Origin of the sequence: Plantibacter sp. Mn2098 (genome assembly GCF_049319745.1) — a bacterium.
Lineage (GTDB): Bacteria > Actinomycetota > Actinomycetes > Actinomycetales > Microbacteriaceae > Plantibacter.
Genome location: NZ_JBMOUH010000008.1, coordinates 170,296 through 227,966, shown reverse-complemented (window position 1 = coordinate 227,966; position 57,671 = coordinate 170,296). Strand labels below are relative to the sequence as shown.

Here is a 57,671-nt window from a genome sequence, read left to right as displayed (position 1 = left end):
CGAGGCCACGGCCGCCGTGACCCTCGGCCGCGCCGATGCGATGTCCGCGGACTCCCCCGTCGTCCAGTACGCCGTGCAGCAGAGCAAGGACGCGCTCGCGCTGTCCGGCGACGTCTACTCCACGTTCCTCTACAGCATGCCCATCAAGAAGGACCGCGGCGACCTCGCCAAGGCGCTCCAGACGGCGCTGCAGTCCCTGCAGGATGACGGCACGTACACGAAGATCCTCACGAAGTGGGGCGTCGAGTCCGGCGCGATCCCGAAGATCGACGTCAACGGCGCGACGAGCTGACCATGAGCGACCCGTTCCGAAGCGCCCCGGCGTCCGGTCGCGGCTCCGCGGGTGATCCCGTGGACGCACCGGCGTCGGGGGCGCAAGACGGCCCGCCGCCGCTCAAGGTGGTGCGGCTCCGCCATCCGTGGCGGAACATCATCGCGGTGGTCATCATCGTGGTCGTCGTGGCTGTCGTCTACGACGCCGCCCTCCGGCCGGCGTACGACTGGCCGGCGGTCGGGAAGTACGTCTTCGACCGCCGCATCACGATGGCCGCCCTCATCACGCTGCAGCTGACGGTGTACTCGATGATCGCCGCCATCGCGCTCGGTGTGCTGCTCGCCATCATGCGGCTCTCGCCGAACCCGGTGCTGAAGAGCATCGCGTGGGCGTTCGTCTGGCTGTTCCGCGGGACCCCCGTGTACGTGCAGCTCGTGTTCTGGGGCCTGCTGTCGACGATCTACCCGACCCTCAACATCGGGCTCCCGTTCCTGCCGCCGATCGCGCAACTCCCGACCGACGCCGCGCTCAACACCTTCTGGATCGCCGTCATCGGTCTGGCACTCAATGAGGCCGCCTACATGTCGGAGATCGTCCGCGCCGGTCTGCTGTCGGTCGACCGGGGACAGGAGGAGGCGTCGACCGCGCTCGGCATGAGCTGGGGGAAGACGATGCGGCGGGTCATCCTGCCGCAGTCGATGCGGATCATCATCCCGCCGACGGGCAACGAGGTGATCTCGATGCTCAAGACCACGTCGCTCGTGACCGCCGTCCCGTTCACCCTGGACCTGTACACGAGATCGAGGGACATCTCCTCGGAGACGTTCAACCCGATTCCGCTGCTCGTCGTCGCGTCCCTCTGGTACCTGCTCTTCACCTCGATCCTGATGGTGGGCCAGTACTTCCTGGAGAAGCGGTTCGCGCGCGGATTGACGCGGGTGGACATCGCGAACGGGGCGACCGGCATCGACGGCACGGTGCTCACGGGCTCCGTGCCGACCGAACCGCGGGCGCCGGGCGGAACGTCGCCTGGGGGCACGACCTCTGGAGGAACAGCATGATCGACCAGACGATGCCGATGGTGCGCGCGGAGCGGGTGGTGAAGCACTTCGGGTCGAACACCGTGCTCAAGGACATCACCCTGACGGTGCAACGCGGCGAGGTCATGTGCCTCATCGGGCCGTCCGGGTCGGGGAAGTCCACGTTCCTGCGGTGCATCAACCACCTGGAACGGGTCGATGGGGGCCGACTGCTCGTCGAGGGCGACCTCATCGGGTACCGCGAGCGCGGCGACAAACTGTACGAGCTGAAACCGAAGGAGGCTGCGCGGCAGCGGCGCGACATCGGGATGGTGTTCCAGCGATTCAACCTGTTCCCGCACATGACGGCGCTCGAGAACATCATGGAGGCGCCCATGCAAGTGAAGGGGCACCGGCGGCAGACGGCGGAGCAGCGCGGACGGGAACTCCTCGACCGTGTCGGGCTGTCGGACAAGGCGGCCGCGTATCCCGGGCATCTGTCCGGCGGGCAGCAGCAGCGGGTCGCGATCGCTCGGGCGCTCGCGATGGATCCGAAGCTCATGCTGTTCGACGAGCCGACGTCAGCGCTCGACCCCGAGCTCGTCGGGGACGTCCTCGACGTGATGAAGGGGCTCGCGCGCGACGGCATGACGATGATCGTGGTCACCCACGAGATGGGCTTCGCACGCGAGGTTGCCGATTCCCTGGTCTTTATGGATCAGGGCGTCGTCGTGGAGGCCGGCGATCCGCGCACGGTCCTCGCCAATCCGCAGCACGCCAGGACGCGCGCCTTCCTCTCGAAGGTCCTGTAGCCGGTCGGCGGTCGTCCGTCCCCCGGTCCTCCGCCCCGGTCGTCCGTCCCTCGGCCGTCTGTCCGTCCCTCGGCCCTCCGTCCCCGCTCCCAGCCCGCGAGCTGTCACTCGTGGCTGGTTACAGCTCTCCATATTGGCCACTACTGCCCGCTCGCGAGCTGGCAGCAGTGGCCGGTTTCGGGGCGTCAGAACCGCCAGGAGTGACAGTTCGCGGGCTGGGAGCGAGGGGCGGACGAGCGGGCGCGGAAGGGTCAGCGGCGTTTGGCAGCGCGCGCGATGAGCGTCACGAGGGTGACGACGGCGAGTCCGATGCCTGCCACGGCGGCGATCGTCGCAGCCGGATTCTTGCGATACTGCTGCTCGACGGCGCTCTTCGCGGCGTCGGCCGTCGAGGTGACGCGATCCGTCACATCGTCGACCGCATCCGACACTGCCTGACGCACGTCGTCGACCGCCGTCTCGGCCGCTGCGCCGACCGCCTCCCGGGCGTTCTCCGCCGCGTGCAGGCCGTCGTGCACGGCGTTCTTCGCAGCATCGCGAACACCGTCGACGCCGTCCTTGACCGCACCGGCGGCCGCCGCGGCACCGCCGCTCACCGCGCTCTTCGCGCCCGTCACGCCGTCGGACACGGCGTCTTTCGCGGTGTCGACGCCGTCGCTCACCGCACGCTTCGCATCGGCGACGCCGTGCTCCACAGCGTCCTTCGCGTCACCAATACCGTCGCCCACCGCACGCCTCGCATCGGCGACGCCGTCGCCCACCGCGCTCTTCACATCCGCAGCACCGTGCTTCACTGCGTCCTTCGCATCGCCGATGCCGTCGGCCGCGGCCCGTTGGGCGCCGCGCGCGCCGTCCGAGACCGCTTGCGCAGCATCGCTCGCCCCGGTCCGCACCGATTCTGCGCCGTGCTTCACCGCGTCGGCCGCGGTCCGTGCATCATCCTGTCCAGCCATGTTGTGCTCCTGTCCGTTGCGTCGAGTCTCGTCCTCATGGACGTGCCCGTCGAGAGTCGTTTTCGACCGTCACCCATAGGACGGACCCGGCATCAACATCGTCACGGTCTGTGCACAATTCCGGAACTTTTGCAGAATTCAGGACGTTTCCGGCCCAAAACGGGCTATTTCGTCCTGAATTCCGTGAGAGTTCCGGAATTGTGAACACCCCACGAGGTGGAAACTCAGCGCAGAGCAGCTCAGCTCAGGGCAGCTCAGAGCGTGATGGTCAGCGTTCCGTCGGCGGCGCGCTCGACCGCAGCTGCACGATAGTCGCGGATGCGCGGCAGACCGGACGTGACGTCGCCCTCGTACGCCCCGACGACCACGACCCGCATGCCGGCGGCGAGCCCGGCGCGCAGTCCGGCATCAGCATCCTCGAACACCACGGCGTCCTCCGGCCGCACGCCCAGGCGCGTCGCAGCCGCGAGATACCCCTGCGGATCCGGCTTGCCGATCGTGACGTCCTCGGCCGCGACGACCACGGAGGGCGTCGGGATGCCCACAGCCGCCAGCCGCGCGGCGGCGAGCGGGCCGGGCGCCGACGTCACGAGCGCGATCGACTCCGCCGGCAGCGATGCCACGAACGCGGCAGCGCCCGGCACCTCCGCCACCCCGGGCGCGAGCGCGATCTCCCGCTTGATGAGCGCATCGGCCTCCGCATCGATGTCGATGCCAGGCGAACCGAAGACGGCCATCGTCTCGGTCGCGCGGCGTCCGTGCGCGTACGCGAGGAGTTCGGCCGGGTCGTTGCCGTGTCGCCACGCGAATTCGCCCCACACCTGTTCGACGACGGCGGTCGAATCGACGAGCGTGCCGTCCATGTCGAACAGCACGGCTCGGACGGTCATGGTCGTGCGCGCTTCGCTCATCGCCCCATTCTGCCGTCTGCCGCATCGCGGCCCATCATCCCCTCGCCCACAGATCGGACGATGACGACGGCCGACAAGCCGGGAGCGCGCCCCCACAGCGCCCGGGTAGGATTGGACCGCCCGGCAACCGCCCTTTTTCCATTGGAGTTCTGGCCCGTGACGACCACCCCCAACATCGCCGACACCGTCGACAACGCCATCGCCACCCCCGACCGTGAGCAGCCGTACGGCGCCCTCGGCCTGAAGGCGGACGAGTACGCGAAGATCCGCGAGATCCTCGGGCGTCGCCCAACGAGCGGCGAGCTCGCGATGTACTCCGTCATGTGGAGCGAGCACTGCTCGTACAAGTCCAGCAAGAAGTACCTGCGCCAGTTCGGGCAGAAGGTCACGCCGGAGATGAAGAAGAACCTCATGGTCGGCATGGGCGAGAACGCGGGCGTCATCGACGTCGGCGAGGGCTGGGCCGTCACCTTCAAGGTGGAGAGCCACAACCACCCCTCCTACATCGAGCCGTTCCAGGGCGCTGCGACGGGTGTCGGCGGCATCGTCCGCGACATCATCTCGATGGGCGCACGCCCCGTCGCGATCATGGACCAGCTGCGTTTCGGCGACATCGACCACCCGGACACCGCCCGTGTCGTCCACGGTGTGACGGCCGGCATCTCCTCCTACGGCAACTGCCTCGGCCTGCCGAACATCGGCGGCGAGACCTACTTCGACAAGGTGTACCAGGGCAACCCGCTCGTCAACGCGCTCTCGGTCGGTGTGCTCCGCCACGAGGACCTCCGCCTCGCCAACGCGTCCGGCGTCGGCAACAAGATCGTCCTGTTCGGTGCACGCACGGGTGGCGACGGCATCGGCGGCGCATCGATCCTCGCGTCCGACTCGTTCGACGCGAGCGGTCCGACCAAGCGTCCGGCCGTGCAGGTCGGCGACCCGTTCGCCGAGAAGGTGCTCATCGAGTGCTGCCTCGAGCTCTACCGCGACAGCCTCGTCGAGGGCATCCAGGACCTCGGAGCTGCAGGCATCTCGTGCGCCACGAGCGAGCTGGCCGCGAACGGCGACGGCGGCATGTTCGTCGAGCTCTCGCACGTGCTGCTGCGCGACCCCTCGCTCACGCCTGAGGAGATCCTCATGTCGGAGTCGCAGGAGCGCATGATGGCCGTTGTGGAGCCGGGCAAGCTGGACGCCTTCCTCGCCGTCACCGACAAGTGGGACGTCGAGACGTCCGTCCTGGGCGAGGTCACCGACACCGGCCGCCTGGTCATCAACTGGCACGGCGAGGAGATCGTCAACGTCGACCCGTCGACGGTCGCCGTCGACGGCCCCGTCTACGACCGCCCGGTGGCATACCCCACCTGGATCGACGCCCTGCAGGCAGACAAAGCCGAGGACCTCCCCCGCGCCACCGACGCCGCAGAGCTCAAGGACCAGTTCCTCTCGCTCCTCGGCTCGGCCAACCTGGCCGACAAGAGCTGGATCACCAACCAGTACGACTACTACGTGCTCGGCAACACGGCCCTGTCCTTCCCGGACGACGGCGGCATGATCCGCGTCGACGAGGAGTCCGGCCTCGGATTCGCGATCGCGACCGACGCCAACGGCCGCTACTGCCAGCTCGACCCCCGTCAGGGTGCACGTCTGGCCCTCGCGGAGGCGTACCGCAACGTCGCCGTCACCGGCGCGGTCCCCGCAGCCGTCACGGACTGCCTCAACTTCGGTTCGCCGGAGAACCCCGAGGTCATGTGGCAGTTCTCGGAGGCCGTCGAGGGCCTGTCCGATGCCTGCCTCGAGCTGGGCGTCCCGGTCACGGGTGGCAATGTCTCCTTCTACAACCAGACGGGCGACGTCCCGATCTTCCCGACCCCCGTCGTGGGCGTCCTCGGTGTCATCGACGATGTCGCCCGCCGCGTCCCGAGCGGATGGCAGGACGAGGGCGACAACATCTACCTCCTCGGCACGACCACGGCAGAGCTGTCCGGCTCCGCCTGGGCCGGCACCATCCACGACCACCTCGGCGGCCTCCCGCCGGCTGTGGACCTCGACCGTGAGAAGGACCTGGCCGAGCTCCTGCACGCCGGTGCGCACGAGTCGCTCATCGCTTCGGCGCACGACCTCTCCGACGGCGGCCTCGCGCAGGCTCTCGCCGAGAGCGTGATGCGTTTCGGTGTCGGTGCACGCATCTTCCTCGGCGAGCTGCTGCAGCGCGACGAGATCGACCTCACGACGGCGCTCTTCTCGGAGTCGACCGGCCGCGTCATCGTGTCGGTCCCCCGTGAGGACGACGTGAAGTTCCGCGGCCTGTGCGAGGGTCGGGGCTACCCGGTCATCCGCATCGGTGTGACGGATGCTTCGGCACCGGACGCCGGCGCGACCGAGCCCGTCCTCGAGGTCCAGGACGTCTTCACGGTGTCGGTCTCGGAGCTGCGTTCCGTCTCGAAGGGTGTGCTGCCAGCGCGCTTCGGTGCAACGGTCGGCTAGTCCGCAGTCTGCTTCGCCTTCCGCCCGTCGGACCTGTGTGGTCCGGCGGGCGTTTGCGTGTGCCGGTTCTCGCGCTCGGTCGGCAACGGGTTGCGCGGACCGAGTGTGCAGGGCGGCCGGAGTGTGCAGGGCGGCCGGAGCAGCCGGTGCGCGCGGAAGTCTGGTGGGCGAGTACCCGAACCCTCCCACCAGACAGATCCACTGCGAACAGTGACGTCACGACGATCGATGGCCGATGCGACGGACCGAACCCGAATCGGTCCGGCGCATCATGGGCACTGTCGAGCGCACGCGACATCACATAACATACCAGACTCCTCGGACGTGCCCACGCATACCAGCCCTCATCGAATGCACACTTGACCAGATCGCATTCAGAGACGGGCAGCGATGCCGGCGGGCACGGACTGATCTCAGACGCGCGCGAGCACCTTCGCCGAACCCGCAGCACCGAGACCATCGGCCGGTCCGACGCCGCCACCGACGGCCCGCTTCCGCACCCCGAACGTGACCGTGACACTCAACCCACCACTCGGGTTCGCGCGCATCATCAGTGTGCCGTCGTGCGCCGCGACGATGCTGTCCACGATCGCGAGGCCGAGTCCCCTGGACCGGTTCGGCCCTTCCGCGAGGCGTCCACGGTCGCGATAGAACGGCTCAACGAGCATCGGCAGTGCGGCGGCCGGGATGACCGAACCCGTGTTGGACACGGTCAGCCGAGGCGCCCCGGAGGCGTCCCTGCTCGTGCTGACGGTGATCGTCCCACCGTCGTGGTTGTGCCTGACCGCGTTGTTGAGGAGGTTCGAGGCGACCTGGGCGACGAGCCTCGGCTCACCGAGCACCGACATCGGCACGACGTTCTCGATCACCCTGATGTCCCGTGCGACGGCGTCGTCGGCGACGTCCAGGACGGCGTCTTCGACGAGGTCCGCGAGATTCACCGCTTCGACGCGGAGCTCCCGCTGCCCGAGGTCTGCGAGGTCGAGGAGCGCTTCGACAGTCTCGATGCTGCGATCGTTCATGAGCCGCAACCGCTGCAGCACTTCGCGCAGACCGTCCGCGTCGAGTTCGTCGTCGCGGACGGCGACGTCGATCATCGCCTGTGTCGTCGCGAGGGGCGTGCGGAGTTCGTGGGACGCGTTCGCGGCGAACCGACGGTGCGTGTGGAAGGAGCGGTCGAGCCGCTCGAGCATGTGGTCGAACGTGTCGGAGAGCTCGGTGATCTCATCGCGGGGGCCGACGAGCGCGACCCGGTGGTCGAAGGACCCTGCTGCGGCACGCTGTGCCGCGACGTTGATCTCCTGCAGCGGGCGAAGCACCCGGCCGGAGATGATCCATCCGGCCCACGAGCTCGCGACGGCGAGTACCACGAGCATGATCCCCGATGCGACGAGCAGCGTGTTGAGGATGTCCGTCTGGTCCGTGAGCAGGAGCGAGACCGGCATCGACTGCCCGACGGCCTGCACGCCCTGCACGGTGTCGCTCGCGGTCGTGCCGACGGTGTCGAGGGTGCTCGCGAATCCCTCCACCGGCGTGGTCGCCGTGACGCCGGCCATGCTCTGCCGTGCGGCCATCACCGCGCCCTGGTCCGGCGAGATCGCATACGTGGGCACGTAGCGCATAAAGACGTAGATGAGGCTCAGCATGACCGCGCCGGCCGCGGTGAACAGCGCTGAGTAGGTGAGCGTCAGCCTGGCGCGGACGGTCAGCCGGGTGACTCGCTCGCTCGTGCGCTTCTGGCCCGCATCGTGGGCGTCATCGGCGCCGTGGGTGACGGATCCGGATGGGGCAGGACGGTTCGCGGTCGAGATCTTCGGGCGGGTCGCGGCGGTGTTCGCGGTCGTCCCGGCCAACCGACCGAGGAACTGCTCGCTGAGCGACGGCCTGCGCGTCCCAGCGGCCGTCATCGTGCATCCCCGATGCGATAGCCGACCGCCGGGACCGTCTGGATCACCCACGGGGTGCCGAGGCGGCGGCGCAGGTTGGAGACGGTCACCCTGATGGTGTTCGTGAACGGGTCGACGTTCTCGTCCCACGCCTTCTCGAGCAGCATCTCCGCGCTCACCACACCGCCGCCGGCGAGCATCAGCTGTTCGAGGACCGCGAACTCCTTGCGGGAGAGCTTGACGTAGGAGCCGTCGCGGAAGACCTCCCGGCGGAACGGATCGAGGCGGATGCCGGCGAGCTCGAGGACGGGTGGTTTGGCGTCGATGTTGCGCCTGACCAGCGCTCGAAGGCGCGCGACGAGTTCAGGGAACTCGAAGGGTTTGGACAGGTAGTCGTCAGCGCCGAGGCCGAGGCCGGTGACCTTATCGTCGAGTTGGCGCGCGGCTGTGAGCATCATCACCCGGACCGAGGGATGCTCCGCGACGACGATCCGGCACACCTCGTCCCCGTGGGTCCCTGGGAGATCGCGGTCCAGGAGGAGCACGTCGTAGTCATTGATCGTGATGGCTTCGAGCGCGTCATCACCGGTGTGCACGAGGTCTGCGGCGATCGCCTCCTGGCGCAGACCGGCACGGATCGCCTCCGCGAGGAACGTCTCGTCTTCCGCAACCAGGACCCGCATGTCTCCCACTTCCCATCGATGCCGCATCGACCGCCGATCGGACGGCCTCCGCGCGAGTGCGCGTCGAACGACGCCGCAACAGATGCAGAGTCAACCACGCGCAACCTTCAAGAAGGGTAAAAGCTTTCCGATCCGGCCGACTCGTCACAACTTCGAGCCGATGTCACATTTCACCTCTCACACCCGCCCCCGATGAGAGGATAGGACCCGCAATCCCCTCCCTCCCGTCCCGCCCTCACCTCCCCCGTGCTTTCTGCCGAGGGGTCACAACGTGTGGGTGCGCAGCCGGAACACCCACACTTTGTGACCCCTCGACTGAAGAAGAAGGAACCCGTGAACGCTCTGCTCGACGGCCTGCGCTGGCTGTTCGACGCGACCTTCACGATCGGCGACCAGACGATCCTCTGGCGCGAGGTCATCGGCAACCTGTTCGGCCTCGCGAGCGCGCTCGGCGGCATGCGTCGGAAAGTGTGGGCGTGGCCCGTCGGCATCGTCGGGAACGTGCTCCTGTTCACGGTCTTCCTCGGCGCCGTCTTCCACACCCCGAACGCGACCAATCTGCTCGGGCAGGCCGGACGACAGCTGGTGTTCATCATCGTGTCCGTCTACGGCTGGGTGCAGTGGCAGCGCGGGAAGCGGCGGACCGGCATCGACCCGAACGAGTACATCCGTCCGCGATGGGCGGGGTGGCGCACCCGGATCTGGCTCGCCGTGGCGCTCGTCGGCGGCACACTCGTGCTCACGCCGGTGTTCCGTGCACTCGGATCGTACGAGCCGGTGTGGGCCGATGCGTGGATCTTCATGGGGTCGCTGCTCGCGACCTACGGCATGGCGAAGCGCTGGGTGGAGTTCTGGCTCATCTGGGTCGCGGTCGACCTCGTCGGCGTCCCGCTCCTCTTCGGCGCCGGCTACTGGGCGTCGGCCATCATGTACGTCTTCTACGGCGCCTTCACCCTGACGGGCTTCTTCGTCTGGTCCCGGGGCCGCGGCACAGCCGCCCCGCTCCCCGCCTAGCGGCCGAGGGGTCGCAAACTGCGGGTGCCGGACGGAAACACCCGCACTTAGCGACCCCTCGGCAGGAGGAGGGAGGGCTAGGCGGGAGGTGGGAGGACTCGGTAGCCGACGCCGGAGACGGTGTGGATCACCCAAGGTTCGCCGAGCTCCTTGCGGAGGGTGGACATCGTGACCCGGACCGCGTTGGTGAACGGGTCGGCGTTCTCGTCCCAGACCCGTTCCAGGAGCTCCTCCGCGCTGACGACGCCACCACGGGCGGCGAGGAGCACCTCCAGGACCGCGAACTGCTTCTTCGCCAACCGGACGTAGCGGCCGTTCCGGTAGACCTCGCGGCGGAACGGATCGAGCCGCACCCCGGCGAACTCCAGCACGGGAGGGACCGATGCGCCGGGCCGGCGCGCGAGCGAACGCAACCGCAGGACGAGCTCCCGCAGTTCGAACGGCTTCGTCAGGTAGTCGTCGGCGCCGAGCTCGAATCCGGACTCCTTGTCGTCGAGGTCGGCCGCCGCGGTCAACATGAGCACCTTGCACGGCAGGCCCTCCGCCACGATCCATCGGCAGACGTCGTCGCCGTGCGTCCCTGGGAGGTCCCGGTCGAGGACCACGATGTCGTACGCGTTGACGGCGAGGCGTTCGAGCGCGGCATCACCGTCGAGGACCAGATCGGCGGCGATCCCCTCGTGCTGCAGCCCCTCGAGAACCGCCTCCGCGAGAAACGGCTCGTCCTCCGCGATCAACACGCGCATGGGTCCTCCAGGTCTGATCCGATCCGGCCGGGAGGCCGGGCATCCGTCGTCGATCGTACGTCGCGACACCTCTCAGAAACGTATGGTGATCGGCCAACGCCTGCAAGACCACCGCTGGTGTGGACTGGCTCCCGATCACCGAGATCCGGGGATCGGAGGAGGTGCACCATGCCCACAACGACCGGACGGCGTCACCGTTCCCAGGACGATTCCCCGCACCGGACCACACCCCGGTCCGAACGCAGGACGACCGTCCTCGCGCTCATCGGCATCGTGGTGGTCGGGCTGTTCGGCTTCGTCGCGTGCACGGCAGACGGCGATGCGCTCGCTCGGGGCATCGGCTCCATCGCGACCGGGGAGGCGTCAAGCGCCCAGGACGGCCCCTTCGGCGACGCCGACGGGGTGATGGACGACAACGTCCTCACCATCCTCGACGAGGGGCACCCCGGCATCGACAACCTGGACCCGGCGCTGCGCGACGCGGTCACGACCGCGACCAGGGCAGCAGCGGCCGACGACATCACCCTGTTCATCAACTCCGGCTGGCGCAGCACCGCGTACCAGCAGCACCTGCTCGACGCCGCGATCCGCGAGTACGGCAGCGAGGAGGCGGCCAGACAGTACGTGGCCACGCCCGACGGCTCGGCGCACACCCGCGGCGCCGCGGTCGACATCGGCGCGACGGATGCGGACTACTGGCTCATCCAGCACGGCTCGGACTACGGCCTCTGCCAGACCTACGCCAACGAGATCTGGCATTTCGAGCTCGCGACCACCCCAGGCGGCTCCTGCCCCGATCTGCTCCCCAACGCCGGCTGATGCGCAGCAGCTCGCACCGCGGCACAGCCCAGCGCCCCACAACACCGACGCGCCCCCGTCCTGGAGGCCATCTGCACCGTCCTGATGCCCCCATAACATCCGGTGACGTGGACTGTTCTCACCCCAGCGTCGGCGATACGAGTCACCGGCCCGAGAGAACAGGACAGCACCATGAGCACCACAGCACCCCAGACCGCCACCCGACGATTCGCCAGGTACGCTGCGCTCGTCGCCGTCCCACTCTTCATCGGACTCCTCTCCGCGTGCAGCGCGGGCGGTACCCCGGAGGAGACCCCGGCAGCCAAGGAACAGAGCTTCGAAGCGTGGCAGGTGTCGTACGCCGTCTGCATGCGGGAGGAAGGCATCGAGGACTTCCCCGACCCGGATCCCAGCGGACGGATCCAGGCGCAGACCCAAGATGTGCAGGACGGGGACGCCAGGACCGCCGCGGCGAAGGCGTGCCGGGAGAAGCTCGGCGAGCCGCCGGCCGCCCCGGGCGAGAAGCAGCTGAGCGACGAGGAGATCACCGAGCAGGGAATCAAGACGGCGCAGTGCTTCCGCGACAACGGCTTCGACGTACCGGACCCGAAGGACGGCCAACTCGCCTCGGTAACCTCGGACATCCCGCAGGACATCTTGGAGAAGTGCCTCGGCGAGGCGCCGGTGGGCGGGAAATCCGCGGGCTGATCCGCTCAGCTCGTCCGTGGGGCAGCGCGAGTCCTCTCCGCCACTCCGCAGCATCACTTCCCGCCGTTTCACTGCACCATCCGGACCGCCGATGCCGCCCTGCACTCCCACAGGGCGGCATCGGTTCGTGTGCCACACCTTGCAGAAACGTAAAGATTTCCTTTGACGTCAGAAGTACGCGTCATTCGTTGGACTGTCCTCAGCACTCGGAATCGATCATCCGGATCGGTGCAGCTCCGAGCACACAGAACAGGACAGCACATGTTCCGCACCAAGGACCGCCGACTGGCGCGATACTCCGCCCTCCTCGCCGTCCCCTTCCTCGTCGCCCTGCTCGCCGCGTGCAGCACCGGCGGCGGGTCGACGCCGGAGAAGAGCGCAGCCTCCGAGCAGAGCTTCGACGACTGGCAGATCTCCTTCGCCTCGTGCATGCGCGGCGAGGGCATCGACATGCCGGACCCGACCAAGGACGGCCTGTCGATGGCCCTCCCGGCCGGCGGCGAGGACGGCGACGCCATGATGAAGGCCTCAGAGACCTGCATGAAGAAGGTCGGCGAGCCGCCGGCACCTCCCGGGGGCAAGAAGACCGAGAAGGAGATGCTCGCCGATCAGTTGAAGATCGCGAAGTGCTTCCGCGACAACGGCTTCGACGTCCCGGACCCGAAGGCCGGCCAGGGCTTCACGATCCCCGACGCACCGGAAGACGTGATGGAGAAGTGCGGCTTCGGCGGAGCGTCAGGCGGCATGACCGCCGTCCGCCCGATCGGTTGACCCGCCCCACCGCACATCCACACCCCACGACGAGCAGAGAGACACGATGAACCACACGGATGAATTCGACCGGGAGAGCGGCGACCGCACCGGCCACCCGGCCGGCACGGACGCGCAGCCCCCCGCAGCCGACGCGAGCGAGGAGCGTCGCCCGACGAGGCGTCGTCTGATCGTCGCGAGCATCTGCATCGGTGCGCTCCTGCTCGTCGGAGGGGCGGCCGCGGTCGCCACCACGGCCGCGCAGGCGAATGCCGCACCGGAGAAGCCGCACAGCAGCATCAAGACGGGCACCACCAAGATCCAGAAGGGCACGCTCTCCGGCGCGACCCAGGTGACCGGGACGCTCGACTACGCCAACCAGCGCAAGATCGGCGGCGGCACGGGCGGCACCGTCACGGCGACGCCCGCGCCCGGCGCGACGGTCGGCCTCGGCGGCGGACTGTTCTCGGTCGACAACGTGCCGGTGCTCCTCCTGCACGGCAACCTGCCGGCGTGGCGGGCATTCGGGCTCGGGATGGAGGACGGGCCGGACGTCCTGCAGCTCGAACAGAGCCTCGCAGCGCTCGGCTACTTCGACCGTGAGCCGGACGACGAGTTCGCGGAGTCCACCGAGCGCGCCATCAAGAAGTGGCAGAAGGCGCTCGGGCTGGAACAGACGGGTCGCCTCGAACTCGGGTCGGTCGTGTTCATGGCGGGTGACGTGCGCGTGGCATCGGTCGACTCCGCGGTCGGCACGGCCGTCGGCCCCGGCGCCAACGTCATCAGCGTGACCTCGCTCGACAAGCGCATCGACGTCGACCTGAAGCTCTCCGATCAGCGCCTCGGCGTCGTCGGGGCGAAGGTCGACGTGCGTCTGCCTGGAGGCGCGACCACAACAGGCACCGTCACCGAGGTCGGCGTGCCGACGGAGAAGGAGTCGAACGGGCAGAAGTCCGTCACCATCCCCGTGACGATCGCCCTCGACGACCCGGCGGCGGCTGCCGATCTGCAGCGCGCGACCGTGACGGTCGGCTTCCCCACTGAGAAGCGGGAGAACGTCCTGTTCGTCCCCGTCGAAGCGCTGCTCGCCCTCGACAGCAAGACGTTCGGCATCGAGCTCGCCGGCAAGGGCAAGAACGGCGCGGGGAAGAAGGTGCCGGTGACCACCGGGCTCTTCGCCGACGGCATGGTCGAGATCTCCGGCGACGGCATCGCGGAAGGTGACGACGTGGTGGTGCCCGGATCATGAGCGGAACCTCTGTGAACCCGGGCATCCGCGGCCGCGGTGACGTCGGTGGGCGCCGCGACACCGTTGTGCACCTGGAAGGCGTCACGCGCAGCTACGGCCAGCCGCCCGTGCACGCGCTGGCCGGTGTCGATCTCACGATCGAAGCCGGCGAGTTCGTCGCGATCGTCGGACCGAGCGGGTCGGGGAAGTCCACGATGCTGAATCTCATCGGCACGCTCGACCGGCCCTCCAGCGGCACGGCGATCATCGACGGATCGGACGTGCAGTCGATGTCGGATGCCGCGCTCTCGGCGCTGCGTGCATACCGCATCGGCTTCGTCTTCCAGCAGTTCCACCTCGCGGAGGGCGTGAGCGCGGTCGACAACGTCGCGGACGGACTCATCTACACGGGCATCCGTCGGAGCGAGCGTCGACGCCGGGCCAGGGTCGCCCTCGAACGCGTCGGCCTCGGGCACCGCCTGACGCACCGCCCGAACCAGATGTCCGGCGGTGAGCGGCAGCGCGTCGCCATCGCGAGAGCCGTCGTCGGCGAACCGCCGCTGCTGCTCGCGGACGAACCGACCGGCAACCTGGACTCGGCGTCCGGGGCGACCATCGTTGAGCTCCTGCACGAGCTCAACCGCTCCGGAACGACCGTCGTCGTCATCACACACGATGCCGAACTCGCCGATCAGCTCCCTCGACAGGTCGGCATCCGCGACGGCCGCGTCGTGTCGGACTCGGGGCGACCCTCCGACCGAGCTGGACGTGCGGCGTGAGCCGCGCGAGCAGGACCGAGCGCGCGAGTCGTCGCGGCGCAGGTGCGCGCGGGAACAAACGCGGCCTCCGCTCCAAACTCCTCGGCAGCGACGTCCTCCACCTCGGCACCTCCGGACTGCGGTCGCGGCCGACGCGGGCGATCCTCTCGGCGCTCGGCATCGCGATCGGCATCGCCGCGATGATCGCCGTCGTCGGCATCTCCACGTCCAGCCAGGCGAAGCTCAACCAGCAGTTGGCGACACTCGGCACGAATCTGCTGACCGCCCAGGCCGGGAAGACGCTGTTCGGGCAGGATGCGACGCTGCCGGAGAACTCGGTCGCGAAGGTCAGCCTCCTCGACGGGGTCACCGATGTCGGCTCCACGGCGGACCTCGGCAACCTGTCGATCTACCGCAGCAGCCTCATCGACCCTGGCCAGAGCGGCGGGATCGCGATCAAGGCGGCGACCAAGGGCCTCCTGGACGTCATCGGCGGCACCCTGGCGACGGGCGCCTGGCTGAACGAGGCGACGGGCGAGTACCCGACGGTCGTCCTCGGCTCGAAGACCGCAGAGCGCCTCGGCGTCTCAACGGTCGGCACCCTCGTGTGGCTCGGCGATCAGCAGTTCACGGTCGTCGGGATCCTCGATCCGGTCGCCCTCGCCCCCGAGATCGACACGACGGCGCTCATCGGCGAGTCGATCGCGAAGAGCCTGTTCGGGTTCGACGGCAAACCGACCACGATCTACGAACGGTCGACGGATGAGGCGGTCGGCTCGGTCAGGGACCTCCTCCCCCGCACCGTCAACCCGTCGGCGCCGGAGGAGATCGAGGTCTCCAGGCCGTCGGATGCGCTGGCTGCGAAGAACGCGGCGGATCAGGCGTTCACCGGGCTGCTGCTCGGGCTCGGCTCGGTCGCGCTGCTCGTCGGCGGGATCGGCGTCGCCAACACGATGGTCATCTCGGTACTTGAGCGACGGCGCGAGATCGGCCTGCGGCGAGCGCTCGGCGCGACGCGGGGGCACATCCGCTCGCAGTTCCTGACGGAGGCGCTCCTGCTCTCGGCGCTCGGCGGCATCGCCGGTGCAGCGCTCGGCAGCGGGGTCACGGCGGTGTTCGCGACGCTCAGTGGGTGGCCGATCGCCATCCCCGTCGCGGTTCTGGCCGGCGGCATCGGCGCGACCCTCGTGATCGGTGCGATCGCCGGCCTGTATCCGGCTATCCGCGCATCGCGAACCCCGCCGACCTCAGCACTGTCCAGCTGACGCTCCGCCACTGCTGCCCCGCCCCATCCCCAGCTCGCGAGGGGAGGCATGCTGTCGTCCCGAACCGCTCCGGACGACGACATGCCTCCCCTCGCGGCGTTCGTCGGGGCGGGTGAGCGCGGAGTCGGCGCCGCGCGGGGCTGGCGAGACGGGCGCGCGTCAGCTCGGCTGGGTCAGCGCGTGCACGATCTGCGGGAGGGTGCGCATCGCGATGGCGTGGGCCGACCGCACATCGCCGTCGGCATCCTGCAGGATCGACTCCTGCAACGCGTGCTCGTACAGGGTCACGACGATCTGCGCGACGTCGGGCGTCGGGATCGTGAACGTGAGGCCCACCGAGTCTGCGGCCTGGTCGAGCAGTTCGGCGAGCCGCTGGTTGAAGCCCTGCTGATGCTCCAGGTACCGCGATGCGACGGCGCCCTCCCGCATGGCGAGCAGGCGGAACTCGGACTGGATGAGGCACCACTGGCGATCGTCCGTCTGCATGTCGAGGAACGCCGTGACGATCGTCTCGATGGCGGCGGGCGTGTAGTTGCCGTCGAGCGGTTTGAAGTTGGGGAGGACGGCGCCGAGGCCCTCCTGCAGCCGGTCGAAGCGCAGCCGGTTCTCACGTTCCTCGAGTTCGAAGAACAGCTCTTCCTTCGAGTCGAAGTTGGAGTAGAACGCGCCGCGCGTGAACCCCGCCTGTTCCGTGATCATCTCGACCGTCGCCGCGTTGACGCCGTGCTCGGCGAACACGGCGTAGGCGGCATCGACGAGCCGCTCGCGCGTGCGCTGACGACGGGCCGATTCGACCGGTCCGTCCGCAGCCGGTTCCGCGCTCTGCGACGTCGTTCCGCCGGGTGCTGCATGGTTCACTCCTGCGGCACCGACCTCTTCAACACGCATCCTGACACCTTACTGTGAGCGTTTGGCGATACACCATTGTATCGAATACATTTGTGTATCGGATACGGCGCTGTATCGAAAAACTTCCCACCTCAGTACATCTCCCATCCCTGTACCTAGGAGTGACACGTGTCCTCACTGCTGTATTCGCTCGGACGCTGGGCGTTCAAGGCCAGACGGATGGTACTCATCCTGTGGATCGCCGTCCTCGCCGTCGCGGGCGGTGGAGCACTCCTCTTCAACCAGGGGACGGACAACTCCTTCTCCATCCCGGGCACGGAGTCGCAGGAAGCACTCGACTCGCTCTCCCACACCTTCCCCCAGGTGAGCGGCGCGAGCGCCCAGCTCATCGTCGTCGCCCCCAAGGGCGACACCGTCGACAGCGGCGCGACGAAGCAGGCGATCACCGACGCCGTGCAGGCACTCGATGACGTCACGGGCGTCGCGCAGGCCGTCTCCCCGTTCGACAAGAACATCACGGGCGCCGTCTCGGACGACAAGAGCGCAGCGCTCATCACCATCCAGCTGAAGGGCGAGCAGTCGACCATCACCGACGCCACCAAGTCGGGGATCCAGGACGAGGCGAAAGCCCTCGCCGATGCACTGCCGTCCGGCGCGCAGTCGGCCCTCGGCGGTCAGCTGTTCAGCCAGAACCTCCCGGCGCTCAGCATCGTCGAGGTGATCGGCGTCGTCGTCGCGCTCGCCGTCCTCGTCATCACCTTCGGGTCGTTCCTCGCCGCCGGCATGCCGCTCATCACGGCGCTCCTCGGCGTCGCGATCTCCATGGCGCTCATCTTCATCGCGACCCTGTTCGGGCCCATCTCCTCGACCACACCGATGCTCGCGCTGATGCTCGGGCTCGCCGTCGGGATCGACTACGCCCTCTTCATCATCTCCAGACATCAAGACCAATTGAGAACCGGGCTGGATCCGGAGGAATCGACCGCGCGCGCCGTCGCGACGGCCGGTTCCGCCGTCATCTTCGCCGGTCTGACCGTCATCATCGCGCTCCTCGGGCTGTCGGTCGCGAACATCCCGTTCCTGACGACGATGGGCGTCGCAGCGGCCGCCGGTGTTGCGATCGCCGTGGTGATCTCGTTGACCCTCATCCCCGCGATGCTCGGCTTCGCGGGCGCTCGCCTCACCCCGAAGCCCAAGCGGGCGAAGAAGGGAGCGGCTCCGGTCGCTGAGCGAAGCGCGGTCGCTGAGCGAAGCGCGGTCGCTGAGCGAAGCGCGGTCATCGAGGACAACGCGGTCGCCGGCGACAACGTGTCCGGTGGCAACAACGTGGTCGCTGAGCTTGTCGAAGCGTCCGGCACCCACGCGGCAGAGGCGTCCGCCCTTCGACAAGCTCAGGGACCGGGGGCTGACGCTCAGGGACCGGGAGCGCACGCCGGCACGGCGGAACCCGAACGCCACCAGAACCGGTTCTTCCTCGGTTGGGTGCGCGCCGTCACCAAGTGGCCCATCGTCACCATCATCGCCGTCGTCGGCATCCTCGGCGCTGCCACGATCCCGGCGGCATCGCTCCGTCTCGCGCTCCCTGACGCCGGATCGCTCCCGGCCTCCGACTCCGCGCGCGTCACCTACGACCTCATCTCCGACCACTTCGGCGAGGGCTTCAACGGCCCCCTCATCGTGACCGGCAGCATCGTGGGCAGCACCGATCCGCTGAAGCTCATGGCCGATCTCAAGAAGGAGATCGAGGGGCTCAAGGGCGTCGCGGCCGTCCCGCTGTCGACGCCGAACCAGACGGCCGACACCGGCATCGTGCAGGTCATCCCGACCGGCAGCCCCGACTCGCAGTCCACGAAGGACCTCGTCACGGAGCTGCGCGACCTCCACGGCTACTTCCTCGACGAGTACAAGGTCGACCTCAAGGTCACGGGCTTCACGGCGGCCGGCATCGACATCTCCGACCGGCTCGGCGGGGCGCTCCTGCCCTTCGGCCTCATCGTGGTCGGGCTGTCGCTCCTCCTGTTGACGATGGTGTTCCGCTCCATCTGGGTGCCCATCAAGGCGACGCTCGGCTATCTCCTGTCGGTCGGGGCGTCGTTCGGCGTCGTCGCGCTCGTGTTCGAGCACGGGGTGTTCGCTGAGGCGCTGCACGTCGCCAAGACGGGCCCCATCATCAGCTTTATGCCGATCATCCTCATGGGTGTGCTGTTCGGCCTCGCGATGGACTACGAGGTGTTCCTCGTGGCCCGGATGCGGGAGGACTACGTGCACTCCGGGAAGGCGAGGAAGTCGATCGAGACGGGCTTCACGAGCTCCGCGAAGGTCGTCACGGCTGCGGCGGTCATCATGTTCGCGGTTTTCGCCGCCTTCGTGCCAGAGGGTGACGTCAACATCAAACCGATCGCCCTGGGGCTCGCGGTAGGCGTGTTCGTGGACGCGTTCATCGTGCGGATGACGCTCGTCCCGGCCGTCCTCGCGCTCCTCGGCGACCGCGCCTGGTACATGCCGAAGTGGCTGGCACGCGTCCTCCCGTCGTTCGACGTCGAGGGCGAGGGGCTGCAGCACGAGCTCTCGATGCAGGACTGGCGCGCCGAGAAGGACGTCGTCATCGCCGCATCCGGTGTCACGCTCGCGAGCGCCGACGGACACCTGTACACGAATGTCGAGACCACGGTGAAGTCCGGTGGCATCCTCGCCGTGCAGGGTGCGCGCCCGGTCGAGGTCAGTGCGCTCCTGCTCACGCTCGCTGGTCGGTTGAGCCCCGACGAGGGCAAGCTCAAGGTCGCAGGCCTCGTCCTGCCCGTCCGCGCCGGCGCCGTCCGCTCGCGGGTCGCGTACGTGCGACTCGACGAGGGCGACATCCACGGGAATCTCCGCAGCGCCCTCGCCGAACGTCCGGTCGTCGTCGTCATCGACGGACTCGACACGGTACCGGACGAAGCCACCAGGCGCACCCTCTACGAGGTCGTGCACACCGCGAGACGTGCGGCCGAGCGGGCGGCCAAGCCGCTCACGGTCGTCGTCGGGACCGCCGATGCGACGGCCATCACGGACGTCGTCTCCGGAACGGACGTCACGGTCCTCGACCTCGACGCCACCTCCCCCACCGCTGGCATCGACGCCGACCTCCAAGCAGCAACCGCAGACCACCGCGATGAGCGCGCTGCGACCGAATCGAAGGTACACGCATGAGCAGCATCCTCGGCCGGCTCGAACGGGCCCGCTCGAACAAGAAGATCACCGTCCTCTCGATCATCGGCCTGATCCTCGTGCCGCTCGTCATCGCTGGGATCCTCGTGTGGGCGCTGTGGAACCCGCAGGACCGTCTCGGACAGGTGACCGCGGCGATCGTCAACAACGACAAGCCGGTCACGCTCAATGGGCAGATGGTGCCGCTCGGGCGTCAGCTGTCGGCCGGGCTCGTCGATGGCGACACCAAGACCAACTACACGTGGGTCATCACGGACGAGAAGGACGCCAAGGCCGGCCTGAAGTCCGGCGAGTACACGGCCGTTGTGACCATCCCGAAGAACTTCTCCGCCGCGGCGACGTCGTTCTCCGGGAAGGCCGCCGATGCCGAGAAGGCGCGCATCGACGTCACCTCGAGCGACAAGAGCAAGCTCGTCGACGACGCGATCACGCAGACCATCACCTCCACGGCCGCGAGCGTGATGGGGCGTCAGCTGACCACGACGTACCTCGACAACGTGTACATCGGATTCAACACGCTCAACGATCAGTTGGGCGAGGCCGCGTCGGGTGCCGCGAAACTCGCGGAGGGCGGGGTGTCGCTCGCCGATGCGTCCCGCCAGCTCGCCGACGGCACGACCAAGCTCGCGGGCGGCGCATCAGACCTGTCGTCCGGTGCAGCGCAGCTCGCCGATGGGACTGGGCAGCTCGCGAACGGGTTGGCGCAGTTGAATGCCGGTGTTGCGGGAGACGGCAGCGAGACGAATCCCGGGTTGGCCGCAGGAGCCCAAGGCATCGCCGGTGGCGTAGGAGCACTCTCCAGCAACCTCTCGACGCTCGCCGGGAACACCGCAACGGTCAACTCGCGTGCCACCGCCCTCGCTACTGAGCTCGGCGGACTCTACGCCGACTGCGCTGCCTCGGGTGGAAGCGCCGAATTCTGCGGGAAGATCGCCGCTGCGGCGGGGTCAGCGGGGACGCTGATCAAGGGTACAGATGACGCGAAGAACATGGATGGCACGTACGCGACGTCTCTCACAGCGGCAGGCCTGAGAGATGGCGCGTCGAAGCTCGCAGACGGTGCGAACGCCTTCGCCGGTGGCGTCCCCCAGCTCACAGACGGCCTCTCCCAGCTCTCCGGCGCAGCATCGCAGCTCAACGACGGCACGTCGAAGCTCGCGGGTGGCGCGGCGGACCTCGCGACCGGCGCGAAGGGCCTCGCCGACGGGACGACGCAGCTCGCGGACGGGACGGGCACGCTGAGCGGCGGCATCGCATCGCTGTCGTCCGGTTTGCAGACGGCCGTCTCGCAGTTGCCGACGTACTCCTCGTCCGACCGGCAGAACCTCGCGAAGGTCGTGTCCGATCCGGTCACCGCCGGGTCGCCGTCGTTCGAACTCGGCAAGAACGGCACACCGTTCTACGCCTCGCTCGCACTCTGGCTGGGCGCCCTCGCGACCTTCCTCGTGCTGCGCGCGGTCCCGACGTCGACGCTCGGTTCGACGCGTTCGTCGTTCCGTCTCGCGCTGCGGGCCTACGCTCCGGCCGGAGCGGTCGGTGTCTTCCAGGGACTCCTGGTGTCGATCATCCTCGCGCCGCTGCTCGCACTGGAGCCCGGCCCGTGGTTCGCCTTCGCGGGCATCGCGATGCTCGCCGGTGCAGCGTTCGCGGCGTCGAACCAGGCGCTCATGGCCGTGTTCGGCGGAATCGGGCGGTTCATCTCGATGATCGTCGCCCTCATCGGCCTGGCGACCGGCATCATCGCGACCGCGCCGCAAGCGCTCGATCAGCTCCTCACGTTCCTGCCGATCGCTCCCGCGCTCGGCGGTCTGCAGTCCATCGTGACCGTGCAGGCCGGCGCAGGGGCCGCGGTCGCCGGGCTCGTGTTCTGGCTGCTCGGGTCGATCGCGGTGACGACCATCGCGGTCGCACGGAAGCGGACCGTGACCGTCAGGCAGCTGGCCGCGGCTCCCGCATCGGCCTCCGCCGCCCGTTCGACGGCGGTCCTCGCCTAGCGGACGGATCCATCCGCCGCGTTCAGGAAGCGGTGCGGGCCGGTTGCACATCGCAGCCGGCCCGCGCTTCGTGTTGGTGCTCCTCGTGTTAATGCTCCTCATTCAGCCCGTCGCTGCGGGCGGCGCGGCGTCCGGGACGATGTGGAGCACGACGCGCGTCCCGGACGCTGCGACGAATCCTGCCGCGGGTTCGGAGGACGCGACCGTGCCGGGTTCCCCACCGGTCTTCTGCGACCCGGCGGCAGCATCGGACGGGTTCGGGGCGGGCTGCTGCTCGACCTGGAATCCCAGGGCGCTCAGTTCCTTCGTCGCATCCGCGGCCGTCTTCCCGACGACCGACGGGACCGTCGCAGCCCCGTCTGGACGGAGCCCCGGTTCTTCCAGGTGCGCCGTCCAGACGAGCAGAGCCACGAGCATCGCGATGACGACGAACACGGCCGTCCAGATCATCACAGCCGGCGGCCTGGACTGGGTCCGCCCCTCCCGCGGCGCTTCGGAGAGTCCGAAGGAGCGCGCCCACCCGGCCTCCACGCCGAGATCATTCATCGACGGAAAGGGGTGAGCGGTGCGGGGGCGCTGCGTGGTCATGCATCCATCCCACACGGCGGGCTGTTTCGTCAGGGTTAATGAATGCGCGGGACCCGGAAGTTCACAGCTGATCGCACAGAACGACACGATGCCCGTCAGCCGCCGGATGTCGATAGGCTGGGGCACCATGAGCACCGAAGATCAGGACCTGGCCAACTGGGGCGAGAAGCGTCGTCGCCGTCAGCGTGTGATCGCGTGGACGCTGGTGATCGCGCTCGTCCTCGGTGCGGGTGGCGCCACGGTCCTCGGCCTCATCCTGAACTGACCCGCCCCTCGGTCGCCTGAGCACCTGCGCCTGCGCCTGCGCCTGCCACACCTTCCAGAATTCAGGAACTTTCGCAGCATTCAGGAACATCAGCGCGATTTCAGCGCCGATTCGTCCTGAATTCCGTCAAGCTTCCTGAATTCTGCAAGTCCCGCTGCTCAGGCGGTCGGCAGGATCGGGCGACCGATGATCGCTTCGAGCTGCTCCCACACGGACGCACCGACCGCGACATCCGTCGTCACGGCCGCGGGGGTCGCGATGACCGGCGCACCCTTCGTCCGATACTTCGGGCCGTAGAAGGCGCCGCCACGGGCATCCGGGTCGGCGACGGCTCGCACGGTCGGCTCGGCACCGCGGTGCTTGCCCTGCGCGAACGGCGACTGCAGCACATCGGTGAACCGGTTCCATCGGCTCGGCTCGTTGACGCCGGGCACGCGCGGGCTGAGGCCCGAGATCGCAAAACCGGGGTGGGCGACGAGCGCCCGGACACGGCTTCCGGATGCCTGCAGTCGGCGGTCCAGTTCGAAACCGAGTGCCGACAGCCCGATCTTCGACTGCGCGTACGCCTGCCAGCCGGTGTACCCGGTGCGCAGCTGCAGGTCGTCGATGCGGAGCTTCACGAGGTGCGTCGACAGGCTACCGAGCAGCACGACTCTCGCGCCGGCGGTCCGTTCGAGGGCAGGGAGAGCGTGCGGGAGGATCGCCGCGTGACCGACGACGTTCGTCGCGAACACGAGTTCGTTGCCGTCGACGCTCTCCTCCCGGTGCTTCGGGAAGTGCACGATTCCGGCGTTCTCGACGAGCGCGTCAAGTCTCTGTTTCGCCCCGAGTTCTTCACCGGCGGCGGTCGACGAGGCGATCGACGAGGTGTCGAGCGGCAGGAAGCTGAGGGTCGCATCGGGGACACGGCCCTGGATCGCTCGGATCGCAGCGGCGGCCTTCTGCTCGTTGCGGCAGGCGAGTACGACCTCGGCGCCGGCTTTCGCCAGGGCGTACGAGGTCCAGAATCCGAGTCCGGCGTTCGCGCCGGTCACGGCGATCACTCGGCCGCGCTGGTCTGGCAGGACATCCACGTTCCACGTCATGCGTCCATCATTCCGCATCACGTCTCGCAAAACTGTCAAACATCAGCCGTTGCCCAGTTTTCGGTACACGCGGCGTCACATCCCGCGCAGTCAGCGCCCCCCCATCGCGCAACCCTGTCCAGAATTCCGGAACATTTGCACAATTCAGGACGATTTCGGGCCAGACTGCGCATTCCGGTCCTGAATTGCGTCAGAGTTCCGGAATTGTGAACACCCGAGAATGACGGACGACGGTCAGCGACCGGCGGAGCCTTCGGCGAGCTGCTCGTGGTGGTGGATGACCTCTGCCACCACGAAGTTGAACCACTTCTCCGCGAACGCCGGGTCCAGGTGCGACTCCTCCGCGAGCGCCCGCAACCGGGTGATCTGGCGCTTCTCGCGCGCGGGATCGCTCGCCGGCATCTCGAACTCCGCCTTCAGCGCGCCGACCTCCTGCGTGCACTTGAAGCGCTCGGCGAGCAGGTGGATGAGCGCGGCATCGATGTTGTCGATGCTGCTGCGCAGGCTGCCCAGCCGTGCGGACGGATCGGTGGGTGGCGTGGGGTCGATCGCACTCATGATCAGAACTCTAGCAACGCGCAGCCGTCCAGGTCCCGTGAGCGATCGCATCGGCCAGGTATTGCAAGCGGGGTCGCAGAATCGGGGGCTGCAGGCATAATGGGGCGATGGACGACACCGAGCGACGCCCCGTCGGACGCCCGCGTTCGCTGACTGATGAGCGGGTCGCGGATGCGATCATCGCGTGCGGTTTCACCGATCTGAAGGCCGTGGACGTCGCGGAGCGGCTGTCGGTCAATCCGGCGACGCTGTACCGGCACGTGTCCGGGCACACGGAGATGGTGAACCTCGCGGTGTCGAGGCTCGTCGCCACGACCGTCTGGCCCGCACTCGACGGGGATCGTTGGCGCGAGTACCTCGAATCCGTCACCTGGACCCTGTGGAACCTCGTACGATCGCACCCGGGGCTCGCAACGGCATCACCGGCGGTGGGCATCACCAATCCGGAGCTGATGTCGCTCTACAGCGGCATCTGCCTGGACCTCATCGGTGCTGGTTTCGCACCGGCCGATGCCGGCCTCGCGGTCGATTTTGTGCTCGATCTGGCGATCGACAGCCTCAAGATGCGGGAGACGCTCGCGTCGCAGGCCGCCGCGGATCCGGCGGTCGAGAACTGGTACCGGAACCTCGATGCGGACCTCGCCGAGGCGATGCGGGAGTCGATGCACGGAGATCCGGCGGCGTGGTTCGGGCGGAAGCTCGAGGTCGCACTCGACGGCATCGAGCACGTCCTCCGCCGCTGAAAACCGGGCTGACCACACCCGTTGGCGACTCGTCCAGTCCGGTCTGCCAACACCGGGCCGGCCCCGGCCCGTCCCACCCCAGCTCACACCCGCTCCGGCGCGCGCAGCACCGACGTCAGCACCGGACGGGTCGCGCGCAGCGACAACCACACGAGCCCGATCCCGGCGGCGAGACACAGCACGATGACGAGCACCGAGACCGGCGCGAGGATGATCGCCATGCCGGTGAGCGGGAAGACGAGCACGGCGCCGATGACCGCGGACCCGATCGCGACGGTCCGCAACGGCAGCAGCACGGCACGGGACCTGGCCCGCTCCATCGCCCGCTGGGGCATCCCCAGACGGTCGAGGCTCACGGAGAGCGCCCGCCGATCGAGGATCTCCGAGGCCTGATTCACCGCCACGGAACACGACACCATCATGAACGACACGGCGAGGATGATGAAGATCCCCGTGCGCACATCGGCGACGATCACCTGCGACTCGTCGCTCCCGCCCGCGTCCCCCGCGAGGTCGACGAGCGCGAGTCCCGTCCCGGCGACGACGGCGATGAAACTCGTCATCGCGACGCCGCTCACCTGTCGCCAGGCCGCCTTGGGCGATTCGAGGATCCCCCGCGCGGCCAACAGCTTCGCCGGCGTCTTCGCACCACGCAGTGCGACGCGTCCGACGACCCCGATCGCGAACGGCCCAACGAGATTCACGACGCCGATGCCCGCCGCGAACGCCAGGACGATGATCGCGATGATCACCACACCGGCGAACCCGCCGAGCATCGTGAGCGCCCCGAACAGGCCGAGGATCAAGACCGCCCCGATCACCGGGCGGATCCAGTGCACCGTGGCGGCCTGCTGCCTCGTGCGCACACCGAGCGGCGACACGTTCACGGCGCGCAGCCCGATGGCGGCGCTCACTGCGGCGAGCAGCCCGATCGCGACGATGACGCCCACGAGCACCGGCGCACCGACCCACACGGCGAACGGACCGATCATCGCGCCGTTGAAGGAGAGCAGCCCGACGAGCGGCATCGTGACGGCGTAGACGACGGCGCCGATGCCGGCACCGAGCAACGCGACGGCGCTCGATTCGAGGATCGTCATCCTGGTGACGTCCGATGGCGTCGCCCCGAGCAGCCGCAGGGTAGAGAGCCGGTCGTCGCGACGCCTGGCCGAGAGTCTGGCCGCCGCGCCGCCGAGTGAGACGAGCGGGACGATCAGGATCGCGAGCGCGAAGACGCTGAGCACCTGGTAGAGGACTGCGGCTTCGGTGTCCCACCGCCAGAACATCATGGTGCCGCCCACCACGATGAGGACGAGCGCCGACATCACGGTGAAGGCGATGACGGGCAGCGCGATGGTCGCGAGGCTCTGCGCGCCGGGTCTCGACAGCAGCCAGGTGAGTCGTGCGATCGGCGGGCGCCCGGTGCCGCGCGGCGGCGGCCCGGTGAATCGTTGGGGTGCGCCGCCGGCCGGTCGATGCGACGGTGTCACGACGACGAGGCCGCGGACGGGACCGGCCTCCGGTTCTGCGACGGCCGTGCGGCCGGCAGTGTCCTCGTCCCCGCCGGCGCCCTCCGGCCTGCTGGTGTGCTCGATCACGCCGCGGCCCCCTTGCGACGGTACTGGGCGAACCCGCCGAGCGTCATCGCATCGGACGCCCACCCGGCCCCGAGGAATCGGATCCCGGACGTCTTGGCGGGCGGCTGGGCGGCGTGTGGCTGGGCAGTGAGCGGCTGGGCAGCACGGCCAGCCTGCATCGGCGCGGCCTGCAGCGCACCTCCCTCGGAGCGCTCCGCCTCGAACCCCGACGCGCCACGGTTCGCATGCGCACCGGCAGAGACGGGAGCGGACACCTGCGGCTGCACGGACATCTGCGGCGCCGCCGGCACCTGGGCCGGCACCCCACCCGCCGCAACGCCAGCGCCCTCGATCCGCCCGTCCCGCAACCGGACGATGCGCGAGCAGCGCGCCGCGACGGTCTCGTCATGCGTCACCACCACGAGCGTCCGCCCCTGCCCGGTCGTGGCATACAGGAGCGCGCCCATCACGTCCGCGGAGGTCTGCGAGTCGAGCGCCCCCGTCGGCTCGTCCGCGAACACGACCGATGCGCCGGTCACCTGCGCCCTCGCGATGGCGACGCGCTGCGCCTGCCCGCCGCTCAGCTCGCCGATGCGGCGCTGCTCCAGCCCCGCCAACCCGAGCGCCGCCAGCCATCCGGCCGCGTGCTGTTCCGCATCCTTCCGCGCCACCCCGTTCAGCATGAGCGCGAGCGCGACGTTCTCCACGGCGGTCAGTTCCGGCACGAGGAGGCCCTGTTGGAACACGAACCCGAACGACTCCCGACGCAGTTGGGAACGCCGGTGCTCGTTCAGCTCGTCGATCCGCAGCGGCCCGGTCGACGCGGCGAAGGTGACGGTGCCGTGGTCAGGGGTGACGATGCCGGCGAGGCTGTGCAGCAGGGTCGTCTTCCCGGAACCGGAGGCGCCCATGATGGCGACGGATTCGCCTGCCGCAATGTCGATGTCGACGCCGGCGAGCGCGAACGTGGTCCCGAACTGCTTGACGATGGAACGTGCGGAGAGGATGGGAGTGTTCATGGTTTCCATCGTCGTCAGCCGTCGACCCTGCCGCATCGGGCCAGCGAGGGAAGCTCGATGCCGCTCCTCATACCGTGGTATGACCGGCGACTGCGCCCACGGTGCCCCGGAACCCAATACTCTTACGGCATGGCCATCGAATCACGGCGGAATCCCAGGCTCCGCGCCACCTCAGGAACCCCGCGCATCCAGTTCCGTGGAGGCCGCCCGGTCGCCCGCACCGAGACGGTGAAGACGATCCTGCAGCAGCCGTTCGCGGTCGGGTTCGTCGGTGCGCTCGGGGTGCTCGCGGCCATCCTGCTCGGGGTGACGCTGGGGTCCCTGTCGTCGATCCTCGTGTACATCGCGGCCGCCCTCTTCATCGCGCTCGGACTCGATCCGGTCGTCGTCAGGTTGGAGTCGCACGGCCTGAAGCGCCCCCTCGCGATCCTGATCGTGTTCGGCGCGTTCGCGCTGCTCATCGTCGGGCTGCTCGCGCTCATCGTCCCGATCGTGACGAGGCAGGCCATCGAGCTCATCCAGCACGCGCCGATGTTCCTGACCGACATCAAGAACCAGCCCTGGTTCCTCGACCTCAATACGGCTCTCGGGCCCGGCGTCGATCTGGAGGGCGCGCTCGCCTGGCTGCAGTCACTCGCCTCTGACCCGAAGAACTGGTTCGCGGTCGCGGGCGGTGTGCTGAGCGTCGGTTCCGGCATCGCGAACGGGTTCTTCGGCGGCTTCATCATCCTCGTGCTGTCGCTGTACTTCCTCGCTTCGATGAACGCGATGAAGAACGCCTTCTACTCGCTCGTCGCCCGCCGCAACCGCCTGCGCGTCATCTCCATCACGGACCAGATCACGGCGTCGATCGGCGGGTACGTCAACGGGATGGTCATCCTGGCGGCCATCAACTCCGGGCTCGGGCTCGTGATGATGCTCATCGTGGGGGTGCCGTTCGCGGGGATCCTTGCGGTGGTGATCTTCTTCGTGACCCTCATCCCGCTCGTCGGATCGATCATCGCGACGATCATCGTGGCGATCGTCGGCCTGTTCAATTCGCCGGCGACGGCGCTGATCGTCGTGATCTACTACCTGATCTACATGCAGATCGAGTCCTACGTCCTCACCCCGCGGGTCATGAACAAGGCGGTCGCCGTCCCGGGGGCGCTCGTGGTCATCGGCGCGATGGTGGGTGGTGCGCTCCTCGGTCTGCTGGGAGCGCTCGTCTCCATCCCGGTCACGGCGTCGATCCTGCTCATCATCAAGCAGGTCGTGGTCCCGCGGCAGGACAAGAAGGCGTAGAGCACCGGCGGTCTGCCTGCCCGCGCCGCCCGCCCGCGCAGGCACTGCACGAGAACAGGAGAACCGCACGGGAGAAGGCCTCCCCTGCGCGCAGGGTCCTTCTCTCGTGCGGTTCTCCTTGTGCCGTGCGGCTGCCGACGGCCGCCTCTGCGGCCGCCGGCAGCCGAACGGCTAGGCCGGACGCACCGCCACGGCACGGCCGGCGAGGCGGAGGTGCACGACGTCGCCCGGTTCGAGACGGTCGTTCGCGCCGTGCTGCACCGCGACGAGCGTCTCGTCCGCCAGCTGCACCGTCGTCCGGCGCACCGGCCCGAGGAAGCTCGACGTGAGCACCGTGGCCTGCGTCGGCGCGATCGACTCGTCCGCATCCGGCTCGACGATGGCATCGGCCGACGACCCAGCGCCAGCCCCGGCCCCGGCCCCGGCCCCGGCGACACCAGCACCAGCACCAGCACCAGCACCAGCACCGACACCAGCACCGACACCAGCGCCAATGCCCACGAACTCGATGTCCTCCGGCCGCACGAGCGCGTGCACCGCGTCCGCAACCGGTGCGTCCCCGAGCACCGGCAGCCACTGCCCGAGGACCCTGATGCCGCCCGCTTCCAGCTCGCCGGGGATCCGGTTCGAGAGCCCGATGAAGTCGGCCACGAACGGCGAAACCGGACGGGAGTACAGCTCCTCGGGAGTCCCGATCTGCTCGATCACACCGGCACGCATCACCGCGACCCGGTCGGCGACTGCGAGCGCCTCCTCCTGGTCGTGCGTGACGAAGAGCGTTGTGATCCGCAGCTCCGTCTGGATGCGACGGATCTCGTCGCGCAGCTGCACGCGCACCTTCGCGTCGAGCGCGCTGAGCGGCTCGTCGAGGAGCAGGACGCGGGGACGGGTGACGAGCGCGCGGGCCAGTGCGACCCGCTGCTGCTGGCCGCCGGACAACTGGTGCGCGTATCTGGCGCCGAGGTGTCCGAGGCCGACGAGCTCCAAGCTCTCCGCCGCACGCGTCCGACGCTCGGCCGCCGCGACCTTGCGCATCCGCAGTCCGAACTCGACGTTCTCCTGCACGGTCAGGTGCGGGAACAGCGAGTACGACTGGAACACCATGCCGAGGTCCCTGCGGTTCGTCGGCACGGACACGACGTCGACGCCATCGATGAGGACGCTGCCCTCCGTGATGTCCTCGAGGCCGGCGAGGCTCCGCAGCGCGGTCGTCTTGCCACAACCCGACGGCCCGAGCAGCGCGACGAACTCACCAGGCGCAAGCGTCAGGCTCACCCCGTCGAGCGCGCGCGCCCCTCCGCCGTAGTCCTTCACGACCTTCCGGAACTCGACCTCGGCACCGGTGGAACCCGAAGCGAGCGTCGACGACGGAACTGCCCCGACTGAAGTGGTCTGATCGGTCATGATGTCTCCTTGGCGCGACGGCTCTCACCGACGCGTCCGATGATGAACAAGAGGATGAAGGCGAAGGCGAGCGACAGCAGCGCGAAGATGACCGCGACGAACGGGTCGCTCTTCTGCACCTGCACGAGCGCCGTCTGCAGGGTGTTGCGTCCGAGGAGCGACGCGATCGTGTACTCGCCGAGGACGACGGCGACGGAGATGACGGCCGCGGACAGCACACCGCGGCGCAGGTTCGGCAGGATGACGCGGCCGAGCACGGTGCCCCAGCTGGAGCCGAGCGTGCGCGCAGCCTCGCTCAGGGTGCCGACATCGACCGACTGCAGGTTCGCGGCGATCGCCCGGTACGCGTACGGCAGCACCGTGATCCCGTACGCGAACGCGAGCGTCCACGGCCCGGACCCGAAGATCTGCGCCACCACCGAGAACACCGGCGCGAGGCCCACCACGAGCACGATCGCGGGGACCGTGATCGGGATGATGCAGATGAATTCGAGTGTGCGCTGCAGCTTCGGGAAGCGCAGTTTCACCAGGATCATCGTCGGCAGCAGGATCACCACGACGATGGCGACGGTCACGACGGCGAGGACGACGGAGTTCCCGATGCCCTGGAACAGCACCTGATACTTGCGCGCGTTCGCCGGGTCGAAGATCGCGGCCCAGTGGTCGAAGTTGTAGCCGCCGCCGAGCCCGCCGCGCAGGGTGAACTCGATCATCGACAGGATCGGGACGGCGAAGAGGAGCCCGATGATCCCGAGGATGAGACGGCTCGTCAGCTTGGACGGCGTTGCGGCGTCACGGCGACGGCTCGGTCGGATGCGCGGAGGCAGACCGGCCGCCGTGGCTGCATCGCGTCGCACGATCGTCTCCGTGACCGTCACCGTCGGGACGGCGCCCAACTGGCCTGCCGGGTCGACGGACGGTTCCGTGGCCGGCCCAGCGGCCGGAGTCGTTCCACTCATTTCTGCCACCGTTCCGTGCGGGCCTGCAACGCCGAGTAGGCCGTCATCATCACGACCATCACGATGATCATGCCGATGGCGAGCGCGCCGGCGAGGTTCTGACGTCCGAGGACGGTTTCGCTGATGAGGGCTGCACGGATCTGCAGCGGCACGATCTGGGCGCCCTGGCTGATGAGGGCCGCGGCCGTCGCATAGCTGGAGAACGCGTTCGCGAAGAGGAGCAGGAGCGAGCCGAAGAAGGACGGCGCGAGGATCGGCATCGCGATGCGTGTCCAGTAGGTGAACCCGGTGCCGCCGAGGGTCGCGTTCGCCTCGGACCAGGTCCGCTTGAGACCCTCCATCGCCGGCATGAAGGTGATGACCATCAGCGGGACCTGGAAGTAGAGGTACGGGAGGATGAGGCCGGGCACCTGGTAGAGCCAGACGCCGCCGGCGAAGATATCGATTCCGAAGGTGTTCTTGAGGTACAGCGTCACAACGCCCTGGATGCCGATCGTCGCGATGAACGCGAACGCCAGCATCACACCGCCGAACTGGGCCAACACGCTGGAGGCGGAGTCGACAAACGATCGGACCATGCCGTCCGGGCGGACCGCGAGGAGCGCGTAGCAGATGAGTGCGCCGAGGATCGCACCGACCACTGCGGTCAGCGCCGAGATCCAGAACGAGCTGACGAAGGTGCCGAAGACGGCCGGGTCCGCGAGCGCCGTGAGGTTGTCGAAGGTGAATGCACCCTTGCCGTCGAAGAATCCCGTTGCGAGGGCGAAGACGGTCGGCACCGCGAGGAAGAGGAGGGCGTAGGCCGCGAACGGGGTGAGCCCGAGAAGGGCCCACCCCGAACGGGACCGCGCCCGCCGGGCGGTGGGACGGCTCACGCCATCCACCGCCCGACGGTCAACGGGACTTGCCTGGTCGATGCGACTCACTTGGAGATCGCAGCCGCCCACTTCTGGGCGAGGAGAGCGGTTGCTGCCTCGGTCTGCTTCGGCGTGAACTGCACCATGTCAGCAGGTGCTTCACCGACGGCCTTGAGCGCGTCCTTGTCGACCGTGCCGGCCTTGACCATGGCCGCGAGACGCGACGGGTAGGCGCCGGACGCGAGGTACAGGTTCTGCGCCTCGTCGCTGTAGATGAACTCCTGCCACAGGCGGGCGGCCGCGGGGTGCGGGGCGTCCACGTTGATGGCCTGGTTGTAGTAGCTGCCGACGGCGGTGCCGGGGAGGACCGTGGTCTTCCAGTTGCGCGTGCCCTTGTTCTCGACGCCTGCCGCGAGGTTGTTGTAGCTCCAGTCGATGACGACGGGGGTCTCGCCGGAGGCGATCGTGGCCGGGGTCGGGTCGACGGGAAGGAAGTTGCCGGCCTTGTTCAGCTTCTGGAAGAAGTCGATACCGGGCTGGATGTCATCGGCGGTCCCACCGGACTGGACGGCAGCCATGTAGACGCCTGCTGCAGCTGCGCCGGCCTGGGTCGGGTCGCCGTTCAGCGCGACCTTGCCCGAGTAGTCGGAGCCGAGGAGGTCGTCGAGCTTCGTCGGAGCCTTGACGGAGTCCGCGTCGTAGCCGATCGAGACGAGACCGGTGTAGTCGTACACCCAGAGGCCGGTGGACTCCTTGTACTCCTTGGGGATGTCGTCCCACTTCTCGACCTGGTACGGAGCGAACTGCTTCAGGTTGTCGAGCGTGACGGCCGAACCGAGGTCGAAGGTGTCGGGAGCGGTGTCCTGACCCTTCTGGTTTTTCGCAGCGGTGATCTCTTCCGCGCTCGACACGTCGGGGTCGGCGGAGTTGACCGTGATGTCGTACTTCTTCTCGAACGCGGCGATGATCTTGCCGTAGTTCGCCCAGTTGTCGGGGAGTGCGATGACGTTCAGTTGGCCTTCGGCCTTCGCAGCCTTGACGAGGCCGTCGATGCCGCCGAAGTCCTTCGCGCTCGTCGCGGTTGCTGCGTCCACCTTGCCGTCGGATCCGGCGGGTGCGGCGCTCGTCGAGCACGCGGTGAGGGCGGTTGCGGCGATCGCGAGAGTCGCGAGGGCCGTCAAGGTACGCCTGCTGTTCACTGTTCCTCCAGTGATGCCTGCGGCCGTCCCGTGCTGTCGGGACCGTTGGACACCGCTGACATCTGGGAGTGAAGCTACGCACGCCTGGTGGCCGCACGGCCACCACTTGATGTCCAGTTCGTGAACGACGGCGGTCGTTCCGGCGTCAAGCGCTTGCTGCGGCTATGCTGCGCAAATCTGCACATATGTGCAGCGCCTGTCCGTCCCCGCGGTGGAGGGTCGAGCATAGCTCCTTCGATTTTGATGCCGCCCCGGACACATCGCCGTGATTCCGCGGGAGCGGCATCGGTCCGCCCCGTTGTGGAGGAGTTATGCGCGATGCAGTGGTGCGCGCCGCGCTCAGATCGAGCGGAGAACCACCGGACCCGGGTGCCGATCGAGGCGCGCGAGCAGCCCATCGCGCACCTCGGCCCACTCCTCCACAACGACGGAGAACAGGGCGGTGTTCCGCCAGCTGCCGTCGGCCCGGCGCTTGTCACGACGCACGATGCCCTCGAACGTCGCACCGAGTTTCGCGATGGCGGCACGCGAGTGGGCGTTCCGCTCGTCGGCCTGGATCTTCACCCGGCCGAACCCGGCGTCGAAGGCGAGCTGCAGGAGGAGCAGTTTGGCTTCGACGTTGACCGCCGTGCCCCAGACGCGCGGGTCGTAGGCGGTCCAGCCGATGTGGGCGTGCTCATCGGATTCGACGAAGTCGCCGAGCGTGCTCGTCCCGACGACGAGGCCGTCGTGGTCGCCACCGACGAGGCGGATCGCATAGGTGTTGCGGTTGTCGCCCGCAAAGTACCCCGCTGCGAACGCGGCGAATTCCGCCTGCGTTCTCGGGAGGCCCTGCGGTCCGCCGCCGTATCCGCCCGCGAAGACCTCGGGGTGGCCGATCGCCGCGAAGAGGGCCTCGTGGTGTGCCTCTGTGAGCGGTTCGAGTCGGATGGTGCGGCCGTCGATGGGGCGCGGTTCAGGTCGTCGTGCAGTCACGCGTCCAGCATAGGTCCCCGCAGCCGCCGCGATTGCCCGCCCGCGAGCTGTCAGTTGTGGCGGTTTTCGCACTGGTCAGAACCGCCACCGGTGCCAGCTCGCGAGCTGTCAGTTGTGGCTGCTCTGGTGCCGGTCAGACCGACCACGAGTGCCAGCTCGCGAGCTGTCAGTTGTGGCTGGTTCCGTACTAGGCGAAGAGCAGACAGGTCGGCGAACCGGTGTCGAGCGTGCCGACGAGCGTCGTCGGGACGCCGGTGCGCTCATCGAGACGGAAGGTCGCGATGGTGTCCGACAACTGGTTCGCGACGTGCAACAGGTTGCCGGATTCGAGGTGGTGACGGGGCCAGTCGCCGCCGCATTCGACATCGCCGACCGACTGCAGCTTCGAGCCGTCGCCCTGGACGGCGAGCGTCGCGATGAGGTTGCTGCCGCGGATGCCCACGTGCAACTGATCGCGCGATGCCGCGAGGCTGATCTCGGACGGGAAGTCGCCCTCCCGCATGCCCTGCGCCGCAGCGAGGACGGCGGACACGATGTGCCAGTGACCGGTGCCATCCGGTGCGAGGGTGAAGACCTCGTTGGAGTACTCCGTGACGACATGCAGATGGCCGCTCGGGTGGGTGACGAGGTGGCGGGGGCCGACGCCCTCCGGGAGCACGACGGTGTGATCGAGGACGATGCGCTTCCCGCGGATCTGCCAGACGCGCACGGTGTCGTGGCCGAGATCGGTCGTCGCCAGGCGTCCGTCCGGCAGCATCGCCGATGCGTGCGCACGGGACGGGCGGGACGGCAGCGCATCCGCGACCGCGGCCTCGACCGCCAGTTGGGTGAGCGCGTCCTCACCGGCATCGGCGGCTTCGGCCTCCACCGTCCGGGGTGATGCGTACGGGTCGACCGATGCTTCGCCGAGGAACGGCTCGCCGCCGAACGAACCGTTGGCGGCGAGCGGGATGTCGACGACCCGGCCGTCTCCATAGCAACTGGCAATCAGACCGGATGCGTCGGGCAGCGCGGTGACGTGGCAGACGGAGTCGCCGGCCTCGATCGGGCCGCCGAGCGGGACGAGGCCGAATTCGCCTGAACGTTTGAACGCGAGCGCCGTACCGGTCCCTTCGCTCGCCGCGTAGAGGATGGGCAGCGTCGGATGCAGTGTGAGGAACGACGGCGATGCCGCTTCGGTCCGGTGCACGAGACGGAGCGTGCCGGCGTCGTCCTGGCGGAGCAGGCTGATGCCGGCGCCGGTGCCGTCCATGTCCGAGGTGTAGGAGCCGAGCAGCAGGTACGGGTTCGTGTCAGTCACCCCGCCATTCTGCCCGACCATCGCCTGCCGTTTTCACAATTCAGGATCATCTGCACGATTCAGGACGATCGGGCCGATTCCGGCGGTGTTTCGTCCTGAATTCCGTCAACGTTCCTGAATTCTGGAAGTGCTGTGCGGCATCGTGCGTGTGGGGCGTGTGGGCGTGCGCGCGTCGAGATGTTCGCAATTCCGGAACTCTGCGGTCGAAACAGGGTGTTTCGGGGCGACACCGATGATTTCAGCCGGATTCGCGACAACAGTTCCGGAATTGCGAACAGCGTGGCACGATGAGGCATGACCGACCTGGCTCGTTATCAACAGGCCTGCGATGCGTTCATCCGCACCGTCCGGCACATCCGCCCGCAGCAGTGGAGCAACCCCGGGCTCGGCGTCTGGGACGTCCGCGCACTCGTCGGTCACACCTCGCGCGCCATCATCACGGTCATCGAATACCTGGCCCTCGACGAGCCAGAGACCGTGTCGATCGACAGCTCAGCCGACTACTACGGCCAGATCTACCTCACCTACACGAACCCGGAGGCCATCGCCTTGCGCGGATTCGACGCCGGGCGGGCGCTGGGCGACGACCCGGTCGCGCATGTGACTGCTCTGCGGGATGCGGCGATCGATGCCATCGGCCGGCAACATCCCGACCGCCTCGTTTCGCTCGGCGGCATGGGCATCCCGCTGCACGAGTACCTGCGCACGCGCGTGTTCGAGCTCGTCGTCCACACGCTCGACATCGCGCGGGCCACCGGGCAGGAAGCCGCGATCCCTCCGCTGCTCGTCGAGGAGGCGGCATCGTTGGCGGCTGGAATCGCCGCCCTCCGTGGAGATGGCGAGCAGGTGCTGCTCGCGTTGACCGGTCGCACCCCGCTGCCGCCCGGTTTCAGCGTCGTCTGAGCTGCGCCTCCGCGCCGCCTGAGCTGTGCATGATTTCCGGATGCTCCGCGCCGCCCGAGCTGTGCGCAATTCCGGAACTTCCGCCCGCCACGAGCCGCGCGCAATTCCGGAAGTTCCATGCCGCCGGAGCTGTGCGCAATTCCGGAACTTCCGCGCCGATTCGGCCGAAAACGGCCGTTTTCGCGTCGAGAGGCGGCAAATCGCGCCAGAATTCCGGAATTCTGAACAGCCCCAGGTGACCGACGACACCCGACGGGGTTTCAGAATTCAGGAAGGTTGACGGAATTCAGGACGGAATGGCCCGCAGATCGGCTCGATCGTCCTGAATGCCGCAGATGTTCCTGAATTGTGGAGATCCGACCGGAGCGGGGACGACGAAGGCCGCCCCGCGTGAGCGGGACGGCCTTCGTGACGTGACTGCGTTTCGGCGACCGACGACCCGAACTAGCCGATCAGGTCGTGACGGACCACGATCGCGTCGCGACCCGGGCCGACACCGATGGCGGAGATCCGCGAACCGCTGATGCGCTCGAGCGCGAGGACGTAGTCCTGCGCGTTCTTGGGCAGATCCTCGAAGCGGCGGACACCGGTGATGTCCTCCTGCCAACCGGGGAACTCCTCGTAGATCGGGATCGCGTGGTGGAAGTCGCTCTGCGACACCGGCACCTCGTCGACCCGGACGCCATCGACCTCGTAGGCGACGCACACGGGGATGGTCTCGAGCTCGTCGAGGATGTCGAGCTTCGTGAGCACGAAGTCCGTCACACCGTTGATGCGGGCCGAGTAGCGCGCGATGGGCGCGTCGTACCAGCCGACACGACGCGGACGACCGGTCGTGGTCCCGAACTCGAACCCCTTCGAGCGCAGGTAGTCGCCGGACTCGTCGAACAGCTCGGTCGGGAACGGACCGGCGCCGACACGCGTCGTGTACGCCTTGACGATGCCGATCACACGCTCAAGACGGTTGGGGGCGACGCCTGAACCGGTGGCCGCACCGCCCGAGGTGGCGTTGGAGGACGTGACGAACGGGTACGTGCCGTGGTCCACATCGAGCATGGTGGCCTGGCCGCCCTCGAAGAGGACGACCTTGCCGTCGTCAAGCGCCTTGTTGAGCACAAGCGCGGTGTCCGCGACCATGGGCCGCAGGCGCTCGGCGTACGACAGGAGGTCGTTGACGATCTCGTCGACGGTGATGGCACGACGGTTGAAGACCTTGACCAGCAGGTGGTTCTTCTGGTCGAGCGCGCCCTCGACCTTCTGCCGCAGGATGTTCTCGTCGAACAGATCCTGGATGCGGATGCCGACGCGGTTGATCTTGTCGGCGTACGCCGGTCCGATGCCACGGCCGGTCGTGCCGATCTGACGCTTGCCGAGGAAGCGCTCCGTGACCTTGTCGATCGTGCGGTGGTACTGCGTGATGACGTGCGCGTTGGCACTGACGAGCAGGCGCGACACGTCGAGGCCGCGGGCCTGCAGCGCCTCGAGCTCGTGGAACAGCACCTCGATGTCGATGACGACACCGTTGGCGATGACCGGGATCACCCCATCCGTCAGGATGCCGGACGGCAGCAGGTGCAGCGCGTACTTCTCGTTGCCGACGACGACCGTGTGTCCGGCGTTGTTGCCGCCGTTGAACTTGACGACATAGTCGATGCGGTCGCCGAGGAGGTCTGTCGCCTTCCCCTTGCCTTCGTCGCCCCACTGGGCGCCGATGATGACGATTGCTGGCATCCGGATGCCACCCCTTCTGATTCTCGCGTGCCCGTTGCGCCGCAGCGATGCCCTCGCGGGTTCATCGACCGACGGGCCGGACGCCTGCCCACTGCCGGACAAGCGCCTCATGCACGCACCCGTCCATCGTATCGGAGGAGGCATGGGGACCGCGGTCCCTGCTCGGGCTGGGGAGAGAACGACCCGTCATCGTGCCGGTGGAGGAACGATGACGCTGGTCGTCAGCGGCTCAGTCGGTCCCGAGGATCACGATCGCCGACGTCGGCGGTGCGGCAGCCGCGATGGCGGCCTCGATCTCGCGGGCGGCCTGCGGATCCGCGTCGTTCAGGAAGGTGGTGAGGCGCTCGACCTCGCCGTCCTCACCGATGGCCTTGGCCGAGCGGCGGAGCGCGTAGAGGGCGCGGAGCACACCGCGGTTCGGCTCGTGCGACCACGGGATGGGGCCGCGTCCACGCCAGCCGGCGGCGCGCAACGCGTCGAGACCGCGGTGGTAGCCGACACGTGCCGCGGCGTAGCCGGGGACGGGTGACTGCGGGTCGTGGACGGCGTCCGCCAGGAGCGCCCAGGCGAGCGGCGATGCCGGGTGCTTGGCAACGATTTCGGCGAGGGCCTCGATGGACCCGACCGCGGCGAAGAGCTCCCGATCGACCGCATCGTCTGCAGGCAGGAGGGTCGGAGGAGGACTGAGTAGATCTTCGCCGGTCACCTCTCCACCATACCTCCGTTCCCGGGAGGCGATCACGGAGAACGCTGGGCGCGCGGCCGCCTGAGAGCTCGCTGGGCACCGCGTCCGGCTATCTTGCACACGCCTGTGCAAGTTACTAGAATCGGAGCATGCCCACCGCCCAACCAGCTCAGTCGCCGTCCACTCGGCCCCCATCGTCCCAGAGCGGCGTTCGGCGCGGTACCCCCACCGGTCAATCCACCTCCCAATCAGCCCCGCGCGCCACCCGCCGCGACGCCACGGAGAACCGCGAAGCGCTGCTCGAAGCGGCGGCCACGGCACTCCGCAGCGATCCCGACGCCAGCCTCGAAACCATCGCGGCAGCCGCCGGCCTCACCCGCCGCTCCGTCTACGGCCACTTCGCCACCCGCGACGAACTCGTCAACGCGGTCGTCATCGCCGGGGCCGAGCGCGTCGCGAGAGCCGTCGGTTCCGTCCGCCACGACGACCCGCTGACCATGATCGCGCTCATCGGCGACATGCTCTGGACCGAGGTCGACCACGTTCGCGTGATGGCACCCCTCGCCGTCCGCGGCCCGCTCCGCGCGGTCACCGCCAGGGCGCTCGAACCCGTCAGAACCCTGCTGCGCGACACGGTCGCGGCCGGAGTCGCGGTCGGCACCATCCGCAGCGACATCGATGCGGCAACGCTCGCCCGCCTCATCGAGAGCGCCGCCATCGCGGTCCTCGAAGAGGCGACGCAGACAGAGCTCGCCACAGAGGACGGCCGCCGGCTCGTGATGCGCACGACGCTCAGCATCGCCGGGCTGTCCTGGCGGGAGGCCGACGCCCTCGCGGCTGCGACGGTGGCGCCGCCTCAGGCCTCGGACACCCAGGTACCCGACTCTGCACCGAACCCATGGCCAGACTCAGGGCCCACCCCAGGGCCCACCCCAGCACCCCCTGTCCCATCCACCACACACCACCAGGAGCCGAGCGATGCGCGTTGAGCTGACCGACGTCTCGAAGGGCAAGAACGGCCTCATCCTCGAGCCGACGACCCTGTCCTTCCGCACGGGCGAAGCCACCTTCGCGCGCGCGGAGACCGAGCAGCGCCCCACCGTCCTCGGCCTCATCGCCTCCGGTCGGATGAAGCCGGACACCGGCACCGTCCACATCGACGGCGGGGTCGACAACCGGGCGATGCGCCGCCACGTCGCCCTCATCGACGCCCCGGACGTGTCCGAACCGGCCAGTGACGTCACCGTCGCGGGCGTGGTCGCCGAGGAGCTGATGTTCGCCGGCCGGCCGAGCCACCTCTTCGCCGTGAACCGGACCCTCGACGACCTCGGTCTCTCCTCGATCAGCCGCAACGCGATCTCCACGGCTCCCCCGACCCAGCGCGTCCGACTCCTCACGGAGCTCGCCGTCCTGCGGAAGGACGTCACGGGCCTCGTCCTCGTCTCCCCAGACCGCCACGGCGGCGACCCGCTCGAATGGTGGACCATCGCGCGGCACCTCGCCGCCCGCGACTACGCGATCCTCGTGATCGCCGGCGACGCATCGGCCACCGCCATCAACGCGACAGCCGATGCCCCCGTGTCCGAGAACGCGACCGACGAGCTCGTGCCCCTCTTCCAGAAAGACTGGACATGACGTCACCCGCGTCAGGTCCTCCAGAAGGACTGGACATGACGTCACCCGCGTCCCCCACGCACCGCACCCCCTCGATTTCCCCCGTGCACACCGCACGCACACCTCTCCTCCAGAAGGATCGATCGTGAAGATCTTCGCCATGGTCCGCGCCGAACTCGCCCGTCTCTGGGCGACGCCGATGTCGCGGCTCGCCCTCATCGCCCTGATGGCAGTGCCACTGCTCTACGGCGGCCTCTACCTGTGGGCCAACCAGGACCCGTACGCGAAGCTCGACCAGGTGCCCGTCGCGCTCATCGTCGACGACGAGGGATCCACGAGCACCGAGACGGGGTACGAGAACTTCGGCGACACGATCGCGGAGCAGCTCATCAAGGACGGCTCGTTCGCGTGGCAGCAGGTCTCTGCTGCGGATGGCAAGCGGGGCGTCAACGACGGCACGTTCGACTTCAGCGTGACGATCCCGGCCGACTTCTCGAAGGCGCTCAGCTCTGCCGCCGGCAGCGATCCGAGGCAGGCGGACGTCATCCTCACGACGAACGACGCGAACAGCTACCTGGCCTCGACGATCGGCGAGCAGGCGGTCAAGCAGATCAAGGCCACGATCGTGAAGACCGTGAACGAGAAGGCTGCCGGGCAGTTCCTCGACGCGCTCGACACCATCCGGGTGAAGCTGCAGGATGCGGCGACGGGCGCCACCCAGATCCTCGACGGCACGAACAAGCTGCACGATGGCGCGGGTACGGCCGTGGCCGGCGCGCAGTCGCTCGCGGACGGGACGGCGCAGCTCGCCGCGGGCACCGCGAATCTGCCGTCCCAGACCGACCAGCTGGCGTCCGGCGCCGAGCGGGTCGCCGGTGGGACGTCGGAGCTGGCCGGGAAGGCGGATCAGATCGGCGGGGTCGCACAGCAGGTCGTGGACCAGCTGCCGGCCGCGCGAGCGCAGATCGTGCAGGCGCTGACCGATCAGCATCTCTCTCAGGACCAGATCGACGCCATCCTCGCCAAGCTCGATGCGGCAGCGAGCGACGCGAACACCGTCAATGACAAGGTCCAGGGCACCGTCTCCCAGATCGACGCGCTCAACAGCGGAGCGCAGCAGGTCGCCGGTGGCGCCCGTCAGCTCGCCAACGGCACGCCGGCCCTCGCATCCGGGACCCAGCAGGCCGCGGACGGCGCCGCTGCACTGCGTGACGGCCTCGTGACGCTGCAGGCCGGCATCGGAACGCTCCAGCAGGGGGTCACGACCCTTCGCGACGGCCTCCAGTCCGGTGTCGACGCGATCCCGGCGACCACGGCAGACTCGCGTGCCCTGCAAGCCAAGACGATCGCCGACCCCGTCAAGCTGTCGTCGACCTCGGTCACGAACGCTGGGACGTACGGCGCCGGCCTCGCACCGTTCTTCGTGAGCCTGGCTGCGTGGATCGGCATCTACGCGCTGTTCCTCATCGTGAAGCCCGTCTCGCGTCGTGCGATCACGGCGCTGCACAGCCCGATCAAGGTGACGCTCGCCGGCTGGCTGACGCCAGGCATCCTGGGGGCGATCCAGATGATCGCGCTGTTCGGGATCCTCGCGGGGGTGCTGCACTTCGACATCCACAATCCGTTGTGGACGTACGGGATGATGGCGCTCGCATCGCTCACGTTCGCGTCGATCATCCTGACGCTCAACGTGTGGCTGGGCAGCGTCGGGCAGTTCCTCGGGCTGGTGCTCATGGTCATGCAGCTCGTGACGGCCGGCGGCACGTTCCCGTGGCAGACCTTGCCTGCGCCGCTCGCCTGGCTGCACCACGTCCTGCCGATGTCCTACGCCGTCGACGGCATGCGTCAGCTGATGTACGGCGGACGCATCGATGCCGCGGTGCAGGACGCCGGCGTGCTGCTGGCCTGGATGGCGATCGCGTTGAGCCTCGCCGCGATCGGCGTCATCCGGATGACGCACGCCAGGACGCTGCGCGACCTGCGGCCGAGCCTCATCGGGTAGGCGGCGGCGCGCTACCGCGAACGCGACGGGCGTCGGTTCGCCACCAGCAGTGCGCCGACCCCGAGGACGAGGACGGCCGCGGCCACGATCATCCCCGGCCCGGCGAGCCACGGTGCGACGTCGGCGATCCGAGGGGCGACCATCGGCTCGGCGATGCGAGCGGGCGCGATGTGCGTGCCGGCTGCCCGCGCGGGACTCGCGGCGAGGATCGCGATGAGGAGGACTCCGAGCATCGCGGCGACGGCGACCCCGAGGTTGGAGCCGACAGCGGTCGCGATGGGACGGCGTCGCGCCCCGGCGCCAGGGCCCGCCGCGAGGTCCTGAAGCGCGTCCCGCTTCGAGACGGCGTTCGGGTTCACGTCGGAATCCGCCCCGATGCCGATGTACGGCTCGGGCAGGTTGCTGGGGAGGGATCGCGTCATCGGGTGCTCGCCTTCGGGTGTCGAGTATCGCCCAGCTCGGGTGCCGGAGGTCCGGGTGTCGGTGCGCCCGTTCGGGTGGGCTGATCGACGGTGCTGGTCACCTGGGAGAGTCTGGCGCGCGCCGATCATGACGCGACATCGCCCGGGATTCCCCTGGCTGCCGCACGACCTGTGCGCAACTCCGGTGCGCGACCGCTGCGTGACTACTGCGCGAGTGCCGCTTCGCGCTGCTCAGCGAGCGCACGCCGACGGGTCGCGAACACCGCACCCGCGCCCCACACGAGCAGGGAGACGACGAGCGCGCCGGCCGGCCCCGCGAGCACGGAGGGATCGGCGACAGCGGCAGATGCACCACCCGCGGCGGTGTCGGCTGGGGCCTCGTGCGGGACGGGTGCGGTGAACGACGTCGCGGCGCCATCGACCGGACCGGCGGCCACAACCGAGGCGAGCGCGGGCGATGAGACGCCGACGACGACAGCGACGGCGATCGCTGCCGGGAGCACGATCCGGGTGATCGTGCGAGAGCGGTTTGCTGCGACGGGGCGGGTCTGTGACTTGGGGGTGCGGCCGGCGAGTTCGGGCAAGCTGACGCGCAGATGTGATCGGGTCATCTGTGACACTTCGTTCTTCGGGTGGGCCGCCGATCGCATCGTCCGGGATTCGGGTTCCGAATGATGGCTTCCGTAACATCGGGTCGTCCGGAAGATCGGGTTCAGCGGTGGAGTCTGACTCCGCTTCCGATTATGGCCCGATCATCGCGGCAGTACCGGAAGAAGATGAACCCTTGGGAAAAACTGAGACAAAACTGAGTTCTGATCAGGGCTGGCCCCGACGCGATGGGACGGGTCGGGCGAGACGAGGCCGATCGCGCGTCCTGCGTCGACTCAGTTCGTCCCGAACCGGACGTGCTGTATGACCCACGAATGCATCGCGACGGCCGCTGCAGCCGAGGCGTTGATCGACCTCGTCGACCCGAACTGGCTGATCTCCACCACGGCGTCCGCCGCAGCGATCGCCTCGGGAGAGAGGCCGGGCCCCTCCTGCCCGAAGAGGAGCAGGCATCGCTCGGGGAACTCGAACGTCTCGATGATGACGGAGCCTGGCACGTTGTCGATCGCGATGATCGGCACACCCTCCTCCGCGGTCCAGGCGACGAGCGCCTCGATGTCGGTGTGGTGCAGGACGTGCTGGTACCGGTCGGTCACCATCGCGCCGCGCTTGTTCCAACGACGACGACCGACGATGTGGACAGTGTCGGCCGCGAACGCGTTGGCGGTGCGCACGATCGACCCGATGTTCATGTCGTGCTGCCAGTTCTCGATGGCGACGTGGAACGGGTGGCGGTGCTCGTCGAGGTCGGCGACGATCGCCTCCATGCTCCAGTACCGGTAGCGATCGATGACGTTGCGGGTGTCGCCCGCGCGCAGCAGGTCCTCGTCGTAGTGCGGCTCATCCGGCCATTCGCCCTGCCAGGGGCCGACGCCGGCCGTGGACTGTTCGTGGGTCGCGGGTGGCTCGATCCGTCCGTCGATCGTCGGGTCCGGGTCGTTCGCAGCGTCTGTCACCAGCCAAATCTACCCGCCGTATCGCTCCTGAGCTGCGAACGTCACCCCGTCCGCAATTCCGGGAAAGGTGTGACAGGAGTGACGAATCGGCGCGAAATCGGCCGGATTCGCCGGATTCCGGCCCGGAGTTCCGGAATTGCGAACAGTGCGGGGCATGCCAGACTGGTACTGCTGACGCCGGCGCCGCCGCCGGCTCCCCGCTGCGGCCGCCGTGCCGCATCCCACGGACACGACGGAGGACACCATGTCGCGACGCGATGAAGTCGAATGCTGGCTCACAGACATGGACGGCGTGCTCGTCCACGAGAACCACGCGCTCCCGGGAGCAGCGGAACTCCTCCAGCAGTGGAAGGACCAGGGCACCCCCTTCCTCGTCCTGACGAACAACTCGATCTTCACCCCTCGCGACCTCGCAGCCCGCCTCCGCGCCTCCGGCCTCGACGTCCCGGAGGAGCGCATCTGGACGTCCGCGCTCGCGACGGCTGCATTCCTCGCCGAGCAGGAGCCGGGCGGCTCGGCCTTCGTCATCGGCGAGGCCGGCATCACGACCGCGCTGCACGAGGCCGGGTTCATCATGACCGAGACCGACCCCGACTACGTCGTCGTCGGCGAGACCCGCAACTACTCGTTCGAGGCCATCACGAAGGCGATCCGTCTCATCGCCGCCGGCGCACGGTTCATCGTGACGAACCCCGATGCCACCGGCCCGAGCGCCGACGGCCCGATGCCGGCGACCGGCGCCATCGCGGCCCTCATCACGAAGGCGACGGGCAAGGAGCCCTATGTCGTCGGCAAGCCGAACCCGATGATGTTCCGCTCGGCGCTCAACAAGATCGGCGCGCACTCGGAGAACACGGGCATGATCGGCGACCGGATGGACACCGACATCGTCGCCGGCATCGAGGCCGGACTCCACACGGTCCTCGTGATGACGGGCATCAGCGATGACGCGGAGATCGCCAAGTACCCGTTCCGGCCGAACGAGATCCTCGGCGGCGTCATCGACCTCGTGCGCAGCGAGCCGCTCGAGACCGAGCTGTACGACTCCGCTCCCTGACCCGTCACTCGCACATCGTGGGGCGGCCCGATGCGTTTTGCGCACCCCGGAGCCCCCCAAGTAGAGCGCCCCGCGATGTTCGCAATTCAGGAGCGCGTCGGCGCGTCGCGTCCGACACGCCGGTTCGGCGCGTCGACCCGCCGCGGCCGTCCTGAATTGCGAACAGCACACGATCGCGTGAGCCGGGTCGGCTGCGACGGGCTACTGCTCCGGGACGGCTGGCTACGCGACCGCGGGTGACGAGACGGCGAACGCCGCGACGTCAGGCGACACGACGGCCGAGGCATCCACCGACGTCGTCCCGACGGAGGCCGGCGCCGACGACGTCGACGCTCCCGCACCACCGACGAGCGTTCCGAGATAGAACGCACCGAGCATCAGCACCGCGATCGCGAGTCCGACGACCGTCCACAGCAGCCAGCGCGGGACCCCGCGCGGTGCGTGCGCATCATCGACGTACTCGGGGAACGTGGAGTCGTCCGCGGCGGCCTGGCGTCGAGGAGGCGTCGCCTCTCCCGCGGTCGGCGATTCCTCGCGCACCGTACGCCCATCGGGCGAGCTGAAGCCGAGCGCACCCGCGCCGACCGCTGCTCCGGCAAGCCCGGCTGCCCCAACTTCAGCTACCCCAGCAACCCCGGTCGCACCGGGAAGGAACTCGGCGCCGGCAGCGTGCGCGCCGCCGAGGGCAGCATCCGGAGTCGGCTCGTCAGTCGTCTCGCCGTCCGCGAAGTCCTCGACGGGAGCGGTGCCGAACACGGCGGCCGTCGCATCGTCCCCCAGCAGGAGCGGGCCAGAGCCGAACTCCGGAGCCGATGGCGATGCGAACGCCGTCGATGACGACGCGTCAGTCTCCTCTGTCGGCGCCGGCACGACCGGCTCCACGAGTCCGTCCGGCCCGCTTGCGAAGATCGCCGGATCGGTCCCGGCAGCGGCCGCACCTGCGGCGAGCCAGCCGGTCTCGATCGGCGTGAAGGATTCGGAGGTCGGAGTGACGGACTGCTCCGGTTCGACGGGATCGATGCTCGCCGGCACGTCCTCGGACGTCTGCCCGGCAGCGACGTCGACACCGTCGGCTCCGGGGGCAACCGCGTCGGCGTCGGCAGTGTCAGCGGTGGCAGCATCGGCGGCGACGTCACCGCGACGCACAGACGTCCCGTAGGCGGGCGTCGGAAGTGGGATCTCCTCCGCGGGCTCCGCTGGAGAGATGACATCGACCAGGTCGGTGTCCGGCCCCAGATCGAAGAGCGATTCGAGGCGGAGCTCCTCGCTGACGGGCTCCGGCTCAGCGGCAGCGAGGGACGCCGATTCCGCTTCAGCGGCGTCGAGGACGTCTCCGGTGTCCGCTTCGGTCACGGGCGACGCTTCGGGAGCCGGTACGGATGCAGCGGGCTCCGCCGCAGCCGTCTCCAGCTCGTTGGGCGCAGCCTCGGCGGGAGTCTCGGGTTCGTGGGCCGCAGCATCGGCAGCAGCAGCAGCAGCAGCAGCGAATCCGGCGACCGGGGCCGCAGCACTCGCGGGCAACGGAGCCGCGTCGAACTGCACGATCTCGTCGTCGAAGTCGTCGTCGAGTTCCTCGGGATCGATCGCGTACCCGCCGAGGTCGATGACAGGCGCCGCGGTGACATCCGGCGAAGCGGGCGCAATCACGGGTGCAGCCGGAGCGACAGTCTCGTCCGGGGTGGAAGCCTCGTCCGAAGCTGAAGGCTCGTCCGAAGCGACAGCCTCGTCCGAAACTGAAGCCTCGTCCTCGGTCGGAACCTCCGGTGAAACGGTGGGCTCAGCAAGGACCTCAGATGAAGTAGTGCCCTCGGTCGGCACCTCTGCAGCCACGGGAGCGGCAGCCCAGGGCGCGATCAGGTCATCGAACGGCCGTTCCTCGGCTGCGGCCGGCTGTTCGTCGCCGTCCGCGATGCGCGCCTCGAACGGCGTGAGCGTCAGGGTGGGGAAGAGGTCGATCGGCTCGGCGTCGGCTGCATCCGGGCCTCCGACGGCTTCGGTGTCATCGTCACTCGGAGGACCGTCGGACTCGACCTCCGGCTGAGCTTCCGCTACAGCCGCGGCATCGGCATCGGCATCCGGGAGCACGGCTTCCGGAGCATCGATGACTGCTTCGGCATCGACCGGCGGGTCCTGCGTGAGCGATTCGTCCGTCGCGATCGTTTCGTCGCCGACGACGCTGATCGCGCCGGACAGCGGCCCGCTGACGAGGTCGTCCTGCAGCGCTTCCGCGTGCAGGGAGGCGGCCGCGAGGGAGTCGGTGACGGGAGCGTCGATCGCCGTCGTCGCATCGGCATCGTCCGATTGCGCGAGTTCCGAGGGCGATGCCGAGCTGACCGGAGGGAGCACGGGCGGCAGCACCGCCGCATCCCACTGCACGTCCGGCAGTGCGACGGGAGCCGTGGCAGGTGCCGCCTGGACGAGCGGGTCAGGAGCGTCGTTCGGGGCGAGATCCCACACGAACGGCTCCTCGCCGAACGGGCTGGCCGGCTGGGCCGTGGTGTCGACACCGATCGTCGCGATGAGCTCGGTGATCGAGTGCGTCGACGTCGGCTCGTCCGAGTCCTCATCGTCGGCTTCTGGGAAAGTCTTCGCCGCCGCAGCGCCGAACGCGGACGCGGCAGGCGTCTCCGGGACGGTGGTGATCGGGCCGCCGAGGCTGTCGAACGGGCGCGTCTCATCGCTGACCTCGCCGAGGTCGTCTCCGGGATCGGTGCTCGTGAGATCGGTGTCGACGGGGTCGAGCGTGAACGGAATCCCGGATACGACGGGAGCCGTCAGCGCGACGCCTGGTACCGAGGCCACGGCGGTGGAGTCGTTCTCGGCCTCGGTGTCGATGTCGATGTCGATGTCGGTGTCGGTGTCGGTGTCGGTGTCGGTGTCGGTGTCGGTGTCGAACGATGCTGGCGCGTCGACATCCGAGGCTGCTTCATCCACCACGGACGGTTCGGCGACGACCGTCTCGGCCGTAGGCGCGACCTCCGGCTCGGCCGCAGGCGCGAACTCCGGTTCGGCAAGATCCGCAGCATCCGGCTCGACGGCCTCTGCCTCGGCGACCGGCTCAGCCTCGATCGCAGCGGGCTCCGGCTCAGGCGTCTCCACGACAGGCGGACGCAGATCTGCAGGCGTGTCGATGGGGCCGGCATCGGGGATGCCGGCGAAGGTGAATCCGGCCGGCGGGGTGACGACGGCGCCGTCGTCGATCAAGTCGTCGTCGGCGGATTCTGCAAGGCTCCACGACTCGGTCGGCAGGTCCTGCTCGGCCACATCGGCCTCATCGGCCAGTTCGGTCCCAGCCTCGTCTGCGGCGTCAGCCGCGACGGCGGCCTCAGCGTGCGCCGGTGAGCTGTCCTCGATCGACGCCCACGCGATGGGGTCGTTCGAGGCGAGCGCACCGACGATCGGCAGCGCAGCCGTCTCGATGTCCTCGGGCGCCTGGGGTCGACGGAACGCGCTGCCCGGCGCATCGACCGGTGACGCATCGTCTGGATCATCGGCGTTGCCGAGGCTCCACGAACCGTCCTCGATGACGGGTGGAACGGGCACGGGGTTCGTGGGGGTGCGGAACGCGGCGGTCGGTGCGGCGAGGAGCACCGCATCGGTGTCGACGGTGAGTTCGTTGTAGATGAGGCCGCTCGGGTTGGTCGACGCGGCGTCGTCGTCCCTCGGAGCAGGAGCAGCAGTCGGCGCAGCGACCGGGTCGACGCGGCCGGCACCGTCGGCTGCGCCGAGCGGAGGCAGCGTGAGCGCGTTCGGGTGCACGGCGGTCTGAGCTGGTTCCGCAGGGGCGGCGGGCTCGGCTGGCGCTGCGGGTTCAACCGGCGCACTGGACTCGGCAGGCGCTGCGGGTTCGACCGGCTCTCCTGCCGCCTGTTGCTTGGCGGCCAACTGGCTCTGCCACCACGCGAGGAGTTCCGCCTCTGAGGAGAACGCACTCGCGTCGATCGGACCGGTCGTACTGGGCGTCTCGACGGGCACAGCCGATTCGACAGGCACTCCTGGCTCGACAGACACAACCGGCTCGACAGGCGCCGGCGCCGCTGGGATCACCGGGATGACGCGAGTCGCGGCATCGGCCCAGTCTTCGGTGGGCGTGGTCAACCGAGCTGTCTGCGGCTCAGCAGCCTGCTGCTCCGTGACGTGCGGATCGACAGCATCGGCGTCGCTCTCACCGTCGGTCCCGATCGCATCGTCCTGCGCATCCGGACGGACGACGTCGACGGCACCCGTGCCATCGATTTCGTCGTCGCCGAGCTGGGACAGCAGCCAATCGGTGCCGTCCTCGACCTCGTGCGGTTCAGGTGCTCCGTTGCGATCAGAACCGTCGGTGGACATCAGGCGAGTCCCAGGTCTTCCAGGCCGATGGCCGCGAAGTAGGGGTAACCGGCGGCTTCGATGATCTCGCGCGCGCCCGTGTTGCGGTCGACGACCACGGCGACGCCGGCGATGATCGCGCCGACCTTCTTGAGGGCTTCGATCGCGGCGAGCGGCGATCCGCCCGTTGTGGAGGTGTCTTCGAGGACGATCACGCGCTTGCCCTCGAGGTCCGGGCCCTCGACCTGGCGGCCACGACCGTGGTCCTTGGGCTCCTTGCGCACGACGAACGCGTCGTACGTGAGTCCACGCGCTGCGCCCTGGTGCAGGACGGCCGAGGCGATGGGGTCCGCACCCATGGTGAGACCACCGACCGCGAAGACGTCAGGGACGTCGGCGATGAGGTCGATCATCACCTGACCGATCAGCGGGGCGACCCGGTGATCGAGACTGACCTTGCGCAGGTCGACGTAATACGTCGCCTTCTTCCCGCTGGTCAGGGTGAAGTCACCGTGGAATACGGCCTCGGCCGAGATGTAGTCGATGAGCTGGGCTCGTGCATCCGTCACGCCTCCAGTCTACCGGGGCTACCGCTGACACGCCCATTCACCCGTCCGGGGTGGGTTTCGGCCGCCCTCCGCCGTCGATTCCGGCCGCCCATCGTGCACCCCGCTGGGATTCGAGGCTCCCCGTCCAGCCACTCCGTTCCCGTTCGCAATTCAGGAGCGCCCCGGCGTGCCGCGGTCGATCCGCCGGATTCTGCTCCGACACGCCGAGGCGGTCCTGAGTTGTGAACACACCGGGTCAGACCGGATCAGACTGGCTCAGTCCGGGAGGCCCCAGAAGGCGCCGGACAGGCCGACCTCCGCGAAGTATGCGGCAGCGGCGATCGGCTCCCGTCTTGTGTACGGGGAGTCGAGTCGACCCTCGTACCAGCGCGATGCGAGCCGCCACAGCGTCGCGAGGTCGAACACTGACCCGCGTTCGTTCCCCGTCTCGGCGAGCCACGATGCGATGCACACCTCACCGCAGAAGATCCGCTGGTTGCCGCACGCGTGGACGACGTCGTCCCAGATGTGGGTGGTCGGAACGAGGAAGTGGGCGAGCTGGTCGCCGGCCGGCGGCGCTTCGTTCGTGACGGTCCAGGCGTGGGCGGCGCCGCATCCCGGACACGTCGTCGCGACGAGGACACTCGATGCGCCCGGCACGAGGTGCGGGACGGCGAACGAGTCCCACGCGCACCCGCCCCACCAGAGCGTGCGGTCGCCCATCACGCTGAAGCCGAGGTTCGTGGAGGCGAACGGGTGGGCCATCACGATGTCGCCGCGCACGTCGAGCGCGATGTGCCGCTGCTCCGCGAGGCGCGTGAACGCCGCATCGACCACGTCCTCCTGCAGCCCGAGCGCCGTTGCGACGTCCGAGCGATGCGGTTGCGCACCAGTTGTGGCGTACTGGCGGTAGATCGCGAGACGAACGCGTTCCACGAGTTGGGCATCGACATCGGTCAGGGCAGCTGCGGAGATGCTCATGCCTCCACCCTACGGGCGTCCAAGCTCCCGGATCCGTTCGCAATTCAGGAGCGCCTCGGCGCGTCACGCGCGAAACCCGGCGTGTCGCGGACGACACGCCGGGGCGCTCCTGAATTGCGAACAGACGAACGGGTGCGGACGACGTCTGTGGACCGCATCAACGCACGGCGTCGGGCTCCGGATCGTCGACGTCGGCGGAGGTGACGAGTTCGGCCTCTGCGACGACGCCATCGACGCCGTCGGCGGCGAGCAACTCGACCTCGACCTCACCGCCGTACCCCTCGGCCTGCGGGTCGCCGTGGAGTCCTCCGGACACCGCGTACTCCTCCTCAGGGGAGAGGATGAGCCGCTTGCGCCCGTACACGGCGAAGATGAGCAGCATCACGGCGTACACGACGACGATCGCGATGATCGCCGGCAGGAACGTCGGGTTCAGCAGGAAGCCGACGAAGATGAGCGCGGCGATGACGGCTGCGATGACCGCGCCGGGCACGCCCCACGGGCTGCGGTAGGGGCGCTTCGCGTTGGGGAACTTCTTCCGCAGACGCAGGAACGCGACCATCTGCATGAGGTACGCGAGCACGGCGCCCCACACGGCGATGTTGAGGACGATCGCACCGGCGACGCCATCGGCGCCACCGGCTGCATCGACGACGATGAGGGCCACGAAGCCGATGATTGCACCGGCCAGCAACGCCACCCACGGCGTCTGCCGCTTCCCCGTCAGCGAGAGGAACTTCGGGTAGTACCCGGCGCGGGAGAGCGAGTACATGTTGCGTCCGTACGCGAACATGATCCCCTGCAGCGATGCCAGCAGACCGACGAGCGCGAACAGTGCCAGCACGGCGGCCGCACCGTCGCCGACCATCGCCCGGAAGCCGTCGAGCAGCGGTTCGCCGGCGGATCCCGTCGCCTTCGCACCGATGATGCCCGTGTTGAGGAACAGGACGAGCAGGCCGGTCACGATGAGCGTTCCGCGGGCCCAGAATCCGGCCTTCGGAATGTCCTTCACCGGATTGTGCGCCTCTTCTGCGGCGAGCGGCAGCTCCTCGATGCCGAGGAAGAACCACATCGCGAACGGCAGGGCGAACAGGATCGGCAGCACACCGTGCGGCAGGAACGCCGTCTGTCCGGCGTCCGGTGCGATGTCGAACAGGTTCGCCCATGCGAATTGGCCGGAGAAGATCGCCATGACGGAGAAGACGAGCAGGATGCCGATGGAGATGATCGAGACGACGATCGCGAACTTGAACGAGATGTTCGCGCCGGCGGAGTTGAGCGCGATGAACGCCGCGTAGAGGATGATCCACCACGCCCACGACGGCATCGAGAAGCCGAGGAGCTCCGAGGTGATCGCCCCGGCGTACGAGGCGGAGAAGTATACGATGACCGCGGTCGTCGCGACGTATTCGATCGTCTCTGCGAGGCCGGTCACGAACCCGCCCCACGGCCCCATCGCCGCCCGGGAGAAGGAGTACGCGCCGCCCGTGTGCGGCATCGCCGAGGCCATCTCCCCGATGGAGAAGATCATGCCGTAGTACATGGCGACGAGGATCACGAACGCGATGGCCATCCCGCCGAACCCGGCGAACTCGATGCCGAAGTTCCAGCCGGAGAAGTCGCCGGAGATGACGGCGGCGACCGCGAGCCCCCACAGCCCCCACACGCCGGCGGAGCGTTTCAACCGCCGCTTCTCGAAGTAGCCGGCGTCGGCGGTCGTGTAGGTCACGCCCGAGACGTTCAAGGTGTCCTTGGCCATCGTGGGTCCTTTGCGCTCTGGTCGGGAGAGCCCGACGTGCTGGTGCGATTCGGGGGCCGTGCAGTTGCTGGCACGACTATAGAGCCTGCAAAGGTCGCGTGTACATACCTTTGATCGAGTGGATATCAGCTATGCGCCAGAGCCATCAGCCAACAAAGCCCTGCGGAAGCACAGTCCAATCCGCAAAAGTTCACCCAAACTCCCCCACGCGAGGTTCATCCGGTGTGGTGTAATGGTCGAGAAAGGCACCATTCGATCCGTGGCGGCAACGAAGCCCCACCACAGCACCGCACGTTGTAGCCAGGCCGACGGCCGGACTGCGGCAGCGGGACCGAGGAGCAGCCCATGAACCCCAGCACCGCGAACCCCAGCACCGCGAACCAGCACGCAGCGCACGCCAACGTGCACGCCGCCAACACGGCGACCCACCCCCGCTCAGGCAACCTCACCCTCGAAGAACTCACCGCCGCCGTCGAGGCACGCGAGATCGACACCGTGATCGTCGCGTTCACCGACATGCAGGGTCGCCTCATCGGCAAGCGCGTGTCCGCCCGTCTCTTCCTCGAGGACGCGGCGGCGCACGGTGCGGAGTGCTGCAACTACCTGCTCGCGGTCGACGTCGAGATGAACACCGTCGACGGCTACGCGATGTCCAGCTGGGAGCGCGGCTACGGCGACATGGCGATGATCCCCGACTTCAGCACCCTCCGCCGCATCCCCTGGCTGCCGGGCACAGCCCTCGTCACTGCGGACCTGAAGTGGCTCGACGACGCCCCCGTCGTCGCATCGCCCAGGCAGATCCTCATCGCCCAACTCGAACGCCTGGCGGAGCACGGGCTGGTCCCCTTCGTCGGCACCGAGCTCGAATTCATCGTGTTCGACGACAGCTTCCGCGAAGCCTGGGGGAAGGGCTACCGCGACCTCCGCCCCGCGAGCGACTACAACATCGACTACGCCCTCCTCGCCTCGACCCGCATGGAGCCGCTGCTGCGCGACATCCGCAACTCCATGGACGGCGCCGGGATGTACTGCGAGGGCGTCAAGGGCGAGTGCAACCTCGGGCAGCAGGAGATCGCGTTCCGCTACGACCACGCGCTCGTCACGTGCGACAACCACTCCGTGTACAAGAACGGGGCGAAGGAGATCGCCGACCGCCACGGCAAGAGCCTGACGTTCATGGCGAAGTTCAACGAGCGCGAGGGCAGCAGCTGCCACATCCACATCAGCCTGCGGAGCACGGACGGCACCCCGGTGTTCGGCGATGCGGACGGGCCGGACGGCATGTCCAAGGTCTTCCGGCACTTCCTGGCCGGACAGATCGCGGCGATGCGGGAACTCACGCTCTTCTTCGCGCCCAACATCAACTCCTACAAGCGGTACGTCGACGGCAGCTTCGCGCCGACCGCCGTCGCTTGGGGCCTCGACAACCGCACCTGCGCGTTGCGGGTCGTCGGCCATGGCGCCGGCATGCGGGTCGAGAACCGGGTCCCCGGCGGCGACGTGAACCAGTACCTCGCGGTCTCCGCGCTCATCGCGGCCGGGCTGTACGGCATCGAGAACGAGCTGGAGCTGGAGGACGCGTTCGTCGGCAACGCCTACACGGGCGGGGCGCCGCGGGTGCCGTCGACCCTACGGGAGGCGGCCGAGCTGTTCTCGCAGTCCGCCATCGCTCGCGCCGCATTCGGCGACGAGGTCGTCGACCACTACCTCAACTACGCCGCCGTTGAACTCGCCGCCTACGACGCGGCCGTCACCGACTGGGAACGGGTGCGCGGTTTTGAGCGGCTCTGAGACGAACGGTCCAGCCGCCGGGTCGCGGCCTCCCGTCATCGGCGTGACGACCTACCTCGAACAAGCGCAGACGGGGGTGTGGGACGTTCCGGCCTCCTTCCTCCCGAAGGTGTACCTCGACGCGGTGACCGATGCAGGCGGCATCGTCGTCCTGCTGCCGCCGCAGCCCGCGGACCGTGCGGTCGCCGACGCCGTGCTCTCGCGCCTCGACGGTCTCATCGTCTCGGGCGGGGCCGATGTCGATCCCGGGCTGTACGGACAGGTCGCGCACCCGAAGACCGGGCGTCCGCGGACGGATCGCGATGCCTGGGAGGACGTGCTGCTCACCTCCGCCATCGCATCGGAGCTGCCGTTCCTCGGCATCTGCCGCGGTGTGCAGCTGCTGAACGTCGCGCTCGGCGGGACGCTCGTGCAGCACCTCCCCGACGTCGTCGGCGACGACTCCTATCAGCCGGGCGCAGCGGTGTTCGGCCCGAAGGAGGTCGTGGTCGACCAGGGGTCACAGCTCGCAGCCGTCCTCGACGGCGTCGAATCCGAACGCCTCGGCGTGCAGGTCTACCACCACCAGGCGATCGACCGCGTGGCCGACGGACTCGTCGTCACCGCCCGGACCGACGAGGGTGTGATCGAGGCCGTCGAACTGCCTGCGGTCCCGTTCGGGATCGGCGTGCAGTGGCATCCGGAGGAGGATGCGGCCGATCGGCGACTCTTCGCCGGACTCGTCGACGCGGCCCGTCGGCATCGCGATCGGGGCGGCGACCAGCCCCTCGGACAGCCCGTCGAGCCGGCCGCCGACCACCAGCTTCCGTCCACTCCACCGCCAACGACCGATGCGAGGACCACCGCATGAGCTACACGATCCTGAACCCGGCGGACGAATCCGTCGTCACGACCGTCGACCACCTCGGCGTCGATGAGACGGACGAGGCGATCGCGGCGGCCGCCGTCGCCCAGCGCGCCTGGGCCGCCGTCGCCCCCGCCGACCGGGCCGCCGCCCTGCGCCGCTTCGCCGCGGCCGTCGACGGCGACCGGGAGCACCTCGCATCGCTCGAGGTGACGAACTCCGGGCACCCGATCACGCAGGCCAGGTGGGAGGCCGGGCACGTCCGCGACGTGCTCGAGTACTACTCCGCCTCACCGGAACGGCTCTTCGGCCAGCAGATCCCCGTGGCGGGCGGCCTCGACGTCACGTTCCACGAACCGCTCGGCGTCGTCGGGATCATCTCCCCGTGGAACTTCCCGATGACGATCGCCGCGTGGGGCTTCGCCCCCGCCCTCGCCGCCGGCAACGCCGTGGTCCTGAAGCCGGCGGAGTGGACACCCCTCACGAGCATCCGGCTCGGAGAGCTTGCCCTCGAATCCGGTCTGCCGGAAGGGCTGTTCCAGGTGCTGCCGGGCCGCGGATCGGTCGTCGGCGAGCGCTTCATCACCAACCAGACGGTCCGCAAGGTCGTGTTCACCGGGTCGACGGCCGTCGGCAAGCGCATCATGGCCGGCGCCTCTGAGCAGGTGAAGCGTGTGACGCTCGAACTCGGCGGGAAGAGCGCGAACATCGTGTTCGCCGATTCGGATCTGGAACGCGCTGCGGCTTCGGCCCCATATGGCGTGTTCGAGAACGCCGGCCAGGACTGCTGCGCTCGCAGCCGCATCCTCGTCGAACGCTCGGCCTACGACCGGTTCATGGAGTTGCTGGAGCCGGCCGTGCAGGGTGTCGTCGTCGGTGATCCGACGTTGGAGGGCACCGAGATGGGGCCGCTCGTGTCCGCCGCGCATCGTGATTCCGTCCGGTCGTTCGTTCCGGAGGACGCGCCCGTCGCGTTCACCGGGAGCGCGCCGGACGGGCCCGGCTACTGGTTCACACCGACCGTCCTGACCCCCGGCCGTGACGATCGGTCGGTCCGCGAGGAGATCTTCGGGCCGGTCGTGACCGTGCTGCCGTTCGAGGACGAGGCCGATGCGCTGCAGCTCGCGAACGACACCGAGTACGGGCTGTCCGGTTCGATCTGGACGCGCGACGTCGGCCGGGCGATCCGGGTGGCGCGAGGAGTGGAGTCGGGCAATCTGTCCGTCAATTCGCACTCCTCCGTCCGCTACTCGACGCCGTTCGGCGGGTTCAAGCAGTCAGGGCTCGGCCGGGAGCTGGGGCCGGACGC

49 protein-coding genes and 1 pseudogene (2 of these 50 only partly in view) are annotated in these 57,671 nt (G+C 68.6%); 24 read left to right on the top strand and 26 right to left on the bottom strand.

Going from position 1 to position 57,671, the window contains the following annotated elements:
• The 3 genes in view from ACL9RL_RS14050 to ACL9RL_RS14040 are tightly spaced (at most 2 nt apart) and all read left to right on the top strand, a layout consistent with a single transcriptional unit that may run on beyond the window.
• Positions 1-292, top strand: the 3' end of a protein-coding gene (locus ACL9RL_RS14050) for an ABC transporter substrate-binding protein (RefSeq protein ID WP_422780888.1). It extends 602 nt beyond the left edge of the window; only the last 292 of its 894 coding nucleotides appear in the window; the start codon falls outside the window, past its left edge; it ends in the stop codon at positions 290-292.
• Between the two features lie 2 nt (positions 293-294).
• Positions 295-1,335 (top strand): amino acid ABC transporter permease, encoded by a 1,041-nt coding sequence (locus ACL9RL_RS14045; RefSeq protein ID WP_422780887.1) that lies wholly within the window; start codon positions 295-297, stop codon positions 1,333-1,335.
• Positions 1,332-2,105 (top strand): amino acid ABC transporter ATP-binding protein, encoded by a 774-nt coding sequence (locus ACL9RL_RS14040; protein WP_422780886.1) that lies wholly within the window; start codon positions 1,332-1,334, stop codon positions 2,103-2,105. The genes ACL9RL_RS14045 and ACL9RL_RS14040 overlap by 4 nt, the downstream gene beginning before the upstream one ends.
• A gap of 251 nt (positions 2,106-2,356) precedes the next feature.
• Here ACL9RL_RS14040 and ACL9RL_RS14035 read toward each other — a convergent pair whose 3' ends face one another.
• Positions 2,357-3,058, bottom strand: coding sequence for a hypothetical protein (locus ACL9RL_RS14035; protein ID WP_422780885.1), 702 nt, complete (start codon positions 3,056-3,058; stop codon positions 2,357-2,359).
• Between the two features lie 254 nt (positions 3,059-3,312).
• Positions 3,313-3,969, bottom strand: a complete 657-nt coding sequence (locus ACL9RL_RS14030; protein ID WP_422780884.1) for an HAD-IA family hydrolase — start codon at positions 3,967-3,969, stop codon at positions 3,313-3,315.
• A 156-nt stretch (positions 3,970-4,125) separates the two neighbouring features.
• Here ACL9RL_RS14030 and purL point away from each other — a divergent pair, with 156 nt between their 5' ends.
• Complete coding sequence (gene purL / locus ACL9RL_RS14025; RefSeq protein WP_422780883.1) at positions 4,126-6,450, top strand: phosphoribosylformylglycinamidine synthase subunit PurL; 2,325 nt, start codon at positions 4,126-4,128, stop codon at positions 6,448-6,450.
• 413 nt (positions 6,451-6,863) lie between these two features.
• On the opposite strand, the gene ACL9RL_RS14020 is transcribed toward purL, so the two are convergent.
• Together ACL9RL_RS14020 and ACL9RL_RS14015 are read right to left on the bottom strand one after the other, a co-directional pair.
• A complete protein-coding gene (locus ACL9RL_RS14020) occupies positions 6,864-8,357 on the bottom strand; it encodes an ATP-binding protein (RefSeq protein ID WP_422780882.1) in 1,494 nt (497 codons plus the stop codon).
• Positions 8,354-9,019 (bottom strand): response regulator transcription factor, encoded by a 666-nt coding sequence (locus ACL9RL_RS14015; RefSeq protein WP_422780881.1) that lies wholly within the window; start codon positions 9,017-9,019, stop codon positions 8,354-8,356. The genes ACL9RL_RS14020 and ACL9RL_RS14015 overlap by 4 nt, the downstream gene beginning before the upstream one ends.
• Before the next feature lie 342 nt (positions 9,020-9,361).
• On the opposite strand from ACL9RL_RS14015, the gene pnuC reads away from it, so the two are divergent.
• Positions 9,362-10,033: a nicotinamide riboside transporter PnuC gene (gene pnuC / locus ACL9RL_RS14010; RefSeq protein WP_422780944.1), complete on the top strand. Its 672-nt coding sequence runs from the start codon at positions 9,362-9,364 to the stop codon at positions 10,031-10,033.
• 77 nt (positions 10,034-10,110) lie between these two features.
• Here pnuC and ACL9RL_RS14005 read toward each other — a convergent pair whose 3' ends face one another.
• Positions 10,111-10,779 carry a response regulator transcription factor gene (locus ACL9RL_RS14005; RefSeq protein ID WP_422780880.1) on the bottom strand — a complete coding sequence of 223 codons (669 nt, stop codon included), beginning with the start codon at positions 10,777-10,779 and terminating at the stop codon, positions 10,111-10,113.
• A 168-nt stretch (positions 10,780-10,947) separates the two neighbouring features.
• On the opposite strand from ACL9RL_RS14005, the gene ACL9RL_RS14000 reads away from it, so the two are divergent.
• The 6 genes from ACL9RL_RS14000 (at position 10,948) to ACL9RL_RS13975 (ending at position 16,286) form a co-directional block, all read left to right on the top strand.
• Positions 10,948-11,598, top strand: coding sequence for a M15 family metallopeptidase (locus ACL9RL_RS14000; RefSeq protein ID WP_422780879.1), 651 nt, complete (start codon positions 10,948-10,950; stop codon positions 11,596-11,598).
• Positions 11,599-11,769: 171 nt separating this feature from the next.
• Positions 11,770-12,285, top strand: a complete 516-nt coding sequence (locus ACL9RL_RS13995) for a hypothetical protein (protein WP_422780878.1) — start codon at positions 11,770-11,772, stop codon at positions 12,283-12,285.
• Between the two features lie 261 nt (positions 12,286-12,546).
• Positions 12,547-13,056 carry a hypothetical protein gene (locus ACL9RL_RS13990; RefSeq protein WP_422780877.1) on the top strand — a complete coding sequence of 170 codons (510 nt, stop codon included), beginning with the start codon at positions 12,547-12,549 and terminating at the stop codon, positions 13,054-13,056.
• A gap of 46 nt (positions 13,057-13,102) precedes the next feature.
• The gene (locus ACL9RL_RS13985) at positions 13,103-14,284 is read left to right on the top strand and encodes a peptidoglycan-binding protein (protein WP_422780876.1); all 1,182 of its coding nucleotides are present in this window, start codon (positions 13,103-13,105) and stop codon (positions 14,282-14,284) included.
• The gene (locus ACL9RL_RS13980; RefSeq protein ID WP_422780943.1) at positions 14,278-15,042 is read left to right on the top strand and encodes an ABC transporter ATP-binding protein; all 765 of its coding nucleotides are present in this window, start codon (positions 14,278-14,280) and stop codon (positions 15,040-15,042) included. Before ACL9RL_RS13985 ends, ACL9RL_RS13980 begins: the two co-directional genes overlap by 7 nt.
• A complete protein-coding gene (locus ACL9RL_RS13975; RefSeq protein WP_422780875.1) occupies positions 15,039-16,286 on the top strand; it encodes an ABC transporter permease in 1,248 nt (415 codons plus the stop codon). Before ACL9RL_RS13980 ends, ACL9RL_RS13975 begins: the two co-directional genes overlap by 4 nt.
• A 159-nt stretch (positions 16,287-16,445) precedes the next feature.
• Here the strand turns inward: ACL9RL_RS13975 and ACL9RL_RS13970 are convergent, their stop codons facing one another.
• Positions 16,446-17,174, bottom strand: coding sequence for a TetR/AcrR family transcriptional regulator (locus tag ACL9RL_RS13970; protein WP_422780874.1), 729 nt, complete (start codon positions 17,172-17,174; stop codon positions 16,446-16,448).
• 129 nt (positions 17,175-17,303) lie between these two features.
• Between ACL9RL_RS13970 and ACL9RL_RS13965 the strand changes: the two genes are divergently transcribed.
• Together ACL9RL_RS13965 and ACL9RL_RS13960 are read left to right on the top strand one after the other, a co-directional pair.
• A complete protein-coding gene (locus ACL9RL_RS13965) occupies positions 17,304-20,324 on the top strand; it encodes an MMPL family transporter (protein ID WP_422780873.1) in 3,021 nt (1,006 codons plus the stop codon).
• Entirely contained in the window at positions 20,321-22,336 is a 2,016-nt protein-coding gene (locus tag ACL9RL_RS13960) for a YhgE/Pip family protein (RefSeq protein WP_422780872.1), read from the top strand. The genes ACL9RL_RS13965 and ACL9RL_RS13960 overlap by 4 nt, the downstream gene beginning before the upstream one ends.
• A gap of 102 nt (positions 22,337-22,438) precedes the next feature.
• Here ACL9RL_RS13960 and ACL9RL_RS13955 read toward each other — a convergent pair whose 3' ends face one another.
• Complete coding sequence (locus ACL9RL_RS13955; protein ID WP_422780871.1) at positions 22,439-22,924, bottom strand: PASTA domain-containing protein; 486 nt, start codon at positions 22,922-22,924, stop codon at positions 22,439-22,441.
• Positions 22,925-23,051: 127 nt separating this feature from the next.
• Between ACL9RL_RS13955 and ACL9RL_RS13950 the strand changes: the two genes are divergently transcribed.
• Positions 23,052-23,189 carry a hypothetical protein gene (locus ACL9RL_RS13950; RefSeq protein WP_422780870.1) on the top strand — a complete coding sequence of 46 codons (138 nt, stop codon included), beginning with the start codon at positions 23,052-23,054 and terminating at the stop codon, positions 23,187-23,189.
• Positions 23,190-23,347: 158 nt separating this feature from the next.
• Here ACL9RL_RS13950 and ACL9RL_RS13945 read toward each other — a convergent pair whose 3' ends face one another.
• Positions 23,348-24,274, bottom strand: coding sequence for an SDR family NAD(P)-dependent oxidoreductase (locus tag ACL9RL_RS13945; RefSeq protein ID WP_422780869.1), 927 nt, complete (start codon positions 24,272-24,274; stop codon positions 23,348-23,350).
• Between the two features lie 234 nt (positions 24,275-24,508).
• The gene (locus tag ACL9RL_RS13940; protein ID WP_422780868.1) at positions 24,509-24,832 is read right to left on the bottom strand and encodes a chorismate mutase; all 324 of its coding nucleotides are present in this window, start codon (positions 24,830-24,832) and stop codon (positions 24,509-24,511) included.
• Positions 24,833-24,939: 107 nt separating this feature from the next.
• Here ACL9RL_RS13940 and ACL9RL_RS13935 point away from each other — a divergent pair, with 107 nt between their 5' ends.
• The gene (locus ACL9RL_RS13935; protein WP_422780867.1) at positions 24,940-25,575 is read left to right on the top strand and encodes a hypothetical protein; all 636 of its coding nucleotides are present in this window, start codon (positions 24,940-24,942) and stop codon (positions 25,573-25,575) included.
• Positions 25,576-25,658: 83 nt separating this feature from the next.
• Here the strand turns inward: ACL9RL_RS13935 and ACL9RL_RS13930 are convergent, their stop codons facing one another.
• Together ACL9RL_RS13930 and ACL9RL_RS13925 are read right to left on the bottom strand one after the other, a co-directional pair.
• Positions 25,659-27,173 carry an FtsX-like permease family protein gene (locus ACL9RL_RS13930; RefSeq protein WP_422780866.1) on the bottom strand — a complete coding sequence of 505 codons (1,515 nt, stop codon included), beginning with the start codon at positions 27,171-27,173 and terminating at the stop codon, positions 25,659-25,661.
• A 308-nt stretch (positions 27,174-27,481) separates the two neighbouring features.
• A pseudogene (locus ACL9RL_RS13925) lies at positions 27,482-28,171 on the bottom strand (ABC transporter ATP-binding protein); the annotation flags it as partial.
• 129 nt (positions 28,172-28,300) lie between these two features.
• On the opposite strand from ACL9RL_RS13925, the gene ACL9RL_RS13920 reads away from it, so the two are divergent.
• Positions 28,301-29,455: an AI-2E family transporter gene (locus ACL9RL_RS13920; protein ID WP_422780865.1), complete on the top strand. Its 1,155-nt coding sequence runs from the start codon at positions 28,301-28,303 to the stop codon at positions 29,453-29,455.
• Positions 29,456-29,626: 171 nt separating this feature from the next.
• Here the strand turns inward: ACL9RL_RS13920 and ACL9RL_RS13915 are convergent, their stop codons facing one another.
• From ACL9RL_RS13915 to ACL9RL_RS13890, 6 genes are all read right to left on the bottom strand, one after another.
• Positions 29,627-30,859, bottom strand: a complete 1,233-nt coding sequence (locus ACL9RL_RS13915; RefSeq protein WP_422780864.1) for an ABC transporter ATP-binding protein — start codon at positions 30,857-30,859, stop codon at positions 29,627-29,629.
• Positions 30,856-31,818 (bottom strand): ABC transporter permease, encoded by a 963-nt coding sequence (locus ACL9RL_RS13910; RefSeq protein ID WP_422780863.1) that lies wholly within the window; start codon positions 31,816-31,818, stop codon positions 30,856-30,858. The genes ACL9RL_RS13915 and ACL9RL_RS13910 overlap by 4 nt, the downstream gene beginning before the upstream one ends.
• On the bottom strand, positions 31,815-32,693 hold the full coding sequence (locus ACL9RL_RS13905) for an ABC transporter permease (protein ID WP_422780862.1): 879 nt from the start codon (positions 32,691-32,693) through the stop codon (positions 31,815-31,817). The genes ACL9RL_RS13910 and ACL9RL_RS13905 overlap by 4 nt, the downstream gene beginning before the upstream one ends.
• Positions 32,694-32,740: 47 nt before the next feature.
• Complete coding sequence (locus ACL9RL_RS13900) at positions 32,741-33,874, bottom strand: ABC transporter substrate-binding protein (protein WP_422780861.1); 1,134 nt, start codon at positions 33,872-33,874, stop codon at positions 32,741-32,743.
• 339 nt (positions 33,875-34,213) lie between these two features.
• Positions 34,214-34,849, bottom strand: coding sequence for a GNAT family N-acetyltransferase (locus tag ACL9RL_RS13895; protein WP_422780860.1), 636 nt, complete (start codon positions 34,847-34,849; stop codon positions 34,214-34,216).
• 187 nt (positions 34,850-35,036) lie between these two features.
• Complete coding sequence (locus ACL9RL_RS13890) at positions 35,037-36,149, bottom strand: lactonase family protein (RefSeq protein WP_422780859.1); 1,113 nt, start codon at positions 36,147-36,149, stop codon at positions 35,037-35,039.
• Positions 36,150-36,443: 294 nt separating this feature from the next.
• Here ACL9RL_RS13890 and ACL9RL_RS13885 point away from each other — a divergent pair, with 294 nt between their 5' ends.
• A complete protein-coding gene (locus ACL9RL_RS13885; RefSeq protein WP_422780858.1) occupies positions 36,444-37,052 on the top strand; it encodes a maleylpyruvate isomerase family mycothiol-dependent enzyme in 609 nt (202 codons plus the stop codon).
• Between the two features lie 444 nt (positions 37,053-37,496).
• Here ACL9RL_RS13885 and ACL9RL_RS13880 read toward each other — a convergent pair whose 3' ends face one another.
• Positions 37,497-38,783, bottom strand: a complete 1,287-nt coding sequence (locus tag ACL9RL_RS13880; protein ID WP_422780857.1) for an adenylosuccinate synthase — start codon at positions 38,781-38,783, stop codon at positions 37,497-37,499.
• Positions 38,784-39,012: 229 nt separating this feature from the next.
• Positions 39,013-39,489, bottom strand: a complete 477-nt coding sequence (locus tag ACL9RL_RS13875) for a DUF3151 domain-containing protein (protein ID WP_422780856.1) — start codon at positions 39,487-39,489, stop codon at positions 39,013-39,015.
• Between the two features lie 128 nt (positions 39,490-39,617).
• On the opposite strand from ACL9RL_RS13875, the gene ACL9RL_RS13870 reads away from it, so the two are divergent.
• From ACL9RL_RS13870 to ACL9RL_RS13860, 3 genes are all read left to right on the top strand, one after another.
• Positions 39,618-40,457, top strand: a complete 840-nt coding sequence (locus ACL9RL_RS13870; RefSeq protein ID WP_422780855.1) for a TetR/AcrR family transcriptional regulator — start codon at positions 39,618-39,620, stop codon at positions 40,455-40,457.
• Positions 40,447-41,103, top strand: a complete 657-nt coding sequence (locus ACL9RL_RS13865) for a hypothetical protein (RefSeq protein ID WP_422780854.1) — start codon at positions 40,447-40,449, stop codon at positions 41,101-41,103. Before ACL9RL_RS13870 ends, ACL9RL_RS13865 begins: the two co-directional genes overlap by 11 nt.
• Before the next feature lie 124 nt (positions 41,104-41,227).
• Positions 41,228-43,084 carry a YhgE/Pip family protein gene (locus ACL9RL_RS13860; RefSeq protein WP_422780853.1) on the top strand — a complete coding sequence of 619 codons (1,857 nt, stop codon included), beginning with the start codon at positions 41,228-41,230 and terminating at the stop codon, positions 43,082-43,084.
• A gap of 11 nt (positions 43,085-43,095) precedes the next feature.
• On the opposite strand, the gene ACL9RL_RS13855 is transcribed toward ACL9RL_RS13860, so the two are convergent.
• From ACL9RL_RS13855 to ACL9RL_RS13845, 3 genes are all read right to left on the bottom strand, one after another.
• Entirely contained in the window at positions 43,096-43,506 is a 411-nt protein-coding gene (locus ACL9RL_RS13855) for a hypothetical protein (RefSeq protein ID WP_422780852.1), read from the bottom strand.
• Positions 43,507-43,709: 203 nt separating this feature from the next.
• Positions 43,710-44,117: a hypothetical protein gene (locus ACL9RL_RS13850; protein ID WP_422780851.1), complete on the bottom strand. Its 408-nt coding sequence runs from the start codon at positions 44,115-44,117 to the stop codon at positions 43,710-43,712.
• 273 nt (positions 44,118-44,390) lie between these two features.
• The gene (locus ACL9RL_RS13845; protein ID WP_422780942.1) at positions 44,391-45,038 is read right to left on the bottom strand and encodes a TrmH family RNA methyltransferase; all 648 of its coding nucleotides are present in this window, start codon (positions 45,036-45,038) and stop codon (positions 44,391-44,393) included.
• A gap of 277 nt (positions 45,039-45,315) precedes the next feature.
• Here ACL9RL_RS13845 and ACL9RL_RS13840 point away from each other — a divergent pair, with 277 nt between their 5' ends.
• Complete coding sequence (locus ACL9RL_RS13840; RefSeq protein WP_422780850.1) at positions 45,316-46,128, top strand: HAD-IIA family hydrolase; 813 nt, start codon at positions 45,316-45,318, stop codon at positions 46,126-46,128.
• 222 nt (positions 46,129-46,350) lie between these two features.
• Here ACL9RL_RS13840 and ACL9RL_RS13835 read toward each other — a convergent pair whose 3' ends face one another.
• The 4 genes from ACL9RL_RS13835 to ACL9RL_RS13820 form a co-directional block, all read right to left on the bottom strand.
• Entirely contained in the window at positions 46,351-50,460 is a 4,110-nt protein-coding gene (locus ACL9RL_RS13835; protein WP_422780849.1) for a hypothetical protein, read from the bottom strand.
• The gene (gene pyrE, locus ACL9RL_RS13830) at positions 50,460-51,008 is read right to left on the bottom strand and encodes an orotate phosphoribosyltransferase (RefSeq protein ID WP_422780848.1); all 549 of its coding nucleotides are present in this window, start codon (positions 51,006-51,008) and stop codon (positions 50,460-50,462) included. The genes ACL9RL_RS13835 and pyrE overlap by 1 nt, the downstream gene beginning before the upstream one ends.
• A 255-nt stretch (positions 51,009-51,263) precedes the next feature.
• On the bottom strand, positions 51,264-51,968 hold the full coding sequence (gene merB / locus ACL9RL_RS13825; protein WP_422780847.1) for an organomercurial lyase: 705 nt from the start codon (positions 51,966-51,968) through the stop codon (positions 51,264-51,266).
• A 157-nt stretch (positions 51,969-52,125) separates the two neighbouring features.
• Complete coding sequence (locus tag ACL9RL_RS13820) at positions 52,126-53,727, bottom strand: amino acid permease (RefSeq protein ID WP_422780846.1); 1,602 nt, start codon at positions 53,725-53,727, stop codon at positions 52,126-52,128.
• 345 nt (positions 53,728-54,072) lie between these two features.
• Between ACL9RL_RS13820 and ACL9RL_RS13815 the strand changes: the two genes are divergently transcribed.
• The 3 genes in view from ACL9RL_RS13815 to ACL9RL_RS13805 are tightly spaced (at most 43 nt apart) and all read left to right on the top strand, a layout consistent with a single transcriptional unit that may run on beyond the window.
• On the top strand, positions 54,073-55,518 hold the full coding sequence (locus tag ACL9RL_RS13815; protein ID WP_422780845.1) for a glutamine synthetase family protein: 1,446 nt from the start codon (positions 54,073-54,075) through the stop codon (positions 55,516-55,518).
• A 43-nt stretch (positions 55,519-55,561) separates the two neighbouring features.
• Positions 55,562-56,368 (top strand): gamma-glutamyl-gamma-aminobutyrate hydrolase family protein, encoded by an 807-nt coding sequence (locus ACL9RL_RS13810; protein ID WP_422780844.1) that lies wholly within the window; start codon positions 55,562-55,564, stop codon positions 56,366-56,368.
• Positions 56,365-57,671: the 5' portion of an aldehyde dehydrogenase family protein gene (locus ACL9RL_RS13805; protein WP_422780843.1), read on the top strand. It continues 49 nt past the right edge of the window; the window shows 1,307 of its 1,356 coding nt (coding positions 1-1,307); the start codon lies at positions 56,365-56,367; its stop codon lies beyond the right edge, outside the window. Before ACL9RL_RS13810 ends, ACL9RL_RS13805 begins: the two co-directional genes overlap by 4 nt.

Bases quoted from the DNA above. Each gene is read 5' to 3' on its own strand.
- ACL9RL_RS14045 (WP_422780887.1), top strand. From the start codon at position 295: ATGAGCGACCCGTTCCGAAGCGCCCCGGCGTCCGGTCGCGGCTCCGCG.
- ACL9RL_RS14040 (WP_422780886.1), top strand. From the start codon at position 1,332: ATGATCGACCAGACGATGCCGATGGTGCGCGCGGAGCGGGTGGTGAAG.
- ACL9RL_RS14035 (WP_422780885.1), bottom strand. From the start codon at position 3,058: ATGGCTGGACAGGATGATGCACGGACCGCGGCCGACGCGGTGAAGCAC.
- ACL9RL_RS14030 (WP_422780884.1), bottom strand. From the start codon at position 3,969: ATGAGCGAAGCGCGCACGACCATGACCGTCCGAGCCGTGCTGTTCGAC.
- ACL9RL_RS14020 (WP_422780882.1), bottom strand. From the start codon at position 8,357: ATGACGGCCGCTGGGACGCGCAGGCCGTCGCTCAGCGAGCAGTTCCTC.
- ACL9RL_RS14015 (WP_422780881.1), bottom strand. From the start codon at position 9,019: ATGCGGGTCCTGGTTGCGGAAGACGAGACGTTCCTCGCGGAGGCGATC.
- ACL9RL_RS14005 (WP_422780880.1), bottom strand. From the start codon at position 10,779: ATGCGCGTGTTGATCGCGGAGGACGAGCCGTTTCTCGCGGAGGCGGTT.
- ACL9RL_RS14000 (WP_422780879.1), top strand. From the start codon at position 10,948: ATGCCCACAACGACCGGACGGCGTCACCGTTCCCAGGACGATTCCCCG.
- ACL9RL_RS13995 (WP_422780878.1), top strand. From the start codon at position 11,770: ATGAGCACCACAGCACCCCAGACCGCCACCCGACGATTCGCCAGGTAC.
- ACL9RL_RS13990 (WP_422780877.1), top strand. From the start codon at position 12,547: ATGTTCCGCACCAAGGACCGCCGACTGGCGCGATACTCCGCCCTCCTC.
- ACL9RL_RS13985 (WP_422780876.1), top strand. From the start codon at position 13,103: ATGAACCACACGGATGAATTCGACCGGGAGAGCGGCGACCGCACCGGC.
- ACL9RL_RS13970 (WP_422780874.1), bottom strand. From the start codon at position 17,174: ATGCGTGTTGAAGAGGTCGGTGCCGCAGGAGTGAACCATGCAGCACCC.
- ACL9RL_RS13960 (WP_422780872.1), top strand. From the start codon at position 20,321: ATGAGCAGCATCCTCGGCCGGCTCGAACGGGCCCGCTCGAACAAGAAG.
- ACL9RL_RS13955 (WP_422780871.1), bottom strand. From the start codon at position 22,924: ATGACCACGCAGCGCCCCCGCACCGCTCACCCCTTTCCGTCGATGAAT.
- ACL9RL_RS13950 (WP_422780870.1), top strand. From the start codon at position 23,052: ATGAGCACCGAAGATCAGGACCTGGCCAACTGGGGCGAGAAGCGTCGT.
- ACL9RL_RS13945 (WP_422780869.1), bottom strand. From the start codon at position 24,274: ATGACGTGGAACGTGGATGTCCTGCCAGACCAGCGCGGCCGAGTGATC.
- ACL9RL_RS13940 (WP_422780868.1), bottom strand. From the start codon at position 24,832: ATGAGTGCGATCGACCCCACGCCACCCACCGATCCGTCCGCACGGCTG.
- ACL9RL_RS13935 (WP_422780867.1), top strand. From the start codon at position 24,940: ATGGACGACACCGAGCGACGCCCCGTCGGACGCCCGCGTTCGCTGACT.
- ACL9RL_RS13920 (WP_422780865.1), top strand. From the start codon at position 28,301: ATGGCCATCGAATCACGGCGGAATCCCAGGCTCCGCGCCACCTCAGGA.
- ACL9RL_RS13915 (WP_422780864.1), bottom strand. From the start codon at position 30,859: ATGACCGATCAGACCACTTCAGTCGGGGCAGTTCCGTCGTCGACGCTC.
- ACL9RL_RS13910 (WP_422780863.1), bottom strand. From the start codon at position 31,818: ATGAGTGGAACGACTCCGGCCGCTGGGCCGGCCACGGAACCGTCCGTC.
- ACL9RL_RS13885 (WP_422780858.1), top strand. From the start codon at position 36,444: ATGACCGACCTGGCTCGTTATCAACAGGCCTGCGATGCGTTCATCCGC.
- ACL9RL_RS13880 (WP_422780857.1), bottom strand. From the start codon at position 38,783: ATGCCAGCAATCGTCATCATCGGCGCCCAGTGGGGCGACGAAGGCAAG.
- ACL9RL_RS13870 (WP_422780855.1), top strand. From the start codon at position 39,618: ATGCCCACCGCCCAACCAGCTCAGTCGCCGTCCACTCGGCCCCCATCG.
- ACL9RL_RS13865 (WP_422780854.1), top strand. From the start codon at position 40,447: ATGCGCGTTGAGCTGACCGACGTCTCGAAGGGCAAGAACGGCCTCATC.
- ACL9RL_RS13855 (WP_422780852.1), bottom strand. From the start codon at position 43,506: ATGACGCGATCCCTCCCCAGCAACCTGCCCGAGCCGTACATCGGCATC.
- ACL9RL_RS13850 (WP_422780851.1), bottom strand. From the start codon at position 44,117: ATGACCCGATCACATCTGCGCGTCAGCTTGCCCGAACTCGCCGGCCGC.
- ACL9RL_RS13840 (WP_422780850.1), top strand. From the start codon at position 45,316: ATGTCGCGACGCGATGAAGTCGAATGCTGGCTCACAGACATGGACGGC.
- ACL9RL_RS13835 (WP_422780849.1), bottom strand. From the start codon at position 50,460: ATGTCCACCGACGGTTCTGATCGCAACGGAGCACCTGAACCGCACGAG.
- merB (WP_422780847.1), bottom strand. From the start codon at position 51,968: ATGAGCATCTCCGCAGCTGCCCTGACCGATGTCGATGCCCAACTCGTG.
- ACL9RL_RS13820 (WP_422780846.1), bottom strand. From the start codon at position 53,727: ATGGCCAAGGACACCTTGAACGTCTCGGGCGTGACCTACACGACCGCC.
- ACL9RL_RS13815 (WP_422780845.1), top strand. From the start codon at position 54,073: ATGAACCCCAGCACCGCGAACCCCAGCACCGCGAACCAGCACGCAGCG.